Here is a 57,671-nt window from a genome sequence, read left to right as displayed (position 1 = left end):
TGTTTCTGAATTATTTGTTTCACCAACAACTGTGTGGGGGCGGACAGGAAAGTCGAAGGCTGTGGCATTGGCAAACCACATGGTGTAGAGTCGATTTATATCTTTTCCATCAAATACGTTACGGTGAAATCCACCCGTATCAGCTGAATAAAAATCAATTCCACTTAGCGAAACATTCATTTGATTATTAATATGTGCTCTGAGTCCACCTAAATTCGAGCCAATATCGCCCGACCACATGCCTGCACCATAGCGTTGCATACCTGGAGATCCTGCCCGACTCATATAAAATGGTCGATTAGAAAATTCTATTTGGTTTTTATTTTGATTATAACCTTTATCTAAACCTTCAATCCATTTAAGCGCATATATATTTGCTATATCAGCATGTCTATTTTTGAGAGCTCCATTTATTTTAATACCAGCATAATATGCATTTGGATCGTACATTTCGGGTTCATTTAAATCTAACCAAAAATTGGTTATTCCCAATTTCACGAGAGGAACCTGTTTTTTCTGAAACCAATAAGCAGATGCATCCTCATTGCTCCAGTCAAGCATTCCCCCACTCCCCCACCACATATTATTAAAATAACTAGGCGCACAACCTTGGGCATTTTTTCTCACAAGGTAACAGCGGGAAACAAGATCAGAAAAGTCATTGATATTTGAATTAGGTATTTGTGCAGATTCTGAAATATAAGGTTCTTGAATAGGAAGAAATTCAATGCCTATTTTCTTATATTTTTCAATATTTTCCTTCGGGTTTGGAAAATTACTTTCATCAAAAATTAAACTTCCCATTCCTTTTGTGCCACCAAACCAATAAAGGTCGAGGGCAAAACCATCAACAGGAAAATGATTCGTTCTTAAACTTGTTAATTTATTATCTACTTCATTCCAATTTTTGTATCCATATTCACTAACCCAAAGGCCAAGAAGTTTTTTTGGGGGGACAGTGGGGTTGCCTATGAGTGAAACGTATTTTGCTCTAAGATTTTCAATATTATCGCCTGCAATTATGAAGTAGCGGATTTGTTTTTCCCAAAGATTCACATTCCAGTAATCTGATCTAGTAAAGTCCCAAGCCATTTTATAAGTGCTGTCAATAAAAAGAGCATAGTTCTGTTTTCCATTACCGAGAGCATATAAAATTGGAAATTGTACTTTTGAATTGGCTCCTCCTGAAAATCCAACAAATGCATTGCCAAATTCCCCTGGTTCCCATTTTCGCCCGACCCAGTCCCCATCAGCTGAATTTGGGTCATAAAAATATTGACCTAAACCATAGGCATTTTTATTTTGACTGGAAATAATTTTAAGGGAATTATTTTCAGTCGAGTTAAAATTAGGACAGAGTGTAGTCAAATCATATCCTAATTTCTTATTATAAAATGAGATGCAAAATGTTTCTTTGTTAACATTAATCGATAGATTTTTTGTTTCAATTTTATTATCAGATTTTTGGAACTCCGTTGCTCCAAAATAGGGAAGATTTTTAGAAATCATAGGTGATCTATATATTGGAAGTGGGGTATTTGGGAGCGTACCTTGGGCAGTTTCAATATGAATGATATCATCAGATAATGCTTCTAATAATATATATTTATCATTAGCTGAAATTTGAGTATTTGGAATTATGTAATTGTGATTTTGTTTTGCATAAATTCCAATATTTCCCAAAAAAGTGAATGAAGAAATGAAACAGACTTTAATTATAAATAAATTATTTACTCTTATCATTTTTACCTTTCTATCATAATAAAATTACTTCGAAAAACATCCTTTATTAATAGCGCATAAATGCAAATATGTAAATTTTAAAATTTAAAAATTGTGAGATTATTCAAATGCTTTTGGATAAAATTTTGCGTAAATTCCTTCTAAGTCTTTTTCATTTAATTTACAAATTTTAGAAAAATATGGAACAAAAAATATTATAATAGAGGATATTAAAATTATAAATCCAGAAAAAATAATTGTTATTTTTATATCATATATAGTATTGAGCTTACCAAATATAAAATGCCCAAATGGAATTCCAGCTGTACAAACTGTCATAATTGCGGATTCAATATCGCCTCTGTATTGGCTTGGGGTGGCAGCAATACGCAATTGAGTCGTATTAATATTAAATAATGCAATTCCCACTCCAAATAAAAATAAAGCACTACAAATAATAAATATTTGCTGATTTAAACTCAGAATAAATATTGAAATTATTAATAAAAATATACCTAAAAGAATAGAGTTGTGTGCGCCAATTGATTTTTTTAATTTCTTTAATATCACAAAACTAGTTAGGAGTATCCCTGCACCAATCGAAGCTTCTAGTAAACCAACGTAAAATGTAGAAAGCTTTAATGATGTGAGGACAAAAATGGGAAGCATTAAAGTAATCATAGGTTGAAGAACCAGATTAAATATAATAGCAAGGAATCCGAGATAGAATTCAGTTTTAATTTGAAATAAACGTTTGAGAGGTGCTTTTTTTGATTCGCTTTTCTCCATATTAATGTGATTTGGCAAGAAAAAAACATAAAATAAGGTAAGTGCTGAAAGTAAAATCATACTGCAGAGTGCAGCTCCTCCACCCCATCTATCAATTAATATACCTGAAAGAACCGGCCCCAGGATAATATTAATTGAACTCAAAGCGCTTTTGAGTTCAAGCATTGGATTTAAATTATCTTTGTGTATTAGCGCAACAAGCATATTGCTTTTTGCGGCGAACAAAGCATAAATAAAATTTATCACGCAGAATGAAATAATATTTAATAAAAGAAAATTTTTTAGAAATGCTGTGAGTATGATAAGAGTTAAAACGACCGTAATCACAAATTTTAAGAAGAATTTTATATTCATTTTAATATATGGGGTTATAGAATATCCAATGATTTGTAGGGAAAATGCTATTCCTAAACTTGTCGCAAGATGTGCTTTATTGTTTGTATAAGCAATTAAATACCAAGAAAAATAAAGAATATAAATTCGTAAAAAGAGTGTGAAAAAAAAATCTATACCCAATATTGGAGTGTTTTTGAACAAAATATTTTTTAGCATAATACATCCTTAAATTTTTTTACATTTATGTAGATTATATCCAAAATTATGTTAAATCAAGAAAAATATGATATATAATTTAATATTTTATTTAAAATTAAAAAGCGAATTTGACCTCCCTATTTTAAAATGGAGTTAAAAAAGGCAAAAATATTTTGAATGATTTGGATTTGCCGTGGAAATGTTACGATAAGAGCCGTGATGGCAGAAATATTTGTATTATTTTCGATAAAAAATATTCCATTGCCTGAAGATATAATGAAAAGGGCAACAGTCACTGTTACACCACTCACTGTCATGCGGGTTAGGTCATACGAAACAGCAGTACGAGTTGTCTTGCTGATATTGTCTCTAAATTTTCGTTCCCAGAAATCGATATTATAACGATTGTCGATAAAGATTTTTTCCCATACAGTGAGCAAGACTTGGGAGAGATTTTTTTTAGAATGCTTAAAGAAATTTATTTGGTAGATTTTTATGCAAATTTTCGAAATAAATTTCTTTATTCGAAAATTTTTCAGAATATTTTTAAAACTAGTTATATAATATCCATCGCTTCAATTAAAAGGAAAAAGTGATGATGAAAACAATATTATCTATTTTAAAATCACTCTTAATAGCTATCGATAATTTGGTAGAGTTTTTTTCTCTATCCTTAGTTATTTCTGGATACAGTTCATTCGGAGCAGATGAGATTGAAAAAAATAAAGACATTGATAGAGACTGCGGTGAGAGTGACATTGGAAGCGATAACTTAGACTGCGACGGTGGTGGAGATTGTGGAGGAGGCGACAGTTGAGTCGATAGAGCTGGGCGCTTCATAAAAAATTACTAAACTCCCTAAAATTCAACTCACATCCTCAATAACTTTTTCAATTTCACTGCATAAATCTTTTATCATTTTTTCACTGAAATCAAAACTCAGGCCCGTAGCAGTGAATAAATCTTGCAATGAGCATTGAGCCCCTAAGCTGAGGCCTGAAATATAATTATGCACTGCCTGTTGATAATTTTCTCGACTTTGTTTCCACAACTGGAGTGCACCAACTTGCGCAATTCCATAGTCTATATAATAAAAAGGTGATGTAAAAATATGTGGTCGACTCATCCAGCCCAACTCTTCAAATTCTTCACAACCACTCCAATCCACTTGGGGGCGATATTTTTTTGAGATATTCTGCCAAGCTTTGTTACGTTGTTTTGCATCTCCTGTTTCTTTGCCAGAATAAATAACATGCTGCCATTCATCCATCATAGCCATAAAAGGCCAGAAATGCAGCATATGAAATAACTGAAAAGCGAGAGCTTTCTTTGCGTCACTTTTATTGTTCCACCAAGCAGTAAAAAATGGGCTGGCTAATAGTTCTAGGCCAATACTGGCAACTTCACAGAACTCAAAACCTGGGTGACGCAAAAGAATATTATTTATATTTGAAACAGCATAACCATGTAAGGCATGACCAAATTCATGCACAAAAGTAATTGCATCTCGAAAGTGACCGCTAAAATTTGCAAATATAAATGGAACTTTGCTCTCTTGAAAGGTAACACAAAAGGCGCCTGCTGCTTTGTTTGCTCTTGGCGAGATATCTATTAAATTATTAGCTTTCATTTCATGAAAGAGTTTGCCAAAGCTTGGATGAATTTTGGATGTAATATTTTGCATACTCAAAACAAGTTTTTCTAAGTCACCATTGACTGGTTTTTTTTCGGGCATTAGTTTTGGATAAATAGAGATATCCCAAGGTTTTATTGAGTTTGTTTGTAATGATTCTTTTTGTCCAAAAGCTAATTTTTCAATGAGCGGTAAAGATGCTCTGTGAATAGAATCTCTCAATTCTTTACATTCTTTTTCACCATAATCAATTCGACCTAACTCAGAAAATGCAACTTCAATATAATTTTTTGCCTGTACGGATTGAGCTTGCTTGGTTCTATTTTCTAAAAGTGCAGAGAAATTATCTTGATAAAAATTTTCATTGTCTTTTACAAAATTCCAATAAGAAAAAAATGCAGATTTTCGAATTTTGGGATCATTGTCATTGAGTTTTCCAACAACAACAGAAATAGGAAGAATTCTATCATCAAATTTTGTTTTGGCGGCGTTTACAAATTTTTTATATTCACGAATATGCTGATTTTCTTCGATTTGTAACAAAGATATTTTTTGATTTGTAAATTTTCTACGAATTTTAAAATCGGTAAAAATTCTTCCATTGTCATATGTGTGCATTGCATTTCGCCATGGAGATGACATATAAATATCCATTAAATCACTACGCGCAATCAAGAGCGGTGAAAGAATATTTTCTTCAAAATCATTTAACTTTGCTTCTGCTTCTGTATTTTTAGTATCAAAATAGAGATCAAGTTCTAAAATCGTTTGAGCTTCGGAAATTGCACAAGAAGCTTCATGAAAAAGCCCATACCAGTCACCTGCACTTTTAAAACTATTTGGAATATCTGCATTCAGTTTAGCAATAACTTCTTTTACATCATTTTTATTGAGTGGATCAAAATTTTCACTTAAATAGACGCGTTTTGTTTTGTTTGGCAAAATATAAAATTGAGACATTTTTACCTTTCTTCAGGAAGACTCGTCAGAGAATTGGCATGCAGTATCTCTCACAAAATTAAGCGCTTATTAATCCTTTCCGATATTTGACAGAGATAGAGAGGGTTATAAATGCCAATTTGGAATCGGAAAATCAAAATTAATTTTAACTTAAATACGTTGATAATAAATATCATCGTACTTTTACTCTTAAATGCTTGTAATACCGCTCCTGTTGTTGTCAGAGGTCCTCCTCCCCAACCGGTTACTTTACCCTTTTTGAGATTGGAACAAGCTGGAGAATGCTACTATATTGATGATTTTCTGCCAACACCAGATTCCTTGGTTAATGGAAAAACCTCAAATTTATATTTAAGATATTACACTTATTGGAATGCTCGCTATAAATATTGGTCCGAAGTTGGAATTATGTTGGCATTTTATAGCAAAGATTTAAGATGTTGGGCTCTTTTTGAAGAATATGCTCTGCCGAAAATAGATGAAAAGTAAGTTTAATTTTATGGAGGCAACCCATTTTTGTCTGTATATATACTTTCTGGAAAAAGATATGGCTAAATTATTTATTGCAGAATCATCAAAAAAGTCAATAGAGAATTTAGAACACTTTTTGCGTGCGGACGGGCATGATCCTTTTTTTTGGGATCATGCTGAGCCATTAGAGAAAATAATGACTGAAAATAAATTTGATTTATCCATTATTGATCTTAATTATAAGGAAATGCCAAGTTCAGAAATAATTAATTTAATCCTTAAAAACCCTGATTTTTCAAATTCACAAATCATCGTGACTACATCTTCTCCCAATAAAGATGCTTTAACAAAATACAGTTCTCTTGGTGTTAATTTTATCTTTGTTAAACCTTACAGATATAAACTATTATCAGATAAAATAAAATACATAATGAATCCAATTAGAGGAGATCATGGTGCTTTTGAACCTGATATTTTGAAAATATTTTTGGAGTCAACGATTCATATTTTTGAATCCGTCTCTGGAATTTCCGTTGAAGCATCTAAGCCATTTTTGAAGTCGGGAAACAAAAGTTTAAGTGAAGTCAGCGCTGTTATTGGCCTTTCTAGTCCACAGGTCAAGGGATCGCTTTCGATCAATGTGACAAGAGATATTTTAACTCGCTGTCTTTTAAAGATTCTGGGTGCAGATATGGATGCAAGCCATGTTGATGATGCGGCATTAAGTGATATGTGTGGAGAGCTCTGTAACCAAGTCATGGGAAGAGCAAAGCAGCAGTTTTTAAAGAAGAAAAGTATGAGTTTTGAAATCAGTGTGCCAACTGTTTTATCTGATGCGAATCATATTTTAGATTATAAAAGCTCGTCTCCAGTTCTTGTGATTCCTTTTAAGATTGAAAAAATTGAAGCGATATTTGTTGAATTTTGCCTTGAACTCAATGATACTTACGAACCCGTTGCTCCTGATAAACTTCAAGTTGTTGTTGAAGAAGGTGAGCTTGTTCTTTTTTAGTTTGCTTCCCGTAGGAAAAATAAATGGATTCAATGTTTAAAAATCGTCTCGAAAAAAATTTTAATTTTCATAAAAAATGGGCAAAACGTGAAAATGTAACAGCATTTCGTATTTATGATAGAGATATTCCTGAATATTCATATTCAATCGATTATTATGATGGTTCTATTATTGTGTATGAATATGAAAGAGGAAAAGCCTCTTTGCGTTATACTGAAGAGTATATGCAAGCAGATAAAGAACAACTTGAAGAAGTTATTTTATCGATTAAAAATTTATTTGCAATTGATGACAGTAAACTCTTTTTAAAGCTTAGAAAAAGACAAAAGGGATTATTTCAGTATGAGAGACAGGATGAAAAGGATGTAACAAAAATTGTTTCTGAAGGTGATATGAAGTTCAAAGTCAATCTGTCTGATTATTTAGACAGTGGACTTTTTTTAGATCATAGAAAAACAAGACAAATTATTAAAAAAAGTGTTGAAGGAAAAAATATTTTAAATTTATTTGCTTATACAGGTTCTGTAAGCGTTGCAGCCGCTTATGGAAGAGCAGAGAGAATTACAACTGTAGATATGAGTAATACTTATTTAAAATGGGCAGAAGAAAATTTTAAAATTAATAAAATTCCTCTTGAAAAGCATGAATTTATTCGCGCAGATATTATGACTTGGCTTCCCACTGTTTCTTATCGGGCAAAAAAGTATGATTTCATTTTTTTAGATCCCCCCTCTTTTTCGAATTCTAAGAAAATGCATGAAAGTTTTGATGTGCAAAAAGACTATATTTTCTTATTAAATCAATGTGAAAAATTATTAACATCATGTGGAAGTATTTTATTTTCTTGTAATTTGCGTTCATTTAAATTTGCAAAAGATTTATTTGAAGATCGCTTTATAATTGAAGATTTAACTAAAAAAACTATCCCAAAAGATTTTCGCAACGAGAGAATCCATCATGCTTGGCTTCTTACTAAAAAAGTTTAATTTATTTCTGGAGGCAAGAAAATCTTGCTTCTTTTCCTCCTTTATAAATTTTGCGGATTCTGTTTATATCATTTTTAGATAGGCAACGCACCGTACTGGGACTATCGATAGAGTCACGGCCTGTGTTTATAAATGGGTACATTACACTGCTGCTTTCACTTAACATATGACCTAATCCCAATACATGTCCAAATTCATGTAAAGCTATGCTTTCCATATCTACCAATATCTGTTTTCCATTACCATGATCTGTTTTTGTGTTACCGAATAGATAGTTATCGTGATTAAAACGAATTGCAGCATTTATAATAATATTTCTTTCTGATCTAAAAATTGTACTAGCTAGAATATTTCGATCCTTTCCCGTTCTCTCATGCCATCCATCGTTTTTCTCATTTTTTTTATCAAAATAGATAATGCTATTTTTATAATTCAAAGGTGAATATAAACTTATAAAATTATTTTCTGATGGTATTTTATTAACCAATTTAAGAGTTAATATTTTCTTGCCAATTGCGTTGTTCCATGTGTCCATTGCATTTTGAATTTGTTTACTAATATTAACATTTTCTTTCTCTATTTCATTGTTTAAAAGAATGACTAATGGATATTTATACTGATTTCCCCAACCTTCTGCATAAACAATTGCTTGATTCTCTTTTTCATCTTCATTAAGAAAAAAGGAATTTACTTGCGAACCACAACTCACTAGAATATTAAAAGTGCATATGATAATTGTAATTTTGTTAAAGCAATTAATATATTTATTTTGATGCAATAAATAAAGGATGAACATTTTAGCCTCAATGCCGAGATGAGCATTTATCGGCTTTAAGGCTGCAAAAATAACATTGTGTCAAAATTTTGTAAGATTAGCTTTAAAAGCTATTCAAAACGACACCTGCTTTATTCCTATTTGAAAAATAAACGTTTATTTTTTTAATGATAAAATCATTTTTGTCAATATTAATATTGAATTCAGATGGCCTTAGACGACTAAATTTGACTAAATTTCCTGGGCCACAGGTAAAAGGTACTTGTTCTGTACTGAGTTCGAGATGATTTGGAATTTTGTATATTTTATTTTCTCCTTTGGGGGATGTTCCCATTATAACTAAACATATATTCCCAGAAATTGTTTTCACAGTTCCCGTATTTAATAGTGAAAAAGTTATTTTAGCAGAGTTGTCTGTTTGGATGAATTTGGGATTTTCAATTTTAATTCCGCTATCTTCAATTATAATTGCTTTTTTTTCATTTAAAGGTGCAGGGGGTGGAATAGCCTCACTTGGATTTTGGGGTTTAGCATTTCCTTGAGCAATATTACTTAATGGAGGAGTTGTTGGAACATTTGGATTGGTGCTTTCTACAGTCTGATTCGTTTTTAAATTTGTGTCTTCTATTTTAACTTCATTCTTTACTATGGGAGGGCTGGTCGTTATATCTTCTTTTTTTATTTCATTTTCGACCATGGCAGCAATATTTTCGTGTTCTTTTTTTCTCTCGTCTTTTAGATAAGTTTTTTCAAAATAATAATTCAAAATATCTTTTTTAAAATTTACAATGTATTTCTCTTGGTTGGTGCTATTTTTTATCATGGAATAGCTAATATAAATTAGGACAAAAGATGTGATATTTAATAATATAAAAAAAGTAATAATAATTTTTATAAATGTTAAATTAAATTTAAGATGATGTGTTTTGTTTGAGTCAGTAAAATAAATAATGTTAAATTTTCTGGATTGCTTTTTACTATTGTTTTGTATTGAATTCATTTTTTTGCCTAACTAAAGCATTTATATGTTCATTTTTTGCTGGTTCATTGAACCATTTTTCTGAAACGATTTTATAATTTGAATTCTCGAGCTGTAAATATAAAAATTTTCTACCATAATCTTCTTTACCTTGCGCTTGATATTTTTGATAAAAAGATACTAAAACTTGATTTTCAAATGCAAGAATTTTAGGTTCGCTAATTTCAATATTAATATTGCCATTACGAATAGAACTCAAATTCTTTTTCATATCGAGCCATTTCTTTTTATTCTTACCTTGTGAGCTAAAAGAGTCAGAATAGAATTGATCATATTTATTAATATCTGAATTTTTCCAAGATGATTTCCAACTTTCAACAAATTTCATGATCTTTTCTTTTTCTTCATCTAGATCTTGCTTAGAAATTGCTAAACTCATTTCTTTAGTGATTATGACTGGAGTTTCAAGAGGAAAAATATATTTTTCCAGCTCGAGCCAGTCTTGATTTTTCAGAGCTATGCACCCATCCGTATCGAAAGGATTGTCAGTTCTTGCGTCGTTTTCGACGCCATGGATCCAAATGCCGTAGCCTGTTTTGCTTAATCTTTGGTCAAAAATGTTGGGATAGTCTAAAACAAATGCACCAGGTCCGTATTTGGGTGGGAGTTTGTTTCCATCTATTCTCCCTGTGATAAAGTAAATTCCTTCAGGTGTGCGTTTATCACCCGTGTATTTTTTATCTCCTTGCTTTTTGCCTGTAATAGCTCGATATGTCTTAATCAGTTCATAATCACCGCTTGAATTGGATTTGTAAACTGTAAGTCTGTGTTGAAGTTTTTCCACAATAAGGGCATAGGCAGAAGGTTCATTGCCTAAGCTTATCAATGCTTTTGGAATTTGAATGGTATGGGAGCTTAAAGTTTCCTCGTTTAAAAGAATATTTGAACTTGGAACTTCTATCGATTGAACGTCTTGTTCAAAGCCTTCAAGAGAGAAAATAGGGCCGGAATAGGATAAACTCATGACTTGAATAGTGAGAAGTGCAATTGATTTGAAAAGAGGATGATAGCGCTCTGGCATGTTCTGCACTCCATATAAATGCTTAATTGATTATATAGTTTAAGAGTTATTTAGCTTTATTTCTAGATCGTCAAACTCTCGTCAGTTTAAGTTGTTTTTGTGTAATGAGAAGTTTAGTTGCAAATGCTTCAATTTTAGTGGTTTGAAAATTTTTGAGTGAAAGAGTTGTTAAATGATAAATACAAGTTCGAGAGAGCAAATATTAAAAGGACTTGTTTATAACATTAATGAATTGATAAAAAAAGTCAAAAAAGCTGGAACTTCAATTAATGATAATTTTATCGAAGATCTCATTTCACAGGCTCCTTGTCAGAATGAGGGGGCTCTGCAAAATAAATGTGAAGGCTTTCAGCTTCAGTTTAATTTGCAAAAAAAAGAGTCACCTTATCAATATGATTGCCTTTGCACTCGCTTAAATAAGAAGTATAGAGCAAATATTTCAATAAATTACTTGAAGAAGATCGAATCACATTGGCCCTTAAAAAAAGGGATGGTAGATACAAAATCTTTAGCATGGCAAAAAGTAAATAGCGCGTATGAAACAGTGCAAGTTGCGATCGCTTTTATGCTTAAGTGTACTTCAGTTGAAAGTTATAGAGAAAATTATGAAGAAAATAAAAAAAATTTGACACATAAAAGAACCTTTAGAAGCAATGAATACTTAAATAGTTACTTTAGTTTTTTAATTGCTTATGAAATGGTTTTTTTAAATTCTTCTATAAAGCTTTTTTTCTGGAGTGATATTAAATTAATGTATCATTCCTATTTTATAAAAGAAGATTTAAAAAAAGCTGATAGAGTTCAATTTGTAAATAATATTTTACCGAAAAAAAGCGTGATTGTTTTATGCTTAGAAGATACCTTGTTTCGCTTACGATCGGGAATAAATTTTGAATTACATGCATTTGAATTATTTATCAATGATATGGTTCATGCAGATAATTCTTTAATTGTTTTTTCTACACAAAATTTCTTGCAAGAAAACAATAAAATCAAAAGTTACTTTCAAGATTATTCTGTGAGTTTTAAAAAGAATCTCGATGAAACGAAAATCTCATTGCAGGAGGCAATGGAGCCTGACTATAAAATCGCTCAAGATGATAGATTTAATGAACCCAATAAAACCGGATCTTTTGATAAAATAGTTGAGATTCTTGCTAAAGGCCAGAAATATATCGAAGCCATTGAGAAGGACTTTGCGCAATGGAAAACAGAATTCGAGAATTGAGTAAGGACTATTATAAGAGAAAACATCATCTTTTGAAAAAAAGAATCATCTTTATATTTATTCTCACTTTTTCATTGTCGTTTCTTTTGCTTTTAAGTATATCAGAGAGCTGGGCTTTGAAAATTTTTATTTCTAAAAGTTTTTCAAGTGCTGATATGTTTATTGTTTTATTTTTTACCTCTCTTTATCTTTTTATTTATAATATTTTATTATCAAGAATAACTTTGCATATATGTTATCATTTCGAGAGTAAAAAAATTCCATCATTTATTATTCTATTTCTTTTTATAATTGTTTATACTATTATCTCATATAATGCACCTGAATTTAAAAAAATTCTTTCTTTGGGTCTAAGTAAAATCTGTATAATTTCTCTTTATTTTCGTTTTTGGGGTTCCCGACTTTCAGAGATTCGTTTGAAATTAAGAATCACAAAAGCACCCTCCATCTATCTTGTCTCTTGGCGTGCTTTTTTTGTTTGTAGATGGGTATTAGTTGCTTGTTGGTTGTTGAGTAGCTTGGGTTTTGCTCTCGCTCTTGTTGTATCTCATCCCATTATTAATTTTGAAGGATGGGAAGGTGTTCTTTTAATGTTAACTTATTATTTTTTATTCAGCTTTTTTGTGCGCAATCCTAATGCGCACACTCATTCATAAATAGGAACTTTTATGTTGATAGATTTTCACGTTCATTTAGCTGGGTCTGGATGTGCTCAATCAGGAATTATTCTAGGGAAATCTTTTGAAAAAAGGCCTACATTTCGTTATTTAAAATATGCGCAAAAAATATCTAATGAACAAATGCTAACGGATATTGATTTAATATGGATTAAGAGAATTTCGGATCTTATCAAAAATTCAGACTGTATTAGCAAAGCTGTGGTACTTTGCTTTGATTCTGTTTATTTGGAAAATGGTGAACAAAACCTTGAATTAAGTCAGCTTTATGTACCAAATAGCTGGGGTTTTTTTGCCGCACAAAAATTCAAAGAATCTTTTCTATTGGGCGCATCTATTCATCCTTATCGAAAGGATTTCTTCAATGAATTGGAAAAATGTATCGAAAATAATGTGTTTTTGCTAAAGTGGCTTCCCTCTGCCATGGGTATCGATCCCGAAAATAAAAAATGTCTAGCCTTTTACGATGCCTTACGTGAAGCAAAAATTCCCTTGCTTTCACATGTTGATCGGGAATTTACTTTTGCCGAACCTGTATCGGGTTGGTTAAAATTCAATCATCTCAAAAAATTGAAAACAGCACTTGATATGGGTGTGACCGTGATAGCAGCACATGCTGGAACGCCTTCGCAAATTGAACTCGCTGAGGAATTCGCAAGAAAATATGAAAACTTCTATTTAGACACATCTGGGCTTTTTAACCCATCGCGGGTGCGCTCAGCCATCCGCTTGTTTCGTTTGGCACAAAAAAGTGTGCTGAAAGAACGTCTTTTGTTTGGTACGGATTGGCCTGTGCCTGCTTTTCCTCTCCTGCTGATCGATAAAACGGGGATTGCTCTTTATAAAGAGATCTCTAAAATAGCCAATCCATTTCTACGAGATCTGCGCTTGAAAGAATTTTTTGGCTTTAATATTGATGGGTTCAAAAAAAATCAAGAAAGGCTGTTGACATTGCTTGATAGGTCGCATACTGAAGAAGTCCTAACTTGAATGTTCTGCACGGGTGCTTAGCTCAGTTGGTTAGAGCGTCGCCCTTACAAGGCGAGGGTCTGGGGTTCGAGTCCCTAAGCACCCACCATTTTCAAATGGTTTCCGTGTCAGTGAGTCTTAGTTCTTAGAGCTAAGTGGTTTATCAAGTTCGGGTGCTTAGCTCAGTTGGTTAGAGCGTCGCCCTTACAAGGCGAGGGTCTGGGGTTCGAGTCCCTAAGCACCCACCATTTTTATCTTCCGATTCTATCTGCAAATAATTCCATATTTTTAAATAAAAAATTCAACATATATATCAACCTAAAATATAATGTTTTTCTCAGAGCTGGCGATAGTAATTTTTAGACTGCTGCATTATGAAGAAACGGTCCCAGTCATGCGGGGAAATTTAAATTTGCAAAAAAATCAAAAAAATTTGCAAAACGGAAAAGGTGAAGGAAGCGGTATGTCTGTTGAACAGCTTATTAGAATTAATGGCGGAAGAAAACTTTCTGGTGGAAAGGTTTCTATCGCAGGAAGTAGCAATCAAGTCACTAAATGTATTATCGCTGCTCTTCTAACGAATGAACATATTCTTATTAAAAATGCACCAGCAGTGAACGAACGTAAAATTGCAGAAGAATTATTCGCATATTTAGGTGGGAGAGTTGAATATCTCGATGAACACACCATCCGACTATGTGCAAATGAAGTCATGAAAAATAAAATATCTAGGGAAATATGCCAAAAAAATCGAATTTCTATTTTAGCTGTTGGACCACTTCTTCATCGCTTTGGTAAAGCTTATATTTATGCTGCGTTAGGTGGAGATAAAATCGGCAAAAGACCTGTTGATTTTCACATCAATGGACTGATTGAAATGGGTGCTCAAGTTGAGTTAGACGACAATCTTTATCATATCTCTGTGGATGAAAAAGGTTTGCGCGGCGCTCACATCGTCTTGCCTTTTCCGAGTGTAATGACAACTGAAAATTTAATTATTGCTGCGACTCTCGCAAAAGGTAGAACAGTCATAGAGAATGCGGCCATTGAGCCTGAGGTAATCGAACTCGTAAAAATGCTGCAAAAGATGGGTGCAGACATTACGATGAATGCAAATAGAACTTATATTATTCAAGGGGTCGATAAACTAAAAGGCTGTGAATTGCGTATTATGCCAGATCGCAATCAAGCAGTGAGTTTTGCCTGTGCCGCTTTGGCTACGGGCGGAAACGTTTTATTGGAAAAAATTCCCCACGATCCGCTCTACAGTTTTTTAAACTATATTCAACGGATGGGTGCAGAATTTAGAGTGAATTCGGAAGGGATTTTTGTTTCCAGTCCGAAAGGCAGAAGGCTTAAACAGAGCCATATAGAAGTTGAAGTGCATCCTGGGTTTATGACGGATTGGCAACAACCATTTATGGTTTTATTTACGCAAGCAGATGGCATAAGTATTTTACACGAAACAATCTTTGAAGATCGCTTAGGGTACAGTCATTTTCTAAATAGTATGGGCGCAAATATCAATCTTTTTTCGACTTGTTTAGGAGAAGCTCCTTGTCGATTTAAACATAAAAATCACACGCATTCTGCTATTATTCATGGCCCGACTCCATTAAAAGGAGGCAATTTTAGAATGCCGACAGACATACGTGCTGGAATGTGTCTCGTCATTGCTGGACTTGTGGGAAGTGGAACGACTTTATTGTCAAATATCCAAGAGATACAAAGAAAATACGATAATATCGTTGAAAAACTAAATCAAATGGGAGCTGATGTCTCAATTATTCAAGGCTCTCTCACATCTGTTTAATTCCTATTTATTCTTATCTTTATCTGCAGCCCTCTTGATGATTCTGACGCCTTTTTTTTCAGGTTTTGACTTTAATTCATTTTCAGGAGAGCTTTTTAGCAACTCTTTTGCAACACTTGTCGAATTGACAGTGTTTTGCGCAGCAGCATTGGTCTCTTGCTTGATTTTTTGATAAACCTCTTCTCTATGTACAACAGTCGATCTGTCCGCTTCAATACCCAAGCGAACTTGTTTTCCTTTAATGGCCATAACGATAATTTTTATATTATCTCCTATGGCTATGACGTCTCCAACCTTCCGAGTCAATACCAGCACGATGCAGACCCTCCATGGCCAGCCAAGCTCTCTTATTGCGAGTCTTGTATGTTTTATTAAAGCTATTATAACGTATCCGATCTTTCACGGGATGTCGAAATGTGAGGTATGTGCTATTCTTTTGTCGCCAGCGCGGCAAAAAAGGGAGAAAGCATTGCTTTAAGCTGATGCTTACAATTTCTTTTATCTGTGTTAGTGATTTGAGATAAGATAATGTTTGTGAGGGATCTCTCCAAACTGATTTCTAATTTTGTCTGATTTAGGGAGCCGAACGTGATTCGTCTATTACGCAATACATTTCAGAATAATGAACCTTCTAAAACAGAAATAATCAATCCTAAAAGAAGTTCAGCAAATAGTCTTTTTGAAGAGACTTCTTATCGTGCCATTCGAGTTGCGCAAAGAAGAAAATGGACTTTAATAGGTTCTATTTTATTAGTATTTATAGTTGGTATTACTTTTTTAGTTTATAATAATATAGTAAAAAATAGAGAAAGTAAGCTCGCTGCAGAATTCGCCTCAATTGATTCTATTTATAATCAAGAAAATATGGCTTTTCAGAAACTTGCTAATGCTGCAAAGGAAAATTTACCAAAAGATCAAATGCCAGATAACACAAATAGTATGAATTTATTTGCACAGTTTGCAAAAGATCATCCAACCGAACCCAGTGGATGGCAAGCTGCTGTGCGCGCTGCTAGTTATTTTATTGCTAAAGGACAAAATAATAAAGCAAAAGAAGTGCTTGAACCAATTGAAAATAATTTAAATAAATACCCTTTAGTTGAAATACGAGTGCGCACTGCCTTGGCGACTATTTATGCAGCTGAACAGAATAATACAAAAGCGCTCGAAGAATTAAAATTAGTTGAAGACATTCCTGCAAACCCTATGCCCAATCAGGCACGTTTTTTACAAGGACAAATCTTATTTTTATCTGGAAATAAGCAAGAAGCTCAAAAAGTATTTAGTCAAATTATATCAACTAGCAGTGAAAAAACTCCTCCAGAAATGTCTACTCAAGCATCTCAGATACAACAGCAAGCAAGAATTTGGTTGAATTATTTAGATATTTAACCAAATTGTAGTAGGATATTTTAATGAAATTTTTTAATATTTGTTACCTAGGTGTATTTTGGGGCGTGAATGCAAATGCAATTCAACTTCCTGAAGTCAAGATTGTAAAATCTCGTCCAGAAATTTTCGAAGTGATCGGAGCTTATCCACCAGGACAATGGAACTCTCAATCGGTTTTACCAACAGTTGTTATGCCAAATAAAAGAACTTTTTCTCAATTTGGTGGGTTAACACCTAGTAATTCTTTTTCGTTAGAGAACCAATTGGAATTAAGAAAAAAAACAAATCAATCTTTTTCAGGAATTGTAAATAAAACTGTTCCACTTATTCCACGTCCAGTATGTGGTGCTTCACCAGAAACTAATACCTTAAATTGTTTTGATTTAAATAAAAATGGACATTATTTAGCAAGTTTTCCCATTCCTGGTTCGCTTTCAACGACCCCTGTTTTTTATGACAATGCCTGGCTATTTGGCACTGCTAAGGGTTTTCTTATTAAAGTCGAAGCAGATCCTAACAATGCATATTTACCAAAACTTGGTAAAGACAATATTTATTTTTGGGGAACTTATGCGAGAAAAATAATGTCCGAGTTTAGACCCAAGCCTGTTTATACAGAAGATGGGAAGGTAACGAGTGCTCGACTTAATAATACACTTTCTTTACCTCAAGGTATGAAATGGGTTTTCCCTTATTCCTCAGAATCGGTGGGAACACCTGTTGTAAAAAATGGTTTTGTTTATTCATTTTCCGCTTCAGAATATTTACAAGCGATTGATTGGCAAACTGGAAAGTTAGCATGGGCGACTCGTCTCGCTCCAGACTCAACTTTACGTATGAGCAGCAATTCTCTATTAGTCACATCTTCTGAAGTGATCGTAGGAACTGAACTTGGAACGGTTTTATTTTTAAATCCGAAATCAGGTTCTATCTATTGGTCATGGAGAATTCCTGCGGCAAATGATGAGCAAAGAGCTGTGACTCAGTTGCCTGCTGGCCCAGATCGCTTTTCTGCTGTCGTTGCTTTACCGCTCCTTTATAAAAGAAATGTCATTGTTTCGAATGCAGAGAGTATGACTCAAAATCTCTCTCTTGATTCTCGGGCTGCTATTTGGAGTTATCCTGTAGGATCTGTCGCGCAACCTAAACTTTATGCTGATAATGTCATAATTGGTTCGTCTTCAGGCAAGGTAATCAGCTTGGATGCATCTTCTGGCAAGGAAAAATGGACAACTCAACTTTTAAAAGATGCATCACCCATTGCAAGCCTTTTTTTGAGCCGTTCAGGAGCACTTTTAGCAGCTTCTTATAAAGGGCAAGTCTTTATGCTTGACCCTAAAACAGGAAAAATACTTGCTGAAAAATTACCGATTGGAGATGTAAATGGAGAGTTTTTTGCAGGATATGACGATGCCGAAGCCTGTTTGAGTTTTGCTCATGAAGGTTTTCGATGCTTTTATGCTAAGATATCCAAGGATCAACTTTCTGGTTCATAATTTTAGATAGTGAAAAAAATGCATAAATTAAAAAAGCCCAAATTTTCTACAAATATTATTTTTTCTACAAAAAAATTTAAGAAAATATTAAAATCACGTGATGGTAAGTATATTGAGCAAAAAGATCTTGTTAAAATATCTGTGGAAATGAATGAAATCAAACATAGAATAAAATTTATTCTTGCTCTTCTCAATGATTTTTCCACAGAAGTGTCAATTCGTTTTTGTGATAGTGAAGAAATGTTATCGATAAACTCACAATTTAGGGGAAAGCTTTACCCTACAGATGTCTTAAGCTTTCCAGCTTTAGACTCTGATCCTGTTTCAGGCTTTGTCTATTTAGGCGATATTCTTATTTGTCTGCCTGTTTGCTTTAATCAGGCAAAACGTGCACGTATGACTCTTTCTGAAGAGTTAGAAAGAATGATAATTCATGGTATTATTCATTTAAAGGGATTTGATCATGAAAGGAATGAACATGCTTGGAATGTCATGTCACATTTGGAAAAAATTATAAAAAAGGAAGTTATTTTAGCAATGGGAAAAGCAAATTGGTGTCATACTGATCTTATAAAATAAAAGGAGACCCCGAATTGGAATCATTGTTGATTGGTCTCTTGATTGTATTTATCAGTTTAAGTCTTTCTGCATTTTTTTCTATGACAGAAACAGCTGCGACAAGTATTTCTAACTTAAAAGCAAAGCACATGTATGAATCTGGGCAGAAATCATCCCAGATTTTAAAGCTGTGGTTAAACACTCCAAATCGAGTTTTAGCTGCCCTTTTAATTGGTAACAATCTAGCAAATATTTTTGCTTCCGTCTTTGTCGATGATATTATCCGTGAACATTTTGGCTCATCGTCTATTTTTGTAGTCACTGCAGTCATGACAATAATTATTGTTTTATTTGCAGAAATTATTCCAAAAACTTTTGCTAAAGCCAATGCAGTAAAGATAGTCGTTCCAGCTTTGAAAGTTTTTAAAATATTTTATCTTTTGTTACTTCCTGTTACTTTACTGATGACTTTTGTGAGCAATTATATCGGGTCATTATTTTCACGTAAAAATAAATTATCAAATGATCCACAAATTACAGAAGAAGAACTCGAATTTTTAATAAATGTTGGTGAAAAAGAAGGTGTCATAGCTGAACAGAAGCATGATATGTTATCTGGTATTTTTGAGCTAGGTGACACTGTGGTGCGTGAGATTATGGTTCATCGAATAGATTTAACAGCAGTTTCCCAATCTATGAAAATTGTCGATGTGATCGATAAATTTAAAGAAACGGGGCTTTCTCGTATTCCAGTGTATGAAGACAAAATTGACAATATTATTGGAACAATTCATGCTAAAGATGCGCTTTTTTTCTTAAAAAAGCATCAGCATGAAGCATCGCGACTCGATGCAAATGTATCCGAAATTCGCCGTGAAGTGATGTTTATACCTGAAACAAAAGCAGTCGATCATCTTTTTCAAGAAATGAAAAGACATAAACAACATATGGCTATTGTGCTAGATGAATATGGTGGCACGAGCGGCATTGTAACAATGGAAGATATTTTTGAAGAAATATTTGGAGAAGTAAGAGATGAATTTGACAATGAAGAAGATGCAATTAGGCCCACACAAGTAGCCAATCAATTTCTAGTAGAATGTAAAATTCATATCGATGACTTCTGTGATTTTTTTGATATAAAAGTTGCAGACCTAATTAAGGGTAACGATAACCAAGAATTTGATACTTTAGCTGGGCTTATTTTACATCATTTTGGACAAATTCCAAAATCTGGTGATAAATTAACAATTAATAATGTGATAATGGAAGTTGTTGAGGTCAGCAAAAGAAGAGTACGCCGAGTCGTTGTGCGAATGAGCAATGCTTAAAAAATTCTTTGCTAAAGAATTTAAGAATCACTCATCCTCATCTTCATCTAAATCATCGTCGTCTTCGTCATCGAGATCATCGTCATCGTAATAGTCGTCATCTTCATCATCTAAATCATCATCATCTTCGTCTTCATCATCATAATAATCATCATCTTCGTCTTCATCATCATCATCGTCATAATAATCATCATCATCGCCGTAGTCATCATCATCATCGTCGTCGTAGTCATCTTCATCATCTTCGTCTTCATCGTCTTCGTCATAGAAATCGTCATCATCATCTTCGTCTTCGTCGTCAGATTTTGCCATTTCGATTGATTGATTTACTTGATGAAGTAATTTTTCATCAATAGTGTCAGCATTTAGAACCATCAGAACCTCCAGAAATAAACCTTAATTTAGCGGAACTTATATATACTTCTTTTTAAAAATCGGTAATGAGATTGTCTCTGTCATATACCAGTAAAAAATGTAACCAAATCTTTTTTCTGAGTGCAAGAACAGAATTGACTTTTGTGCTCTTTTTTTAAAAAATTGCACAGATTTATTCGAGTGAAGTGATTTGAATCTCCGTCGCAAGTTTTTTAAGTTGTTGAATATGTTCTTTTTCAAGAATAGCTCTCTCTCTTTGTAGAAAATCTTGGCTTTTTTCATGGGTTTTAATTTCTGAGAGAGATATAGCCTTTTTTGTTAGCTGTTTGCTTTCTGTTTTTGTATTTATACTTATATTTTCATTATATTTTTGAAAATGTAGTGCTACGTTTTGTTGATTTTTGGGTGCCTTGAGTGAATGGGTTTGTCTTTCGGATGGACTTTTTAAATTGTTTTGCAGGGATTGTTGGTCTTTCAGTGGAATTTTTCTTATTTGAGGTGCCTTAGGCGTAAATGTTCCTTTAAATTCAGCATCTTGGAAACCAATTTCTCGTATGCTTTCCCAAAAATGAATTAAATCAGATTCATTAAAAGAAAGGTAGGTTGAGTTTTCTGGTGAATCTGAAAATTGGACTGTTTTAGCAGTAAAAATATCAATTTTTGCAAATCCCAAGCGTGTGGCTAAGGTTTTGCTTCTTTTTTCAGCGTGCATTACGAGATTTTTAAATGCTTCTAAATCAATAGAATTTGCTTTTACATTGCTAGGGTTTTGGTTTTGTAGAGAAGGACCTGTTACTTTCATTTCTTCTTTAGGTACCGGCTTTTCGGGACTCATTATAATTGGTTTTTGTGCAGCACTGTGTAATGGGAGAGGAACGTTCTGTCCTCCTCCATTGCGTATGAGTGACATGATTTCTGCTGCTGAAAGCCATTCTGCGCGGGCAATACAATCTGTGACTATAATTTCTGCCCACGCAAGTCCTGCATTGCTGCGAGCAATTTCTTTTACAGAGCTTGAAAGCAGTCTGAATATTTCACTTAAGCTTGCTATGGACAGCTTATCTGCTGTCATTTTTAATGTATCATATTCTTTAGGTAAGAGCTGTGTGAGACGAATGGTTCTTTCTTTATCATTTAGGCTCTTTATTAGCATGCTATTGCGGAAGAGCTGGGCTGTATTTTCTATAAGCGTTGCGATATCTAGGCTTGCGGTATCTGCTTGCTGCAAGAGCTCAATTGCTTGGCCCGTTTCTTGAGCACAAATAGCTGTGAATATTCTTTCAGCAATTTCTTCTCCCTGTAAGCAAAGTCCTTTTTTGGTTTGTTCAGTTGAAATAAATGTATGGTCGCAAATTGCAATGATCTGTTCGAGAAGACTGAGAGAATCTCGCAGAGAACCTTTTGCTTCGCGTGCAATCATTTTCAGGGCATCATCTTCAAATTGAATATTTTCTTTATGCAAAATGCCTTTTAAATGCTCGGCGATCACTTCTGGATCAATTTTTTTAAAGGAAAAAATCATGCAGCGAGAGCGCACTGTGATTGGAACTTTGTGTAGTTCTGTTGTGGCTAAAATAAATACAACTTGGGGGGGGGGCTCTTCAAGAGTTTTCAGTAAGGCATTGAATGCCCCTGTGCTAAGCATATGAACTTCATCAATTATAAAAACTTTATAACGTGCTGAATTTGGATAAAAACGGGTTGCTTCACGTAATTCTCGGATATTGTCAATGCCCGTGTTCGAGGCTCCATCAATTTCCAGTACGTCATCGTGGGCGCAAGCTGTGATTTGTGTGCAATGGATACAAGTTTGGCAAGGAGAATGTGTTGGACCTTTTTCGCAGCAGAGTGATTTTGCCAAGATACGTGCACTTGAGGTTTTTCCTGTTCCTCTTGTGCCTGTAAAAAGAAAAGCGTGGGGAACTTTTTTATTGGAAAGCATTCCTTCGATGGCTTTGGAGACATCTTCTTGGCCCACGAGTTCTGAAAAACTTTGGGGGCGTGTGCGTCGTGCCAAAACAATATAATTTTTTTCCTCATGCTGAGGGGTAATATGGTTTTGGGAGTTGTTGTCTAAGCGCATAGTTGGGTTACCGAATAAAAATTTAAAAATAAGAGTTAATATTGATTTATCACATAATTAGAGATTATCAATCCTTGCAAAAAACAAGAATGATAACTTTCAATTAGAAATAGTATGTGTTCAGGAAAAACAAAAATCAAGAAAGTTCAAGGTAAGTACATAATTTTAACATGCACAAATAAAATAAAAAACAACCATGAGGGGTGGCTGCAAGCTGGTCTTACCTGTCATCCTAAACACCGTTGCTGCCTTCCGACTCTGGCGGGTTCATTAGAAAAACACTAAGGGCCTACAACCACCTCTCATGGTTGCTTTGTATGCTCTGTAAGCATACTAACCATCCCATGGGATTGGTTATCGAGGGGCTAATCCCTCAACCTACATTTGTGGTACATCTTATTTCAGATTAAGTCAATGGGGAAAAGCCATACTTGTCGAGTGCGTGTGTATAACATTTGAGAAACTATGAAAGCTATGAAATCTCTATTAGATTATAATAAAAAAAAATAATTTAAGATTATAAATTTAATTGGTGCTAAAGCTTAAATTTTTTTCCTTTTAAAGATGAGCAAAAAAGTATTTTTTTCCTTTAAACATAGCAACCAGCATTACGAACTTTTAAAAAAATGATATACGTTTGACATAGTAACAATATTAGGATATTCAAAATACTGAGCCTTTTAATAAAGCTTTATTGCAGTTTAATAGGATAAAACAAACAATGGTAAACTTAGTAAATAAAAATTTGACAACTCGATGGTGTTGCTGGCGTTAATTCGTTTGTATGCGTTACTTTGTCAATTTTTAATTTCTGGTTTATAAAATGTTACCTATTGTTTTAGAATCCTCATTTCAAATATCCCCTATTTTTTTTATACTATGGCCTTTCGGCCTATAATATTATTATAGTTACTTATCAGTAACTGACCTTCATTAAAATATATATTAATTACCTTTATCTATAAAAAATTAAATGTTGACATGGAGAATATATGAAAAAAACTCCCTACTTTATTGCTGTCTTTATTATTCTTATAATAGCACTCATTCTTTATAATAATAAGAAAAACAATGCGCTGCCAGTTATAGCTATAGCTAATTATGGCTCACATGCTTCACTTGATGCTGCCATACTTGGTTTCAAAGAGCAGATGAGAGTCGAAGGATTTATAGAAAATCAAAATGTACATTACGAAACTGCTGATGCTGGATTCGATCCAAGCTTGATCCCTCAAATGCTTATCAGCCTTAAAGCTAAAAACCCAAAAGCCATGCTGGTATTAACCACCCCAATTGCGCAGGCAGCCAAAGGTAAGATTCATGATATTCCTTTAATTTATACAGTCATTACAGATCCCGTTGAAGCTGGATTGATTAAAGAGAAATATAAAGCTGAGGCAAATATTACAGGGAGTTCTGATATGCAAGATTTGAGAGCTTTTCTGAAATTTGCTAAATCAATTTTACCAGAAGCAAGGAGAGTTGGACTATTGTATGCAACTTCAGAAGCGAACGATATTGCACTCGTTCAAATGATGAAAGCAAGTGCATCAGAGTTTGATATTTCTGTTATCGCAATACCAGTGGAACAAGCTCGTGATGTCCAGATTAGAATGCAGGAATTTAAAAGCAAAGTAGATTTTATCTATGTAGGTACGAGTGGACCAATCCAACCAACATTACCAGTCATTAGCGCCGAAGCCCGTAAATTTCATATTCCTGTATTTAACGTAGAAGCACAGGCTGTGAAAGATGGATTGGCTCTTGCAAGTTATGGAGTTGATTATATTGCAGTTGGTAGAAATGCAGCGAAACTCACAGCAGAGATTATGCGAGGACAAAATATCAGGGATTTAAATCCATTTTATCCAACTGCTGAAGAACATCATGGTGTGATTAATAAAAAGCTTGCAATAGAGCTAGGTCTTAGCTTTCCTTCCAATATAGAAATTATTGAGTGACATATGATTCAAATTGCTAAAGTGACCAAGTCATTTCAAGGCCTTTTTAGGCCTGTGATTAATGAAGTGAGTCTATCAGTAGAAAAAGGGGATTTCTGCATTCTAATTGGAGCCAATGGATGTGGTAAATCTACGTTGCTTAAGTTAATTAGCAATGAATATAAAGCGGATTCTGGCACGATAAAACTAAAAGGTGATGTGGCCCAAGTTGTACAAGACGTAAACCTGGGTACAGTTCCTGAAATGACTCTGCTTGAGAATATTGCCCTAAATGAAATAAATTCACCAAAATTATTATTTTATAGAAGGTTTCGAAATAAAGTTATTCAAAAGCTAAAAAAATTAGATATTGGCTTAGAGGAATATATAGATCAGCCACTGAAAATGTTATCTGGTGGGCAAAGACAAATGATTGCAACCCTAATGGCGATTCATTCAGGAAGACAAATTTTATTATTAGATGAACATACTTCGGCGCTTGATCCTAAAATGCAGACTCTGCTTATGGAATATACACACAAGCAAACCAAGAATCTTGAACTCACTGCTATAATGATTACGCATAAAATGGATGATGCTATTAAATATGGAAATCGCTTAATTATGCTTCACCAAGGAAAAGTAGCGCTGGACTTTCAAGGGAAACAAAAGAAGGCATTGGCAGTGCATGATTTACTTGCAATGTTTCATCAGTATGAAGATCAACTCTTAATATCCGGAGGAGAAAATGGCAACTGAGCTTTTTCATACTGGGATATTGCAGGGTTTAATACTAGCAATGATTGCCTTTGGCATTATGATTCCATTCCGTTTCCTCAACTTCCCTGATTTGACAGCGGAAGGGGCTTATCCACTTGGAGGTGCAGTTTGTGCAAGCCTAATTGTTGCTGGTATTCCACAAATATTTTCTATTATTGGTGGTGTGTTGGCGGGAGGATTGCTGGCATTGGGGACATCGCAAGTAGCTTTGCGACTTAAAGTCAATAGTCTTCTAGCAGGGATAATACTCAGTACTATGGCTTATAGTGTTAACCTCAGGATTATGGGTAAACCAAATATAGCTTTGTTCGATATGAATGGCATAAAAATTGATCTTATATTGCTAATTATCGTTTGTGTATTTTGCATTATGCCTTTTGCCTTGTTTTTGCAAACTGATTTTGGTTTACGGTTTCGAACTATTGGCAATAATCCTAAGTTTGCTATGAACAATGGGATCAGCATAAACAAGTATACCAGCTTGGGATTATTCATTGCAGGTTCTCTGTTTGGTCTTGCTGGCAGTTTAATAGTGCAAATGCAGAATTTCATGGATGTAGGTATTGGTGTTGGTATAGTAATTCATGGACTAGCAAGCCTTATGATTGGAGAAGCAATCATAGGAAATAGAACAATAACAAAACAACTCGCAGCCCCTTTTATTGGCGCACTTATCTATCAACAAATTCAGGGAATAGCTTTGTCTTTTGGTCTAGCGCCATCAGACTTAAGATTTTTCACCGGAAGTATTGTGTTGATTGTGCTCGCGATACAAAAAGGAGGTAAAGATGTGAATTGATAAATTTATCTCTCCTGAAGGCAAAGTTTATATGGGCTGCTACTCTGTAGAACCTAGAATTCATATAACTTCTGAGGCAGTTAGTATGAATTGCCAAAATTTTAGGCACAAAAATTACTATACAACTGTCAGTGATTCTATAGTTCTAAATACATTTTTATGTGCAGTTATTTAGTGCAGTTTAAAAATCTTAAAAGATGCTAACAGAGTTCTGTATAATTTATATTTCTTTAATTTTCTCTGAAAGGTACGAAGTCATGTCCATTAATCAACTTGAAATTGAAAATATAAACACTAATGCTATTTTATCGATGACCACAACATCTCGTAATAAAACTTGGGCAGCTATTGAAGCAATTAAACAACAAATTCATCCAGGAATGACGGAATTTGAAGCCATAAAAATGGCAAATCAATATTTTGCAGATTGTGGAGTTCGAAAGTTTTGGCATAAGACCCATATCCGCTTTGGTGAATCAACTATTTTGAGTTTCGATGATTCCTACAGAGAAAATGTTACTTTAAAAGAGAATGATATTTTTTATATCGATGTGGGCCCTGTATGGGATGGTATTGAAGCTGACTGTGGCAATACTTTTGTTATGGGAGAAGCACAGCAATTTTTGCAGATTAAGAATGATATAAAAGAACTCTTTGCTGAGGTTCAACAATATTGGCGAAACACTCAAGCAACAGGGCAGAAATTATGTGAATACACGCGTTGGCAAGTCGAAAAAATGGGCTATTTGCTATTACCCGAATATGTTAAAGGTCATCGGCTATCTGAATTTTCGCACTCAAAATATTCAAATGCAGGCTTATTTGACCTCGACTTTATTCCGTCTGCAGAAAGATGGATTTTAGAATTACAAATATGTCACCCAAGTATGAAGTTTGGTGCTTTCTATGAAGATCTTTTGTTATGAAAAATTTATATTTTTACGATCTTTTTTAAATTTGCCATAAGAATAAAAGATGTAAAGAATAAAATGAGAGTGATATTATTATTTCTTATAGAGTCAATAATACAGACAATAAAACAGACTAAACAAAGTGTGAATAAAAAATAGTACAACGGTTTTTTTTATTGATTCATATTTTTCCCCTTTAAAAATATTATCATTTCATTTAGAATACCTATTTATATTGCAAAGTCGATTCTTATATCATTATCTTTGATAAAATTGTTCCAACAACGGTAGCGATTACAATATAGATCAGGCACGGTAAAATAAGCTTTGAAAGTATCTCAGCTTCTTTGCCTGAGGATTCTACTGTAGATTGAACTGCTAAAATATTTTGCAAAGCAATCATATTGCCTGCACCTGCGCCCACCAACTGGAACGCAAGAATCCACCCTTCGGAATAAAAGATTTGCTGAGCAATTTGTGATTGAATGGGTGCGAACACTAAATTCGAAACGGTTGCGCTTCCTGATAAAAAAGCTCCAAATGCACCAATAAAAATTGAAAAATACGGGAAATAATTTGACTTCAAAAAAATAACGATTTCTTCAAACATACCTGGTAAGGGAGTCACTCCTTTACCGGTAATGATCATAATCTGAACCAAAGAGCAAATAGTAAAAATTGCAATTGCAGTTTTAAATAATGGCTTAATAGATGCATTCAAGCAAAGTTTAATTTGTTGACTATTTATACGTTTAAAAAATAGCGTTATTAATATAGTCATTAAAAACACTATGCCTGGATTAAACAATTGAAGTGAATAGGACAAACCAGCAGGTAAATTCACTGAGAATATTTTTGAGTTTTGAAAAAAGAACTTACCAATTAGCAATAACAATAATAAAATAATATATGGATAAATTCCATTAAAAATGGAAGTCGTGTTAAGTTTGTTATTAAGTATTATTTCATCTGAAAATCTAAAAATATTTTTAGGAATAAAAATTTTAAATTTAGTAATGACTGTCATTAAGAACAGTCCGACTGTTGATCCTAAAATAGATGATAATTCTGGTGCATATAATGATGTAATGAAATAAGGTACAAGAAAACTAATGCCTGCAATTAATGCAAAAGGTAAGCATTCTAAAAAGTTTTTCATGCGATCTTTATTATGCGTCATAATAACAAAAAATAATATCATACATGGAACTATCATGGCTGTTATTAAATTTATAAAAGCTGCATAATAGGAAACATCTGTGGTTTTTAATCCTTCAAAACCAATTCGTACTGGCGTTCCAATTGCACCAAATGCAACTGAAGCGTTGTTTGCAGTTAATGCAACTATTATTGCTAGAACAGGCGTAAATCCAATTGCCACTAAAAATGGAGCTACGATTGCGGCGGGAGTTCCAAAACCAGCTGTACCTTCAATAAAGGCACCAAAGAGCCATGCTATAAGAATTGCCTGAACTCTCCTATCTGGAGACAATGCTTTAAGATGCTGTTCAATAACTTGTATCGTTCCAGCTTGTGTAAGGTATTTTAAAAAGAAAATGGCGCCAAATATGATTAAAATAATATCCAAGGCGATAAATGCGCCTTTGAACAGGGAGCTCAAAGTATAAATTTTAGGTAAAGACCAAAAAATTGAACTTATTAATATTGTATAGACTAAAGAAATAACGCCAGAGAGTGCTAATGATAATCTAAATACAAATAAAACAAATATTAAAAGAATTATGGGAGAAATTGACAATAGTAGCATCATATAATTCACTCTTAAAATGAGGTGTTGCAGCTCTTTTATTATTTATGAATAATAAAAGAGCTATTAAATATTTAAAAAATTCAAAATAAAATATACAAAATATATAACATTAATAAAAATTGTATACTATACTATATAATTGGCACATACTAATTCATTTTTAAAGGTTTTGAAAGGTTTGTTTGAAAAAATAATCTTTTTCTATGATTCGGTAGGAGATAAGGGCAAAAGACTCATTTAAACTGTTTGTGGCCGTGTCTGAAAAAATCTTGACTTACCTAATATGCAATGCAATATTTAATATGAAATGAGATATTTTTTGCATCATTTTATGGAGATATAAGTATGATAAATAAGAATTTAGATATGGCACTTAATTATTATTCATTTGTTGTTCAAAAAAAAATAAATGAAATTGAAAAATTATTACATCCTGATGTAGAGTTTATAAGCCCAATCAAAGCGTTACATGGTAAAGAAAATGTAACTCCGTGGATAGCCGATTATTGCAATTTTGCACAGGAAATAGAGGTAAGAGCAAAGTTTAGTCATGATGATCAAGTGATGCTTGCATTTGATTTAACAAGCGTAGCTGGTAAATCTAGAGCCGCTGTGCTTATGACTTTTTTAAATCAATCGATTAAAAAAATTGAACTCTTTTTTGATGCATCGCCCTTTTTAAATAAATAGCAATGCGAGAAGTAATTAGAGAATTCAGTAAATAACTGTCCGACAAAGTACCGGATTGATTCTATGAATACCACTGAGAAGTAAGTATTGAGATTTTTAGGTTGTAGTTTTACTTAATTCTAGATGCACAAAAGTGCGCAGGCGATTTCTGCTAAGGTACTGTATAAACAGCCATATAGGATGGCGGAGAGAGAGGGATTCGAACCCTCGTTACGGTATTAGCGCAAACACGATTTCCAATCGTGCTCCTTCAGCCACTCGGACATCTCTCCACTGAGACTCAAATCCCTACCTGAGCGTTTCAGAAATTGCAAGCATCTTCCTAAGAAAAAATAAACTTCTTGACCTAACAGGAAAATTGCACTATGAGCTAGCTTCCGACTCTTGTTGAGCCGTATTTATGGCGTGGTAGCGCTTACCTAAAAACCATATGTTAGCAAAAAGTTAGCATAAAAAGCGTATAAGGAATTCTATTGTGAGCAGTAAGACAAATTACGCAGTCGTTAATATCTTTGGTCGTCAGTACAAAGTTGCTGAAGGCGATAAAATCAAAGCAAGCTATATTGAAGCAGATGTAGGCACAACATTGCCTTTCTCTGAAGTTTTAATGATCAATAAAGCTGGAGAGTTAAAAGTTGGAGCTCCAACTATCAGCGGTGCAAAAGTAACAGCTCAGATTGTTGCTCACGGTCGCGAAGACAAAGTTCTTGTTTTTAAATATCTTCGTAAGAACAAATCCAAGAAAATGCACGGCCACCGCCAACCATTTACAACTTTGTCCATCACTCACATTGAAGGTTAATTCTTTCTTTGTTGTTTAAGATAAAGAAATTATTGAATTTTTGAGTGTTTTTTTAAATTAAATCTCCCATGTATCATTATGGGATACCAAATAAGGATCTCGTACAATGGCAAGTAAAAAAGCCGGTGGTTCGACCAAAAACGGACGCGATAGCAATCCAAAATACCGTGGTGTAAAAACTTACGGTGGTGAAACTGTAAGAGCTGGCAATATCATCATTCGCCAAGTTGGAACTAAAATTCACCCAGGCACAAACGTAGGTATGGGTAAAGACTTTACTTTATTTGCAAAAATTGACGGTGAAGTTAAATTTGAGCACGTAACTCGTGAACGTCAATGCGTTAGCGTTTATCCAGTGGACGCAAAAGCTTAAGAGTTACAGTTCTGAATTTGTAGCTTCAATCTTTTTACTAAAAGCCAAGGTGCGTTTATAGTCTTTATGCGCATCTTGGCTTTTTGTTTGTCTCCTCCTTTAATATAAGTAAGTTATTTTTATTATTAGCTTTTTTATATAAATGGGGGTAGCAGGTTTGTAAAATATCCTGTTTTTATTCTCAGCTTTTACTTATTATTCAATTTTTAATGGTGGCTTTTTTTATGAAATTTATTGATACAGCAGAGATTAAAGTAAAAGCCGGAGATGGTGGACTCGGTATGTCACACTTTCGCCGAGAAAAATATGTTCCAGCGGGGGGCCCTGATGGGGGAAACGGCGGGAATGGAGGAGATGTTTATCTCTATGCAACCGAAGGTTTGTCTACTCTTCTTGACTTTCGCTACCAACGTTTTCATGAAGCGGAAGCGGGTGGAAAAGGTGGAACAAACAATCGTCAAGGCCGGTGTGGTGATGATCTCATTTTAAAAGTACCTTGTGGTACTGTAGCCTATGACTCTGAGAGTGGAGAAATAATAGGTGAAGTTCTCTATGAGGGACATAAACTTCTTGTTGCTAAAGGTGGTAAGGGAGGAATCGGGAACACTGTTTTTACTACAGCTCGTAACCAAGCACCGACTAAAACCATTGCTCCTATTGTGGGTGAAAGCAAATCATTGCGCCTTGAGCTAAAAATGATTGCAGATGTTGGGATCATCGGCAGCCCTAATGCAGGAAAAAGCACATTGATCACTGTGATTTCTGCAGCACGTCCAAAAGTTGCTGACTATCCGTTTACAACTCTCGTTCCTACGCTGGGAGTTGTAAGTCACAAAGAGTCTAATCCCTTTGTTGTGGCTGATGTTCCTGGGCTTATTCCCGGAGCAAGTCAAGGAAAAGGCTTGGGGCACGATTTTTTACGTCATATTGAAAGAACTCGTGTACTTGTCCACCTAATTGATGGTAGTCAAGAAACTGCTGAAGCCATGATTTCAGACTTTGACGGTATTTTAGAAGAATTGCGTCTTTACGATAAAGCCTTATTAGATCGTCCTAGAATTACTGTGGTTTCAAAAGTTGACTCATTAGCAAATGAGGAAATCGAAGAATCCCTTAATAACACCGAGGCCTTAAATGGCTTTCGGAATTATTTAAAATTAAAGAAAACGCCCTATCTTGAAATCAGCTCTGCCTATCGCATTGGTATAACTGAAATGCTTGATAAACTTATAGAAGTTCTTGGGCAAAAATAACATTGGAGAGTTTTGATGTCAGATTATAGTACAAGTATGTCGATTGGTGACAGAGTTTTTAGTCACGAAGAAATAGCAATGTTAGCCATTGCTGCGGCTGAAGAGAAAAAAGCAGTTCGCCCTGTTGTTATGGATTTAAGAAGCCAAGGTGCATTCACAGAGCTTTTTGCAATAGTCAGCGCTTCCAATACGCGTCAAGTCTATGCAGCAGCTGAAGCTGTCCGCCACTTTTTTAAGAAAAACTTTGGTATGGCGCCTGTCACAGTGGATGGCATGGAAAACAGTACTTGGGTTTTAATCGACTACGGCTTTTTATTTGTGCATATTTTTCAAGAGCCAACCCGTGAGCTGTATCAATTAGAGCAACTGTGGAGTAAGGCGCACATGCTTCCTGTCAGTGAAGAGAAGTGCCAAGAGCTTTATCAAGAGGTTTTAGGTTTGACAAAAGCAATGTCTGCCAGTGAAGAAGATGTAGCGCAAGAGGCAGCTCTTTAATCTCTATGCGGTATATTTTTATAACTCCATGGAAAATACCCAAAAACTCTCTCCTGTTTGATTTCATACAGGAGTTTTTCTCTCGGATCTCTAAGTTCACGCCTGTGCAACATATTTTTCCAGCTTCACAGTTAAATCCCAATGAAGTCTTAGCTTTTTACACAAAAGAAATTAAAAAACTTTCTGTAGAAAATCCTATATGCATCGCATTAGATGAAAATGGTGAAACTATGAGTAGCAGTGAGCTGGCAAAAGGTCTTGAGCAGTACGAAGTGAAAGGAGAAAAAATTATTCTTTTTTGTTTAGGTGGAGCTTATGGCTTACCTGAAGAACTAAAATCGATTGGAAAGATCGACCTTATATCACTTTCTCGCATGACTTTTCCCCATGAAATGGCGCTCGCTGTTTTGGTGGAGCAAGTTTATCGCGCTCGCTGTATTCTCTCCAATCACCCATATCATCATGGCGATAAATCGCCACTTGCGTCGAGTCTACAAAAGTATAAGAAAAAATAATTGTTCTTAAAAAATCACTGCTAAAAAAATTGGGGATAAATTTTGCTGTTCAATTTTTCTAGGTGTTATCTTTGTCGTGAAAAAATTCTGAAGCAAGATAAAATTATTTGTCCTGCATGCTTTGAATGCGCACAAAAGCGTGAGTTTTTATTTTGTTTGCGCTGTGGATTGAGTCAGTGTGTGAGTTGTGAAAACCTTCCTGAATTTACCCGAGTCATGAGTCTTTATCCGTATTGTCCCGAGTTCTCAAAAATCTTGGTTTTAGCAAAAGACAATAATGATTATAATGCGCAGAGAATTTTCTATGAGTTATTTTATACATCGACGAAAAATTTTTTAGAATATTACATAATTCAGAATGAGATTGAATGTATTGTTTTATCACCTCTCCGAAAAGATAGAATTGTAAATTCAGCTTGGCATACGAATATTTTTTTTCATGAAATTATAAGTAGTTTTAAAATTGATTCTGTTAAAATGTATCAAAAGATCTCTATTTTTTATCCGCATATTTTGAATCATACTAACAAAACATCTGTGCAAAATAAAATTGAGAGAGTAAATGCAAAGAGAAAAATAAATAAATTAGAAATGAATTGGTTTTGTCTGAAGCGAAATAAAAAATTTAACTGTGGTGACTATAAAAAAATACTTTTTATAGATGATGTTTTAACCACAGGGAATACGCTAAAAAATTTCATAAATTCTCTGCCAGAAAAAATAAATGAGAATTCTTGGGAACTTTTTGCTTTATTCAGATCTCCACAAGGCGACTAAAAAGAAAAGCTTATTTAAGAGGCTGATTTTTGCCTAAAAATTTAGAAAAAATAGTATAAATGTAATAAAAACATTTAAAATGAAGTTGAATGTGTCAAAAATGTAACTAAAATAGGCAAAAAAAAGAGACTATAAGAAATAATTTTGCCTATTTTTTGTGCGCAAAATATTTAAAAAAAATAATTATAATAATATTATTTGAAGTGACTCTAATTGAAGTGTAATTTCATTTTTTTTTATTTTTTGTGTCAAATTAATTGTAAAACTTTTTTACTTCTTTCTCGTAGATTATTCTTTTGCTAGCTTGAAATAGAATGTTGATTATAGTCTCTTATGAAATAGATAGTGAAATTATTTATTTTAGGTGCAAAATACTTGGGAATAACAATGAGATTATTGAATATTATTTTTTTATTTATCGTTTTACATTTCTTAGTAAGTGCATGCACTACAACTAAAAAGGAATGGGGAAGCAAAGAAGAAAAGAATAATTTTGAACATACATTTGTTGAAAGTGGATTTGCTTCTTTTTATGGGAAAGGTTTTGCAGGTAAGCCGACAGCGAGTGGAAAAATATATGATCCAGGTTTACTAACTGCTGCTAGTAAAACTTTACCTCTTCACTCTCGGGTAATGGTAAAAGATGTAAAAACAGGCCGTTTCGTTGTCGTTACTATTAACGATAGAGGCCCTTATGTCTCAGGAAGAGTGATTGATTTAAGTGTTGCAGCAGCAAAAAAGCTTGGAATTATGCGGAAAGGTGTCACCAAAGTTGAGGTTTTCTTGGTTAAAAATTAATTTAAAACGTAAAATTTTCACCTAAGTAAACTTGCCTTACTTTTTCGTTCGATGCGACATCTTCTGGTAATCCTTCAGCAAGAATTTTTCCAGCCGCTAAAACATAAGCACGATCACATAAAGACAAGGTTTCTCGAACATTGTGATCTGTTATCAGAACTCCTAAATTTTCTTCATGCACAAGTTTTTTAATGAGATCTTGAATTTCTGCAACAGTAACAGGGTCAATTCCTGCAAATGGTTCGTCAAGTAATAAAAAGCGAGGAGAAATAACTAAAGTTCTTGCTATTTCTAGACGCCTTCTTTCGCCACCTGATAGACTTAAGCCCATGCTTTTTCTTATGTGCCCGATGCCAAATTGCTCAATCAGTTTTTCTAAAAGAGCGGATCGTTTTTTTCTGGGTACTCCCCAAACTTCCATGATAGCTTTTAAATTATCTTCAACAGTAAGTTTACGAAAAACACTGGAGTTTTGTGGTAAATAACCAATGCCAAGGCGTGCTCTTTTATGAATTGGCAATTCAGTGATATTTTCTTGATCGATTTGCACATCACCTGAACTTGGTTTTAACAAACCAACTGTCATATAAAAACTGGTGGTTTTACCTGCACCATTCGGTCCTAACAAACCGACAACTTCGCCACTATTCACATGGAAACTCACATCATCGACAACTGTGCGTGAGCCAAACTTTCGGATTAAATGAGACGATTTGAGTTGGTTGCGCATTAAAAACACCTTTATAAATTATTCTTTTTTCCGTTTTCTTTACTGTTTAAGCTATTAGTTGATTTTGGATCAATAGTACCATGAGGATCTTTTAAACTGATATCCCCTGTTTTTAAATTTAATGAAATTATTTCAGCATTGACAAATTCTTTATTTCGCCAAACTTTAGCCTTTCCTTTTAAAATCATAGTTTTTTCGGGAACGAGAAAAACTATTTCATTGGCATTTGCTCTGATTTCTGGAGAATTTATTGTAGATTTTTTAAAAATATTTACATTGCCAGTAGCAATTGCTTTTTGAATAGAAGTTGATCCCGATCCCGAAGTTGTACCTGGTGAACTTATTATTTGTGCTTTGTCAGAAGTTAATTTCAAATCATCTTGCATGATAACAACATTACCAATTAAATTCAAAATTCCTGTTTTTCTTGAACCTTCTGCCTTATTTCCTTCAAAATATACAGGAGAATTTTGATTGTGATTTGCAAAATCATTGCTTAAATCACTCTCACTTTTTTTCGGCTTTACTTTGTTTTTTGGAGCGCTAACAGGTGTATTATTTTCGATTGCTTTACTATTATCAATTTTATTGGTTTCGTAATCATAATTATCTGGTAAGATATTTTTGAAATCAGCTTTGGCATTGAATGCAGTTAAAACACATACAACAAATAAAGTTTTTAAAAAATTAAAATATGACATTTTGTTCTTTCTTAATTCAATTTATTATTGCCATTTGGGATTATCACTTTTCCATCAACTTGTGAATTTATTTTGAATTCCTCATTTTTAATCGAATAAGAAAATCCTTTTCCTTTCAATGATCCTTGTGGACCATTTGATTCTATAGCACTATTGGAATGAATTTCTTCGTTGATCATGTCAATATATATATTGCGTGTCTTTCCAATATTTTTTTTAAAATCAAATATGACTTCTTCTGGCAGTTGAGCATTTTTTATACGACTATTTGCACCCATTGAAAATGCAGTTTGCCCTTCTTTTTCCTCTATTATTTCCATCTGCCCAGTAGCTTTCGAAGTTTTTATGACAGCAGTTTCATTTTCTTTCAAGTCATAGGTTCTATATACTAAGTTGCCTGAAGCCTCAAAATGATTGTCAGTAAAATATATAATTTTATCACCTGAAAAAGAATATTTTAAATATCCATTTTCGAAGGATTTTGTGTGGAATTGATGCACACTGCTCGTAGGCAACACTATGTTTTCAGAGTTGAGCTGGGCTTGAAAAATTTCACTCGACTTATCTAGATAGTTTTTTTGATACCATAATAAAATTAAAATCGTGAGTATAAATGAAATTGCATATAAGCGGCCTAACATTTTACAGTCCCTAGAAAAGCATTTAAAAAAGTTTCCCCACCAGGGCTTGCAAAGCTTTCTGGGTGGAATTGCACTCCGAAACGACGATGAAGTTTGTGTTCAGCCATTAAGCTAAAACCGTTCTCTTCCGCCAGCGATACCACATTTTTTGTAAAAACGGGATCAGAAGACTTACAGCCTAGAGAATTATACAAAACAACAGTTCCGTTAGGGGAATTTTTTTTAAAATGTAAGGATTTAAGAGGGTCAATTATTTCGACTTGGCGACCATGAATTGGGATCCTGCTCATCTGCTCTATCTTTCCACCTTCAGCCAATAAAAAAATTTGGTGCCCTAAGCAGACACCTAAAAATGGGATATTTGCCGGAATTTTTTTGTACAACTCAATGGATCCTATATATTCACATGGATGTCCTGGACCAGGAGAAAATATTATAGCTTCAAATTCTCTTAAATCAGTTAGGTTATGAATGTCTTTATAAGATAATATTTTTAAATCAATGCCTTTAGCGACAAACCAATTGGTCAAATTGTATGAAAAAGAATCATAGTGATCTATAAAAAGAAATGTCATAGAGAGCTTTCGATAGAATGTAAAAAAGAATTTAACTTAATAAGAAATTCTTCATATTCATTGTCTGCATTGGAAAGAGTTGTGATCCCTGCGCCAACACCGCAATAAACACCTCTTTTGCCCTTATATACACTGCGAATTAGAATAGTTGAATCAAAATCTCCATTCTTTTCAAGTACGCCACACACTCCTGTGTAATATCCTCTTGTAGTATTTTCTAATTTTGAAATTATTTCACAAACACGTTTTTTTGGCGTGCCACTGATAGAGCCAGCAGGGAGCATTGCTTCTAAACAACTCCCAAGGGTTTCGCTTTCTTTTAGGATACCTAAGATAGAACTTTGCATTTGAACCAAGCGACCTGCTTTTCTGGCATAAAAAGGTCGATAGACTTCTACGCTGCCCGCTTTGCAGACGAGATTCAGATCATTGCGCATGAGATCAACAACTAAAGTGTGCTCATAAATTTCTTTTTTATCAGCCCAAATCGTGCGTGCATCTTCATATGTTGGACTGTCTGCTTGACTCTTTAATGTGCCTTTGATGGGTTCTGTTGCAATCACTCTTTGCTTTGAATAAATAAATCTTTCAGGAGAAAAGCAAGCTAATCCTACATTATCATCGACATAATAAATCCCATAACGGGATTTTATTTTAAACCATGCCTGTAAAAAATTCAGAATACTTTTAAAAGGCGAGCTGTCAGTCAGCTCATTGGTTGAAGTGAGATTGGCGAGATAGCAGTCACCTCTATTCATATAATTTTTTGCATTTTCAATAATATCAACTATATCTTTTTTTAAAAGCTCTTCTTTTAAAGTGATATTATGATTTGCTTGTAGTTGCTTAGTTTCAGGTTTAAAGGGATATTTTTGGGTAAATATATATTCTATTTTTCTCCATAATTCTTTTATAATATCAACTTCTTCATTAAAATTCAGAATGTTTATACTCATTTCACTGTGAGTGAATTGAATATTTACTTCAGATTTAGCATGCAACACGTATGAATCTTCTTCCTCTATTGAATTTTCATAGGGGGTGACAAAAAATAATGGGCTTTCTGGGTTTTCTTTGAGTTTCCCATAAAAATCGTTAAGATTCCCTCTATATGAGTGTTTTTGTGTGTTACAAAAAAAGCGGAGAATGACAGTTTCATTTTCATCAGAATATATATCTTTATATTTATCAGCCAAAGAATTTGTTGCTATAAAATTTTGATCGATTTTAAATTCGTAGCCCTTGCAAGAAAGTATTTGAAAATGACAAGCAATATTTTGCTTAAAATATTCTTCTAAAATATTAGTTAATGTAGAAATATATTGAGAAAAATAATCTAAATTTTCAATGGAAGACTTATTTTCATAAGAGATTTTCAGGTTGTTCGTCATTTTTACGACCCTTTAAATATGATGAAAAATCACTTTTTTTATTGCTCAGAGCTTGATCAAGGTATTGCTTACTGAGCTAAAAAGCGTATAGAATAAAAATGAAGTTTTGAGGAGTTTTTTATGAAGACAAAAGCGGAAATTTGTAAGAATTGGCTACCCCGTTATACCGGAACAAAAATTGATGACTTTGCAGATTATATTTTGCTTACGAATTTTCAGACTTATGTTAATCGTTTTGCTGAAATAACTGGAACAACTGTCGCAGGTCTTGATCGCGCGATGCCAAACGCAACCTGTAAAAAATCAAATGTTTCCATAATCAATTTCGGTATGGGATCAGCTAATGCTGCAACTATAATGGATCTTTTGGGTGCTCGCTCTCCCAAAGCGGTTTTATTCTTAGGAAAATGTGGTGGTTTAAAACATTCAACCGAAATAGGGCATTTTATCTTACCAATTGCGGCTATCCGTGGTGATGGTACATCGAATGATTATTTCCCACCCGAAGTGCCTGCTATGCCATCGTTTAAGCTGCACAAATTTGTTTCACAGAAAATTGTGGAAGCTGGCTATGATTATCGGACAGGTGTTGTGTACACAACCAATCGAAGAGTTTGGGAGCACGATCAAGCGTTTCTTAAGCGTCTTCACAACATGAAGTGTATCGCTATCGATATGGAAACTGCAACAGTCTTGATGGTTGGTCTGTATAACGAAATTGCCCGTGGAGCACTCTTAGTTGTGTCTGACGTGCCTATCACTCCCGAAGGAGTGAAGACCGAAGCTGGAGACAAAAATGTTTCAGCTAAATGGACCGATGCACATATCCAACTTGGAATTGACAGTCTTAAAGACTTAGAGTCTAAGGGTGAACCTATTAAACATTTTAAATATTAATTATTTACAATATTTAATTTTATTCTTTGCTTTTTCAAAGCCACGCCTTTTTAGGTGTGGCCTTTTTTTTAACAAAACAAGGCTGCATTCTTGCTCTTTCAGGGGCGAGTAAATTAACAAACAAAAAAGATGAATGTTAGAGCTTTTAAGGTGAATAGCTCACGTGCGGCATTTTTTTTGATTTTTGTCTGGGAATAAAAGGAATTGAAAGCAGAGAGCAAAGACCAATTAAACACCAAGTTATATTCCAAGAGAAGTGAGTTATAATTACTGAAATGATAAGTGGTGTGATAAATCCTGAAATAAAAATTGCTGTTCCAATCATTCCGAGCGCTGTGCCTGCTCGCTGTACACCAGCAATAACTGCAATTTCTGTATAAGCGACACCATGCCAGGCATTGGATAAAAAACCACTTAAAATTATACAAAAGATAATAGCTATAGGATAATTATTTGCAAACAAACCAATTGCAATAGTAAAAACTCCTGAGAATAATCCAATCATTTTTATAGTTGTGCGTCTGTTTCTTAATTTATCTGTGAATTTTCCTGCCAATATTCTAAGAATTGCACCTCCTATTTGGATAAAAACTAAAATAATAGAAACTTTTATGATCTCTATATGTTTATATTCATGCAAAAATATCATTGCAAAAGTTAAAATAGCTATTTGTGGCATTGCCAGTAAAGAACTTGCTAAGATCAATCTCCATATTTCTTTTACTAGAAAAGGAGATTTTTGTTTGTATTCTGTATTGCCTTTTTCTTTTATATCTAACTTGTTTTCGAAAAGCCAAAGCCATACAATCGCAGTGCCAAGAAAACATGAAATGGCAATTATACCGAACACAAAAGCAAATCCATAATATTTCGCCACCCATGGCAATAGGAGTGCTCCTATTGCACCTCCCAATGGTATTGCTGTCTGGCGAATGCTCATGGCGAATCCTCTTTCTTTGTCAGAAAACCAGGTCATAACTGCCCTGCCTGAAGAAGAATTGATACTACCACCGAGCGCTCCTGCTAAAGTAAAGCAATTCCCAATTGAATATAATTTGGCTTAAATCCCATTGCTGGAACTAAATAAAAAGCCATGAAAGTAAAAACCATTCCCATGGTAGAAAGCCCAAAGATTAGAACTCTGCGATCACCAAATTTATCTGTCAGTAAACCCCATAGAAGTTCAGATAAAGCGACACCTAAACCCATGCAGCCAAGAACAAGACCTAAGTGATATATGCTAAAGTTATATTCTTTTTGCATGATCACACCCGTTATGGGTATTCCAGCATAGGCAAATGAGAATATAGCTTGAGAAAAGACTCCTATTCCTAAGATAATCCATTTATGACGACTTTTTTCAAATTCATATTCTGATAACATGATTTTTACTCCTTATATTATTCTGTATAATTCAAATATAATTATCTTTAGTTTATTGGAAGAAAATAGGTTTTTAAAATATGAAAAAAATAAAAATATGTTTTCAATTATTGATGTGAGGTTTTTTGAAATTAATTTTAATTTAATATAAAATTGTACCTTTGCCAGCAATACCTTATTCTAAGAAAAAAATATTGCACCGTATGTGCTTTTAATTTGAAATTGACATTATTGATATAAAAAGAACAAGAAATATAGATTGCCATAACTTTTTTATTCGCCACAAGTTTTTAAAAATTTAATTATATTTTTTATAAGTAAAAAAAATATAAATTTAAGATACCCAATTATAAAGAAGATATCTAAATAAATTGCATCTAAAGGGCTGATATGTAATCTGATCTAAATTTGTTTTCCTTCATCTTTTGCTTGCAAATTTTATGTTCCGAAATTTTTTAATTGCAAAAATATTTAGCAGTTATGAAAAAAATGAGTGTAAATAAAAATTATATTTATAAAAATAATAAATAATCTAATTGACTTTTTAATTATTTTGCGTAAATAATATAACAAATAATTAATATTTCTTTTTTATAAAAATAGATATAATTAATTATTAAGAATAAGGGTGAATATATTATAGGAGTATTATTTTGAAATTTTTAAATATTTTTAAATTTTCTGCAAAAATTTTAGCTTTTACTCAGTTTTCAGCATATGCTTACACTTTAAATACGTATCAAAATGGTCAAAATGAAATTATAGAAAATAAAGCTCATGTAGAAATTAAGAAAAAGAGATCAAAAAGAGCTCTAATGTCAATAAATTTTTGGGATGGAGGGAAAATCTACTATTTCTTTGATAATCAAGGTAATCCTCATAGTGAAGACGAAAAAAATAGAATTCGATTAATTATTCGAGAGTTAGAAGGTGAAGCAAATATAACTTTTGAAGAAATAAATGATCAAATCGAAAATTTAGCTAAATATAAATCATATATTCGAATAACTAATATTATTGGGGATACAGCAGCCGGTCTGAGTGCAGGCTGTTATGTTACTCATGTAGGAATGCCAGAAGGTGAAGGAAAACTTAATTTAAGTTCAAGCTATATTTTAGATGGTGATCCGTTTTCATGTTTTAAAACGGATGAAGGTGTAGAATCCAATGCACCAATTCGCCATGAATTGTTACATGTGCTGGGTTTTGAACATGAGCACATGCGACCTGAACAGAGAGAGAATATTAATTATAATTTAAGCAGTCTAAGAAAAATATATCAAAATCCAGAGATCATTCAGACAAACTTAGACCCACTGCCTGCGCCTTTGTCAGAGAATTATATAATATTTGGTGGCTATGATTTTAATTCTGTGATGCATTATTATTCCTATGCTGGTGCAAGCAATGAAGCAAAGTTAAATAAAAAGCCATTTATAACTAAAATTAATGGAGAACTTATTACATTTAATGAATTTTTGAGTCCAAACGATAAATTTGCGCTCAGGAAAATCTACGGTTCTATTCCAAGTAAAGTCTTAAAGGATAGTGAAGGAAATAAGCTACAATTCTGTAAATTATATAAAATTGATTATAATAAGAAGCCTAACACTGTGGGGGCTTGGAAATATATTATAAGTGCAGCTAGTGCAAATGTAAGAGATATAAATCCTCATGAATATCAAGATTCATTTTTTGGTATATTCGAACCTGCATTTGACCAGAAATTATGTACGGTAACACTAGCAAGTCTTAAAGCACAAAATATCAAGATTCATTTAGAAATTGAGCAGAATGATAACGTAAAATTAAAAATTCAAGATTATTTTGCTAGCAATTAAAATATCGTAATATTATTGTTAGCAAAGCATTATTTAAATACCGAATGTATTATTCTGGTTGTAAATGAAAATGACATTCCTGTTTTAGTCTATCATCACTGTGATGGGAAAAACATCCTGCCCTTTTTCCTAATTCGGTGTTAAGTGTTGTCCAGTTAGTGCTTTCTCCAGCGAGTGAATATTTAAAATTTGCAGGTGATTCTAATTTAATAAATTGATTGTTACTCAAATTATAAATACAGATCATTTTATTATAAACATTTAAATGACTGTGGCTCGATGCAATAACATAAAATTCATAAATAGGTTGATCTATGACTCCGTTGTGCGACAAATAGGCTTGGTTGTCTTGTATTTGCAGCCATAATCCTTCACTCGTTTGTGCATAATGTGAGCCATTCGATTGAACTTTAACTTCTGTACTCTGAGGACAATTTGCGAAGCCGGCAAAAGACAACGTGAGTCCTAATAAACCTAGACAAGATTTAATGATATTCAAATGAGTCATAACTAAAAACCTCCCTGTTTTTAAAAATAATATTAAATTTTATCAACATTTAACAAATGTATTTAGTTTTTTTATTTTTTCAAGTTTTTTTTAAAATATTTTAAAACATAAAGAGAGTTTTTAAACGCCGCGTAAATTACCAAACAATAAAACATGCAAGCGAGGTGCATAGCGAAATCCATGTTTTAAACATTCATCGTGTAGCCAAATATTTTCAATCTGTGACTGGATCGTAGTTCCTTCAGGCATCAATAAAACTTTTTTTGCCGAGATCTTCTGTTGGTTAATAATATTCATAATTTCTTGCATATCGGCACTTAAATAATCTTTTCTAACGACAAATTTAAAATGCACAGAATCATAATTTTTTGAAAGTTCCGCCCAATGGGTGAGTGCTTCTGGCACTAAATCTTCTCCTGCATTGGAAAATTTTGGAGAAATATTCCATTGCATTAAGTTATAATCGGTGATTAGAAAATTGGGTATTTGTTTATGTGGAATTCTCGTACCATTACTTTCCACTTCTGCAGAATATTCTTCCCCTAAAGTGCGCATAAGCAAGCCAAGATTGTGTAACGTGGGTTCTCCACCAGAGAGTATAAGGTGCTTTTGGGGGAATTCTTTTATTCTTTTTACAAGTTCGGGTAAGGAAAGACGGACAAATTTTTGTTTTCCGTTTGGATTATTTTTATCGATAGGATCACTTTTAAAAGTATGGGTGTAAGGAGTGTCACACCAAGTGCAACGTAAATTGCAGATATGAAAACGGACAAGGAGAGAGGGAACCCCTGTATTGACTCCTTCTCCCTGCAAGCAGGGATATATTTCATTTACTAAAAAGCTCATATTATCCCTCAGGTGCAGATCGATCCCTTTGCCAAACCCTCATAGGCACGGACTTCGATATCTGTATCGTCAGCAAATTGATTTCTTATATATTCAGCTAAATTTTCCACGGTGCTTTCACAGTCGAGTGCAAGTGTATTGATTTTGGGCATAATAACTGCAACTTCACCTTGTGTGCCTTTATATTGTGCTGCAATAAGCTCAGATTTGAAATCTGAAATTTCTGGACAATGCTCAACAAGTTCAGTGATAAGACGAGAATCCCATTTATCCGCTAGATAATTTCTCGAAATAATATATGAGTTATTCAATTTCTTAGCAGCTTTTGCGCTTCTGGCTAGGTCAAATTTTCCTTTATGGAAAATCTCTACAATATTGCTGTGACCGTGGAATCGTTGGCAATTGCCATAATGATGGCACAAACTGTGTGTGTAGTTAAAATAGTTTTCTTTTTTCTTTTTCTCATCCTCACGTAAAGTAACTTTAACATTTCTTACATTACTGGGAGAATTTCTTAAAATCGCATTTGCAATTTCTTTTTCAAGCTCCGATACGTCATCAGATTCAAGAGCTTTCAGTGTTTCTCTTGCAATTTTTTTTACCGAGTTATTATACGTATTAATGGCAAAAAGCGATTCTTTTGTGTCAGATCTATTGTTACCGATAACAATGATTTGTGAGTTTGACTGAAAGCGAATATGGCTTGCCGTTACAAGTAGTTTATGGTCAAACTCATGGTCTATAGTGCTTTTAGCGGATTTTTTTGCCAAGCTAAAATCGAATAATACCCCTGTCGCGTCTTTTTCGCCTTCCCAAACAATGTCGACGTACCAGCTTTTCCCCTTAGGACCTTTTTCTGGAATAAAGAGAGCGCAGTCTAATAGAGTGACATTTTGGATAAATATCTTAGATAAATTTCGATTTTTTATTTGCATAAATAAAGAAAGCCTTTAAAAACACAGAATCAGAAAATGATTCCATCGGGGTGTCTTATCTAAAGACTTCATATGAATCAACCTAAAAGCTTAAGTGCCATTTCAGGAATTTGATTTGCTTGGCTTAGAACGGCAACTCCTGCTTTTTGTAAGATTCCCTGCTGTACAACTTGTGAGCTTTCATCTGCATAATCAGCATCTTTGATCCGTGATTTCGCTGCTTCTTGATTTTCTATCATTGTCGCCGTATTTGCGACCGCGTAACCCATGCGATTTTGAATTGCGCCTAAAATAGCTCTATATTCGTTAACTTTATCAATGGCTTCATCGATTTTATTGATTGTCTGTTGAGCATATATTTTTTTATCGAGGCGTGTGCCTTCTTCATCAGAAACATTGCCGAGACCAAGTGATCCTTCACCGCCTGTCATCGCGTTGATTTTTTCTAGATTTATTCTAATAATATGAACAGGATTACGGACTTCATCCAAACCATCAACAGCTTGATACCAGGAAGGGCCCACCTGAATTTCAAGCGGAGGACGGTTGCTATTTTTTAGTAAATCTTCTGGGATTTCAGCTTTACCCGTTAACAAACGAGTGCCATTAAACTCGGTCGCTAGAGCTATGCGATCGATTTCGTCTTTTAAAGCAACAAATTCCTTTTGAATATGTCCACGTTCATTATCGCCTATTGTGTCGCTGGCTGCTTGGATTGAAAGTTCTTTGAGACGAATAAGCATGTTTGATATTTCGTGCAGACCTCCTTCAGCTGTTTGAATGAGGCTAATACCATCTGATGTGTTCCGTTTTGCTTGAGCCATGCCACGGATATTGGATTTGAGTTTTTCAGAAATAGCAAGTCCTGCGGCATCATCGGCGGCATGATTTATTCTATAACCGCTCGATATTCTTTCTGTATGTTTGGCAAGCGCGAGAGTAGACACAGATAAATTCCTTTGTGCATTGATAGAACTTATATTGGTCTGAATTCTCATACCCATAGTTAATAAGTCTCCATGGGTGAGTCATAGTTTTTTTGCGGTACGAAAGTCTCTAAACTTCTCCCAATTGTAAGACATGTTGAAATAATTTTGTAGGCTTGTTTGCGCATGCTTTCAATTTCATCACGTGCCTCCCAAGTGAGTCCTTCATGCACAGCTCGATTGCGACTGTCTTGTAAAGAGTGAACAAGTTTAATAAATTCAAAAAGATCATTATCTGTAGCAAAACCCAGATTCATCATTTGATTTAAGTGAAATTGACACTCATTGCGTGCTGCTACTAAAAGAAGCAAAGCAAATGCTTTTGGACCGTCGAGGGTAAAGCGCTTGCCAGGGCGATAAAGACAGATAGCTCTTAACATTTTTCTTAATTTAAATTTACTAAAATAAGGAATGCTACGGATAACAGGTAAATTAGCTATATAATCTTCAAAAGCATTCATTTTTTCAATTACGCCTTTACCATATCCTATTATTTCAAGCTTTTTAGAGAGCTCTCCTTTTCGAACAAGAGAATCTGTGTAAGCTTCAAAAGTATCACGCATGGTGAGTTCTACCGCTTTGCAATGCATATTTACAATTGGACTTAAATCGACGGCTTCATTGCCCCAATCTATGGACTGAATGAGAATCATTTCAGCTGTTCTTAAGGCACTTTTTGAATCAATAGATAAGTAACTTGCATAAGGTACCAAGGATTTAATTATGAGATCTATGTCCTGAGAAGATATTTTTGTATCACTCTCACTTTTTGGTTTTTGCGGTTGAGTGACTTTTTGTGAAACTCGAGCAATCGCTTCTTGAATTTCTTTGTCAATTGATTCAGGCAATCTTAATAGTTGCAGCGTTTTTAATTCTTGTAAAATTTCTTCAGGATTTTCAAGAGAAATTTCTCTAATAATTTTTATTTTAATAGCAAGAGAAATATTTTGTTTTGAGATAGATCGAATAAGTGCCTGTTGAGATCGTGTGTGTTTAGAACGTAACAACTCTACAATTGTGTGTTCAACAAAATCGATATCTATATGCTGAAGCGCTTGATAAAGAATCGCCTTAATTGCATCATCGGTATCGAGTTTAACAAGTGCACGCACAATCCATCTTTTTTCAACATGCGGTGCTATACGCAAACCTTCTCTTAAAAAGAGTTCATAATAGTCTTTTTCTTCACATGATAATTGTGTATTTAAACAAACTTGTAAAATGGCTTCCCAGAGTAAAATAGGGCGATCGATAATCGTATTTCCACTCCAATCTGCCACTTCAATATCAGCTTCTTCATCCTGAGGTTTATTTTCCTCTGTTTTATCTAGAATATTTTGTATTAGCGAAGAAATCTCTTTTAAAGTGACTAATGTGGGTTGGTTGACTTGCAATTTAAATCTATCTGCACCGACTAATATTGATTGAAAACGGGAGGTGACTTCTAGGATGTACTCTTCTTTTTGCATATTTCCATTCAAAAGTGTTTGCTTAATGATTTCAAGTTCTCTATGAATCGCCACACTAAGTGTATAAATATCAAGTCGAGGTGCGGTGAGTGCAATCGCTGTGAAAGCCCAGCTTGTGCCAGAAAAAGGCATTATTTTATAAACTTCTCTTAAAAAACTCGCTGAGGTATTTCCTCCAATAATTGCGGCATAAACTTTTTCAACAAAAGATTCGAACTCATTGGATGACTTTTGCGATAAAAACTTTACATATTTTTTTAAATTTTCAATCACTTTATATTCTTGGCGAATAAGAAGTTTAGATGTATTTTCTGGGCAACTTTTATTTCCAATTGCGACAATTTGATAAAGTAAAATATTACAATCAAAACTTTTTTCAAATTTTTCTTGCCAAGGTTGACTCAAGAGCATTTCAGCATTTAGATAAATAAATCCAATATCTTTAGAAATATTTTGCCAGAGTCGGTAATGCTTTGGGTTTTGCACAGATTGAATAAACTTTTGATTGTTTATTGGAATATATTCTAGCCAAATTTGTGCGAGATATTCATTTTTACCATTTTCTATACTTTCAATGCCAAGATGTGTACTATTTGCAAGAATATCAGTGCATTTTTTATTTTTTAGTTTCAAAACCGTTCGAATAAGTTCTTCAGGTTTTTTATTGTAAAGATCTTTTATTAATGATTCGAGTGCAATTTCAAGATTTTTTTGGTTAAACATTCCGTAACCAATAAAACTTGGATTTTTTTCATGAATTGAATTTTCAAAGAAACATTCACAGGCTTTTATTCCAAAATTTTTATCTTCATATATGGATATTTGTGAATTTAATAATTCATAGATACGCACTGTTTCAGGGTTTTTAATATTTGCTATGATACTTTGAATTGATTTCCATTCAACTTTATTGCATGCAAAGCCTAAATATATAAGTGCCGAAGGTAAAGATGATTTAACTAGATCTTCAGAATTATTAGCCTGTAAAATTTTAAGAGCTATATTCTTAGATTTATCATCGATAATACCAAGTCGAATAAGGGCGTTAAAGCCTTTTGCTAAAACATTATCAGGTAAATCAGCAGAAAAAAGAGTTAATATTTTATCAGCAAGTTTTTCATTGCCTGTTTCTTCAGCAAAAGAAAACAATGAATAAATTATTTTATTTGTAAGTTCTAAACGATCAAAGGCATGTAATATACGATAAATAAGTGAATTGCATTTTGAGTGAGCTAATGTTGATATACAACTACTAATAACATTTTCATCGTTTTCTTTTAGTAAAAGATGAGAGACAATAGCCCATTCACTGCTAGGCATATTTGGAATGTTGAGAGACTGTGCAAGTTTTGCTTTCTCAACTACTGTAGGAATAAGTGCCATAATTTGCCAAGTGAGTAAACTCCCTTGCCAAGAAAAAGAATTTTTTGCGAGTTTTTCTATAGCTAAAGAGCGCTCATGCTCATTTTCAGAGCGGACAAATTGTTTGAGATCCTGAAATATTGGCATGAACACTCTCCTGCTCGTAACAATTTTATCTTTTATAGCTAGGTGTTACGGGTGAATTATTGCCTTGTAAGTCAATCAAGCTTTTACGATATAATCCGAAGGATTGATGTAATTGGTATCCATTTGAGCAAGCTGTAATTTCCCGCTCATATCCCAGTTCACAGATTGCCATTTTGTAAATTGATCTACAACCCAAATTCCAGATTGTCTGCTACCATTTCCACTTTTTCCATTTCCACCAAAAGGAAGATGAGCTTCTGCACCCGTAGTGCTGTTATTGATACTTGTCATACCAGCTGAAATCTCTGTTCTAAATCTATATGCAGATTCAATATCTGTAGTATAAATTGCTGAACTCAAACCATATCCCGTTTTATTCGATAAATAAATTGCTTCGTCAATATCTTTAAAACTTAAAATATTAAATAAAGGTCCAAATGTTTCTGTTGAATAAATTTCATCATTTTCTGTTACGTTATCAACGATGCTTGGAAATGCATAAAATCCGCACTGAGCGTTGCCATCGAAACTATTATCTTTGTTTTGCTCAGTAATAGTTCCATTTTTAGCAGTAAGAAGTCTATGATGAGGCTTGATGAGATTGCTTAAATTTTCGTTGTGTTTTTTTAGAAAACGTTCTCCTATCATTGGACCATAAAAATTATTTTCATTGGTAGGATCGCCAATTCTTAAATTTGTAACTTTATCTAATATTTTTTTAATAAGAGTTTCTTTGATTGATTTGTGGACTATTAAATTACCTAAAGATGTACAGCGTTGTCCCGCAGTGCCAAACCCAGACCAAATGACTCCGTTTGTGACAAGATCGAGATTAGCATCAGGCATAACTACCAGAGGGTTTTTCCCTCCGAGTTCTAAGCAAGGTGTTTGTAAATTTCTGCCACAAATTTCACCAATTTTTTTTCCGACTTCAGTGCTTCCGGTAAATCCAACTTTATCAATTAGGCCTTCGTCCACTAAGGATACCAAATGAGCACCAGTTTCAGGTCCTTTACCAAAGACGACATGGAAAACATCTTTGGGTACGCCTGCAGCGTATAATAATTCAGCAAAAATGTATGAAAGATATGGAGTGTCTTCAGAAGGTTTCCATACACATGTGTTTCCACAGACAAGGGCTGGAATAAAATACCAACTTGGTACAGCAAAGGGAAAATTACCTGCAGTTATACAAGCAAATACTCCTATAGGTCGTCTATAAGTATAGAGCTCTTTATTTTGCATTTCGCTTGGAACGGTCTGTCCATAAAGCCTACGCCCTTCAGAAACAAAAAAATTACACGTATCAATTGCTTCTTGCACATCTCCACGAGCTTCTTTTATAGGTTTGCCCATTTCACGTGTGAGGATTTTGGCTAAAGCATCTTTATTTTTTTGAATTAATTTCCCAAAGTTAGCAATAATTTCAGCTCTTACTGGAGCTGGAGTTCTTTTCCATTGCTCAAGCCCTTTGCGGGCACTGACACATGCTTCTTTACACTCCTCAAGCGTTGCATTGGCAAATGTGCCAAGGATGTCTTCTCTATTTGCGGGATTTATTGAAACAAAATGGGATGAACCTTGATTTTTTTTTCCAGAAATTATGGAAGAAATTGTATTCATAAGAACTCCTTTTGAGCCATTTGTAATATTAAGTCAACAAATGGGAAGGTTTAGTTTTTGAGAAATCCAATATTTCTGTAGCATAATCTCGTATGGCAGGTCTATGAGCAACAACGAAAGTAATTGAATCGGAGACATGTCTTTTTAAATTTTCGATGAGTTTTAATTCATTTGCTATATCGATTGCGCTCGTTCCTTCATCGATAACAATGAAACTTGGATTTTTGAAGAAGATACGGGCAAACATTAATCTTTGTTTTTCTCCGCCAGAGAGGCCTTCAATTTTGTCATCCAAATTTTTATCGAGGAGAGAGAGTTCAAGAGCTTTCTTTGCTTTTTGTATATCTTCTGCACTTGGATTTTCTATCTGTAATGGATATGTTACATTTTCGAATATTGTACCTGAGAATAAAAATGGTTCTTGTGGAATAAAACATATATCTTTTGCATATTTTTCAAATGTTTTATCTGAAGCAACTTCTCCATTTATTAGAAATGAACCTTGTAATGAAGGTTGAACACCTAAGATTGTTCTTATAAAAGTACTTTTCCCAATCCCTGAAGGGCCAATAATCGCAAGTAATGTTCCTGCATTGAGTTGCATATTGAAATTATCAAGCAAAATATTTTTAGCATCATTGCCAATTGAAATATTCTGAAACTGAATAGACTTAACTTTATTTGAAGAAAGATCTTCCTTTTGATTAAGTTGAATCTCAGATCTTTTTTCTAAATCATTTAATAAAAAGTTATTTACTCGATGAAGAGCATCTGTTCCTTTACGAGTTGAGTTGAGCTGATTCGTCATTCGATTAACTTTATCAGATAAAAATGCCACTGTTACCATAAAGCTTGTTAAAATATTACTCTCAAGAGCTCCGTCAGAAATTCTTCTTAATGCAGCAATAATAATAAATGCGCCTGCTATGATTCCAAACCATTCAACAAGCGGACTTCCCAATGATTTTGCCCGAGTCGCTCTTCTCCATACATGATAAATTTTATTATTAATTTTATTAAAATTTTTAATTTCAAAATCAATCGCTTTGTGGACTTGAATTGTTTGCCACCCTCTCATTCTTTCAAGAACACCACTTAATAACTCGCTTTCAAATTGGAGACCTTGGCGCGATAATTTTTTTAAAGTTTTGCTTGTGACTCTTAAGACAATTGCTGCAGGTATTAATACAGTAAGGAATAGAATAAAAAGTTGAGGATCTAAGATGATAAGCCAAGCAATAAAAATAAGAGAAGAGATCCCATCCTTTAATAAACTACTTATAAGTCTTGTAAATGTTTGTTGGATTTCACGCATATCTTCACCCACGATAGAGGCGAGTAAACCAACGTCAATAGAGTTTGCTGCATTATAACTTAATGACAAGTATTTTTTTATAATATCTGAACGGAGTTTATGTGCTAACTTTTCACCTAAATCTCTTAACAAGTAGTCACTATAGAAATTAAAAAATCCATACAATCCAGCTATAGAAATTAAAATAACTGCAAACCAATTCTTTTGAAATGCAAGAGGAATCTTGCTCTCAAAAGGAGTTCCTTCTACCAAAGGAGAAATCCAAAGAGAAAGTTGGTCACCTAAAAGTTTTTGCCAAGTAACATCTGCTGGAATTGAATTGATTGTCTGCACTATATAAGGAATAATTATAAGTAAACAGAGAGAGAGAGGGATCATAATTATAATGCTTATAATAACCAATGAGAATTGGGAAGGCCACAATTTTATTTGTTGCATCCAAAGTCTAAAAGAGGAATTATTTTTTTTTGAGTTAAATGTCATCGATTCTGTTTACCTTAATTTTCTGCGTAGAAATAGTTTTACTTTTATTAATCAAAAGTTCTAAACCTTATGAGTTTCTTTTCATTCTGTTTGAGTGTCACAGTAAATGTGATAGGTTGGGAATTTTCAGGTTTAATCACGATACTTGTTTCTTTATTAGGTTTAATAGTAGCGCGAAATATCTGAATTGTGTCGGGCAAAGAAGTCCAACCCCTGGTATCAGCAACTTCAGTTGCTAAATTAAATCCCATTGCTGCCAATCCTGCAAGCGGATTTTCTTCGTTCAATTTTTTCGCTGCTATTTCCTTAGCAATAACTCTTGCAGCTAGTTTTACGATATCTCTCAAGCGTCGATCGGTGAGAGCCTGTTCGCCCATTTTGCCAATGTCTTCCATCACGATCGTGCGCCCAATGTTTTTATCATTTATATATATGTCAGCATAATGAGAATTATATGAAAGAGACTTATACTCAGGAAAAGAAACTCGTGCAACAGAACCGCCTGTTGGAATAAAGAAATCTTTAGGCACTTTAATCGGGGACTTTCCTGATTCATAAACAATATATAATTCACCATTTGCTAAAACGTTACTATGTTTATCCCAAGTTAAGTTCGGATTTTTCTTTTTAATTTCGGTTATAATATCATTTCTTCTACGGAATTCTGCAAGCCTGCCCAGATCTTTTAGAATCTGTGTTTCTGCATTTTTAAAATTTCCTGAGGCAGATTGATTGTTGTCACCTAAGATATTTTTTAAAGCTGTACGGTATTCAACGATAGCATTGTCCCAATCACCTTTGCTTTCGTATACCATGGCAGAAAAATAGTGAGAGAAAGCATCGTATTTAAATGAATTTTTTCCTTCATTTTCTGAGTTTAAATATTTTTTAATATCATATGATCTGCGTATCATCACTAGGGAATTATTTTGGTCATTATTTGCAAAAAATGCAAGCGAAGAAAAAATGGGTAGCAAAACTCTTTCGTGCGCTTCACCTGAGTAATCTGACATCGAATCATTTACAATAAAACTAGCAGCAGTTTTTGATATACTTGTTGTATAAAGATCATCTAATTTTCTGTCAGCTTGTGTCCATTGTGTGATCGCAGGAGTATAGTCACCCTGTAAATAAAGTAACATCCCTTTTTCCATACGATAAAGAGCATAATTTCTACCTTGTGTGGCTATATCGCTTTTATCAATGAGCTCTGTTGCTTCTTTATATTTTCCCGCATACATTTCTTTACGAATTGTAGCGTTTGAGTCTGTATAAGACTGACAACTATTAATTAAAGTCGCGAATAATGGAAAAAATAAAAATGCTTTTAATTTCATAAAATAATCCATTTACAATTTTGAGGAGATACTCTCACGAGCTTTCTGCATAACTTCTTGAGCAGTCATCTCTGTTGTTTGGATTTTAGGATGTATTGTAATTGTCACTTTGGCAAGTTTTGGCAATAAAGATCCTTTAGGGAGTAAGTTTGCGCAACCATTTAGAGTTATGGGTACTACAGGGACGTGCAAAGCTTTTGCTAAACGAAATGCGCCAGTCTTAAATTCTTTTAAATTACCATCCTCGCTGCGTGTTCCTTCTGGGAAAAAAACCATAGGTGTGCCCCTGCGTAAATGGCGGGATGAAGCTTTCATACTTTTTTCACCGCTTTTTTTACTTGCCCTATTTACAGGGACATATCCTGCAGCTCGCATACCCCAACCAAAGAATGGAATATTAAATAGAGATTCTTTTGCGAGCCAACGGAAACGAGTCGATAAAATAAACAATGCTAATATATCAGCCTGGCTTTGATGATTTGATACATAAACGACAGCTTCACCATTTTTTGCTAAATTTTCTATACCTTCAATTGAAAATTGCCACCATGGGTTGGCAAGTTGAATAGATTTTCCCCAAAGATTTGCAAGATAATGCAATAAATGACGTTCTTTATCAATGAAATAAACAAATGGAAATAAGATTAATATGAGGCTTGAATAAAAAATTGTAAATACAACGACATTAAACCAAGTAAACAATCCGCGAAAAATATCTTTTATCTCACTTTCTTTTACTTCATTAGCGATTTTTTCTGATACTGACATGATTAATTTTCCTAATTTTTTAAGATAAAACACTTGCGTAATACCTTATGCTTTCTGTTTCTTTAACTTTCGATTTTCCAAGAAATTTATAAAACTAAAATAAAACTGTGCTGCCATTTCTTTTTTTCCATTTACAATTGTTTCTTTTTTACTTCCATTATCCATATTTATAAAAACACCTGAGTGTTCCGCTTTTTTATTCCAAGCTGTATTTGAACTGCTCCAAAGAAGTGCGTCCAAATTTTTTTTACGTATCATCTCATAACCAACCTTGAGACCTTCGTCTTGATCGCCTGAGGTGAGCTTCGCTCCAGCCTTATAAGGTATTTTTGCAAGATTTTCCAAGTCTATTATCTTCTCAGCTTTGACAAGATCAATTCTAAGGGTTTCGTTTTTGCTTGAAATCTTAGAATGTGAAAGTGATTTCGGGATAAAATCAGAACCTGCAACAAGATGAATGATACCATTGTATTTATTTTCATTAATTTCTTTTAGATATTCGAACATATCTGAATAGTTTGGCAAATTAATAGTTTGTATATTGTCGTATTTTGGCACATCTTTACTTGTATTTGCTGTGAGTAAAGTGAGATCAATACCCATAGCATAAAAAACTTTAGCCACTTCTATACCCAAACTGCCTGTTGAAAGATTTGTAATACAGCGTACAGGATCAAGTAAAGCGCGAGTTCCACCAAGTGTGATAAGAACTCTTTTAGGATTCTCAGGAAATAATTTTCTTTTATTAATAATATGTGAAATATTTATCGCTAAAATATCAGGTGCAGGAAGTTTATCCTTCCCCTCTTCTTGGCGTGGGGCTGTAAAAAAGACACCTTCAATATTTTTTAATTTTTCTTTATTTTCATCAACAAAAGGAGAGTTGGATAAGCTTTCATGCATCGTTGGACAAAAAATAATTGTTTTCTTTTGTCCTAACGCACTCTGTAAAAGAGTGGTTGCTCCATCTGAACAAATACCATTACTTGCTTTTGCTATTAAATCTGCAGTTGCCGGAGAAACAACGATTGCATCCGATGTGCAAATGTGCTCTGCAAGTCCTGATGGGTTGATAATGACTTCATTCTGGCTCGCCCAGCGTAAGCTTTCTATCCCAATAAATTTCAAGCAATTTTCAGTAATACAGAATTGAATTTCTGCTCCATTTCTTCTTAATTCACGTGCTAAACGGGGAAGCTCAATTGCTGCAATTCCTCCCCCTCCAATAATTGTTATTTTTGTTTTAGCGAGAAACTGTGAATTGATCGTGACAGACGTGTCTTCCATAATATCTTTACTCATTTTTTTTATCGATTTTTTATTTTCAAAATTTTTTGCTGTTGCAATTTTTTTTGCTAATTTGCCTTGGTTCATTTGATATGGACTCATTGCTTTTGTAGTGCTAATTATTAGAGCAAAGAGTTTGTAAGACTCTTCTCTCCTCATTATCAAAAGGAAATATAAATGTTTTCAAAAAAAATACCATACGCTCTTGGAGCTGATTCTGACAATGCGTCTCCTTCCCTTGATCTTTGGTACCAAGAACGCCACAACGATGAAATCTCTTTTGGCCTTCATGTTAAAAAAACATTGCACACCGTGCAAAGTCCTTTTCAAAGGGTAGATGTTTTTGAATCTACTGGTTTTGGAAGAGTTCTTACCTTAGATGGACTCATGATGTGCTCTGATCGTGATGAATTTGTTTATCATGAAATGATTTCCCATGTGCCCCTCTTGGTTCACCCAAATCCTCGCCGTGTTCTTGTTATTGGTGGAGGTGATGGGGGGACGTTGCGTGAGGTTCTAAGACACGATTGTGTGGAAGAAGCTGTATTGTGTGAAATAGATGGAGAGGTTGTAGAAGCCGCTCGACAATTTTTTCCTGCTCTAGCAGTCGGTCTCAATCACCCAAGAGCTAAAATTCACATTGGTGATGGTGTTGAATTTGTTAAAAACAGCCCTAAAGGTGAGTTCGATGTCGTCATTGTGGACTCAACCGATCCGATTGGTCCTGGCGTTGGGCTATTTTCTGGAGAATTCTATAATGAAGTCAAAAGAATATTAACCCCAGGCGGTATCGTGATGGCTCAGTGCGAGTCTCCTTGGGAAAATAAATTTGACCTTGCCAAAGTTTATGGAAACTTAAAGCACGCATTCACATCAGTCTACTCGATGGTTGGAACCATTCCTTCTTATCCCTACGGATATTGGTCATGGGGTTTTGCAAGCGATGCTCAGCATCCCTTCGAAAAAATTGATCTGGATCGCGCGAAAGCAATCGAAAAAGCCTCTAAATACTATAACATAGATATCCATCGCAGTGCTTTTGCTCTCCCCAACTTCTTACGTCAGAAGCTGGTAAATGTGGTGAAGAACGCTTAAGTTGTTCTTTGTTTTAAGCATATTTTTTGCTTTTTGCTTTTTTGAGTGCTTAGAAAAGTCTTCATGAAAAATGAAGGCTTTTTTTTGTATCTGAATTTAAAGATGACTCACGCTTATTTTAAAGGATTTAATTCTGTTTCATTTTTTATTTAATAAAAAAAGCTGGAAGTTGCTTGACAGTCCCTGCTTCGACATGTAGAACCCCTTTCACCACTGATGACGACGCGGGGTGGAGAAGTTGGTATCTCGTCGGGCTCATAACCCGAAGGCCGCAGGTTCAAGTCCTGTCCCCGCCACCAATCATTAGTAGAGAAGTTATTTGACAAGAGAAGAGAGCAGAAACAGAGTGCGGGTCCTTAGAGGCTTTGACTCAATCGACGCAAGTCGAGAGAGAGGGAAGCTTCGGGGCTCGAGATAAAAGACGAGCCGTCAAAAGAAAAAAAATCTTCATAACGCAAGTTATGGAGTAAGTAATTAGAGCTAAGAGTTTGATCCTGGCTCAGAACGAACGCTGGCGGCGTGCCTAACACATGCAAGTCGAACGGAGGTAGCAATACCTTAGTGGCGCACGGGTGAGTAATGC

56 protein-coding genes, 4 tRNA genes and 1 rRNA gene (1 of these 61 running past the window's edge) are annotated in these 57,671 nt (G+C 34.0%); 32 read left to right on the top strand and 29 right to left on the bottom strand.

Annotation, left to right across the window (positions count from 1 at the left end; genetic code table 11):
- The 3 genes from H7355_RS15055 to H7355_RS15045 form a co-directional block, all read right to left on the bottom strand.
- Nucleotides 1-1,743, bottom strand: the 5' portion of a protein-coding gene (locus H7355_RS15055) for a TIM-barrel domain-containing protein (protein ID WP_186649733.1). The gene continues 1,155 nt to the left of window position 1, outside the view; the window shows 1,743 of its 2,898 coding nt (coding positions 1-1,743); its start codon is at nt 1,741-1,743; its stop codon lies beyond the left edge, outside the window.
- A gap of 99 nt (nt 1,744-1,842) precedes the next feature.
- Nucleotides 1,843-3,063 (bottom strand): MFS transporter, encoded by a 1,221-nt coding sequence (locus H7355_RS15050; RefSeq protein WP_186649724.1) that lies wholly within the window; start codon nt 3,061-3,063, stop codon nt 1,843-1,845.
- A gap of 119 nt (nt 3,064-3,182) precedes the next feature.
- Nucleotides 3,183-3,485, bottom strand: a complete 303-nt coding sequence (locus H7355_RS15045) for a hypothetical protein (RefSeq protein WP_186649722.1) — start codon at nt 3,483-3,485, stop codon at nt 3,183-3,185.
- Nucleotides 3,486-3,640: 155 nt separating this feature from the next.
- Here H7355_RS15045 and H7355_RS15040 point away from each other — a divergent pair, with 155 nt between their 5' ends.
- Nucleotides 3,641-3,862, top strand: a complete 222-nt coding sequence (locus H7355_RS15040) for a hypothetical protein (protein ID WP_186649720.1) — start codon at nt 3,641-3,643, stop codon at nt 3,860-3,862.
- Nucleotides 3,863-3,910: 48 nt separating this feature from the next.
- Here H7355_RS15040 and H7355_RS15035 read toward each other — a convergent pair whose 3' ends face one another.
- Nucleotides 3,911-5,638: a M3 family metallopeptidase gene (locus H7355_RS15035; protein ID WP_186649717.1), complete on the bottom strand. Its 1,728-nt coding sequence runs from the start codon at nt 5,636-5,638 to the stop codon at nt 3,911-3,913.
- A gap of 111 nt (nt 5,639-5,749) precedes the next feature.
- Here H7355_RS15035 and H7355_RS15030 point away from each other — a divergent pair, with 111 nt between their 5' ends.
- Genes H7355_RS15030 through H7355_RS15020 form a run of 3 tightly spaced genes read left to right on the top strand, consistent with a single transcriptional unit; the run spans nt 5,750 to nt 8,107 of the window.
- Nucleotides 5,750-6,127: a hypothetical protein gene (locus H7355_RS15030; RefSeq protein ID WP_186649714.1), complete on the top strand. Its 378-nt coding sequence runs from the start codon at nt 5,750-5,752 to the stop codon at nt 6,125-6,127.
- Nucleotides 6,128-6,185: 58 nt separating this feature from the next.
- Entirely contained in the window at nt 6,186-7,121 is a 936-nt protein-coding gene (locus tag H7355_RS15025) for a chemotaxis protein CheX (RefSeq protein ID WP_186649710.1), read from the top strand.
- Nucleotides 7,122-7,144: 23 nt separating this feature from the next.
- Nucleotides 7,145-8,107 carry a class I SAM-dependent methyltransferase gene (locus H7355_RS15020; protein ID WP_186649706.1) on the top strand — a complete coding sequence of 321 codons (963 nt, stop codon included), beginning with the start codon at nt 7,145-7,147 and terminating at the stop codon, nt 8,105-8,107.
- A 1-nt stretch (nt 8,108) separates the two neighbouring features.
- On the opposite strand, the gene H7355_RS15015 is transcribed toward H7355_RS15020, so the two are convergent.
- The 3 genes from H7355_RS15015 to H7355_RS15005 form a co-directional block, all read right to left on the bottom strand.
- A complete protein-coding gene (locus H7355_RS15015; RefSeq protein ID WP_186649686.1) occupies nt 8,109-8,903 on the bottom strand; it encodes a matrixin family metalloprotease in 795 nt (264 codons plus the stop codon).
- An 82-nt stretch (nt 8,904-8,985) separates the two neighbouring features.
- On the bottom strand, nt 8,986-9,882 hold the full coding sequence (locus H7355_RS15010) for a hypothetical protein (protein WP_186649669.1): 897 nt from the start codon (nt 9,880-9,882) through the stop codon (nt 8,986-8,988).
- Nucleotides 9,860-10,942 carry a L,D-transpeptidase family protein gene (locus tag H7355_RS15005; RefSeq protein ID WP_186649665.1) on the bottom strand — a complete coding sequence of 361 codons (1,083 nt, stop codon included), beginning with the start codon at nt 10,940-10,942 and terminating at the stop codon, nt 9,860-9,862. The genes H7355_RS15010 and H7355_RS15005 overlap by 23 nt, the downstream gene beginning before the upstream one ends.
- 172 nt (nt 10,943-11,114) lie before the next feature.
- On the opposite strand from H7355_RS15005, the gene H7355_RS15000 reads away from it, so the two are divergent.
- From H7355_RS15000 to murA, 6 genes are all read left to right on the top strand, one after another.
- The gene (locus tag H7355_RS15000; protein ID WP_186649647.1) at nt 11,115-12,170 is read left to right on the top strand and encodes a hypothetical protein; all 1,056 of its coding nucleotides are present in this window, start codon (nt 11,115-11,117) and stop codon (nt 12,168-12,170) included.
- Nucleotides 12,171-12,586: 416 nt separating this feature from the next.
- Entirely contained in the window at nt 12,587-12,826 is a 240-nt protein-coding gene (locus H7355_RS14995; RefSeq protein ID WP_186649644.1) for a hypothetical protein, read from the top strand.
- Between the two features lie 12 nt (nt 12,827-12,838).
- Nucleotides 12,839-13,837, top strand: coding sequence for an amidohydrolase family protein (locus H7355_RS14990; protein ID WP_186649640.1), 999 nt, complete (start codon nt 12,839-12,841; stop codon nt 13,835-13,837).
- A gap of 11 nt (nt 13,838-13,848) precedes the next feature.
- Nucleotides 13,849-13,925, top strand: a tRNA-Val gene (locus tag H7355_RS14985).
- A 62-nt stretch (nt 13,926-13,987) separates the two neighbouring features.
- Nucleotides 13,988-14,064 (top strand) — tRNA-Val (locus H7355_RS14980).
- A 164-nt stretch (nt 14,065-14,228) separates the two neighbouring features.
- Nucleotides 14,229-15,629 (top strand): UDP-N-acetylglucosamine 1-carboxyvinyltransferase, encoded by a 1,401-nt coding sequence (gene murA, locus H7355_RS14975; RefSeq protein WP_186649637.1) that lies wholly within the window; start codon nt 14,229-14,231, stop codon nt 15,627-15,629.
- A gap of 3 nt (nt 15,630-15,632) precedes the next feature.
- Here murA and csrA read toward each other — a convergent pair whose 3' ends face one another.
- A complete protein-coding gene (gene csrA / locus H7355_RS16250; RefSeq protein ID WP_186649632.1) occupies nt 15,633-15,944 on the bottom strand; it encodes a carbon storage regulator CsrA in 312 nt (103 codons plus the stop codon).
- Nucleotides 15,945-16,217: 273 nt separating this feature from the next.
- On the opposite strand from csrA, the gene H7355_RS14965 reads away from it, so the two are divergent.
- From H7355_RS14965 to H7355_RS14950, 4 genes are read left to right on the top strand one after another with little or no spacing between them, the layout of a single operon-like run.
- Nucleotides 16,218-17,021, top strand: a complete 804-nt coding sequence (locus H7355_RS14965; RefSeq protein WP_186649627.1) for a tetratricopeptide repeat protein — start codon at nt 16,218-16,220, stop codon at nt 17,019-17,021.
- Between the two features lie 23 nt (nt 17,022-17,044).
- Nucleotides 17,045-18,517, top strand: a complete 1,473-nt coding sequence (locus H7355_RS14960; protein ID WP_186649623.1) for an outer membrane protein assembly factor BamB family protein — start codon at nt 17,045-17,047, stop codon at nt 18,515-18,517.
- Nucleotides 18,518-18,535: 18 nt separating this feature from the next.
- Nucleotides 18,536-19,096: an rRNA maturation RNase YbeY gene (ybeY, locus tag H7355_RS14955; RefSeq protein WP_186649619.1), complete on the top strand. Its 561-nt coding sequence runs from the start codon at nt 18,536-18,538 to the stop codon at nt 19,094-19,096.
- Nucleotides 19,097-19,110: 14 nt separating this feature from the next.
- Nucleotides 19,111-20,406 (top strand): hemolysin family protein, encoded by a 1,296-nt coding sequence (locus H7355_RS14950; protein ID WP_186649603.1) that lies wholly within the window; start codon nt 19,111-19,113, stop codon nt 20,404-20,406.
- 27 nt (nt 20,407-20,433) lie between these two features.
- On the opposite strand, the gene H7355_RS14945 is transcribed toward H7355_RS14950, so the two are convergent.
- Both H7355_RS14945 and dnaX read right to left on the bottom strand, forming a co-directional pair.
- On the bottom strand, nt 20,434-20,781 hold the full coding sequence (locus H7355_RS14945) for a hypothetical protein (RefSeq protein WP_186649601.1): 348 nt from the start codon (nt 20,779-20,781) through the stop codon (nt 20,434-20,436).
- Nucleotides 20,782-20,953: 172 nt separating this feature from the next.
- On the bottom strand, nt 20,954-22,864 hold the full coding sequence (gene dnaX, locus H7355_RS14940; protein ID WP_186649597.1) for a DNA polymerase III subunit gamma/tau: 1,911 nt from the start codon (nt 22,862-22,864) through the stop codon (nt 20,954-20,956).
- 114 nt (nt 22,865-22,978) lie between these two features.
- Between dnaX and H7355_RS15945 the strand changes: the two genes are divergently transcribed.
- The 5 genes from H7355_RS15945 (at nt 22,979) to H7355_RS14920 (ending at nt 27,309) form a co-directional block, all read left to right on the top strand.
- Nucleotides 22,979-23,149 carry a hypothetical protein gene (locus H7355_RS15945; RefSeq protein WP_222435733.1) on the top strand — a complete coding sequence of 57 codons (171 nt, stop codon included), beginning with the start codon at nt 22,979-22,981 and terminating at the stop codon, nt 23,147-23,149.
- A gap of 707 nt (nt 23,150-23,856) precedes the next feature.
- A complete protein-coding gene (locus H7355_RS14935; RefSeq protein WP_186649581.1) occupies nt 23,857-24,825 on the top strand; it encodes an ABC transporter substrate-binding protein in 969 nt (322 codons plus the stop codon).
- A gap of 3 nt (nt 24,826-24,828) precedes the next feature.
- Nucleotides 24,829-25,563: an ATP-binding cassette domain-containing protein gene (locus H7355_RS14930; RefSeq protein ID WP_186649578.1), complete on the top strand. Its 735-nt coding sequence runs from the start codon at nt 24,829-24,831 to the stop codon at nt 25,561-25,563.
- On the top strand, nt 25,553-26,383 hold the full coding sequence (locus tag H7355_RS14925; protein WP_186649561.1) for an ABC transporter permease: 831 nt from the start codon (nt 25,553-25,555) through the stop codon (nt 26,381-26,383). Before H7355_RS14930 ends, H7355_RS14925 begins: the two co-directional genes overlap by 11 nt.
- Before the next feature lie 257 nt (nt 26,384-26,640).
- Nucleotides 26,641-27,309 carry a M24 family metallopeptidase gene (locus H7355_RS14920; RefSeq protein ID WP_186649558.1) on the top strand — a complete coding sequence of 223 codons (669 nt, stop codon included), beginning with the start codon at nt 26,641-26,643 and terminating at the stop codon, nt 27,307-27,309.
- Between the two features lie 235 nt (nt 27,310-27,544).
- Here the strand turns inward: H7355_RS14920 and H7355_RS14915 are convergent, their stop codons facing one another.
- Complete coding sequence (locus tag H7355_RS14915) at nt 27,545-29,065, bottom strand: L-lactate permease (RefSeq protein WP_186649553.1); 1,521 nt, start codon at nt 29,063-29,065, stop codon at nt 27,545-27,547.
- 345 nt (nt 29,066-29,410) lie between these two features.
- Between H7355_RS14915 and H7355_RS14910 the strand changes: the two genes are divergently transcribed.
- Complete coding sequence (locus H7355_RS14910; protein WP_186649548.1) at nt 29,411-29,755, top strand: nuclear transport factor 2 family protein; 345 nt, start codon at nt 29,411-29,413, stop codon at nt 29,753-29,755.
- Nucleotides 29,756-29,936: 181 nt separating this feature from the next.
- Here the strand turns inward: H7355_RS14910 and H7355_RS14905 are convergent.
- Nucleotides 29,937-30,027: transfer RNA gene (locus H7355_RS14905), tRNA-Ser, on the bottom strand.
- Between the two features lie 203 nt (nt 30,028-30,230).
- On the opposite strand from H7355_RS14905, the gene rplU reads away from it, so the two are divergent.
- The 7 genes from rplU (at nt 30,231) to H7355_RS14870 (ending at nt 34,768) form a co-directional block, all read left to right on the top strand.
- The gene (rplU, locus tag H7355_RS14900; protein ID WP_152214017.1) at nt 30,231-30,557 is read left to right on the top strand and encodes a 50S ribosomal protein L21; all 327 of its coding nucleotides are present in this window, start codon (nt 30,231-30,233) and stop codon (nt 30,555-30,557) included.
- Nucleotides 30,558-30,663: 106 nt separating this feature from the next.
- On the top strand, nt 30,664-30,930 hold the full coding sequence (gene rpmA, locus H7355_RS14895; protein WP_130606001.1) for a 50S ribosomal protein L27: 267 nt from the start codon (nt 30,664-30,666) through the stop codon (nt 30,928-30,930).
- 224 nt (nt 30,931-31,154) lie between these two features.
- Nucleotides 31,155-32,183, top strand: a complete 1,029-nt coding sequence (gene obgE, locus H7355_RS14890; protein WP_186649545.1) for a GTPase ObgE — start codon at nt 31,155-31,157, stop codon at nt 32,181-32,183.
- Nucleotides 32,184-32,198: 15 nt separating this feature from the next.
- Nucleotides 32,199-32,678 carry a ribosome silencing factor gene (gene rsfS, locus H7355_RS14885; protein WP_186649528.1) on the top strand — a complete coding sequence of 160 codons (480 nt, stop codon included), beginning with the start codon at nt 32,199-32,201 and terminating at the stop codon, nt 32,676-32,678.
- Nucleotides 32,679-32,683: 5 nt separating this feature from the next.
- The gene (locus H7355_RS14880) at nt 32,684-33,193 is read left to right on the top strand and encodes a 23S rRNA (pseudouridine(1915)-N(3))-methyltransferase RlmH (RefSeq protein WP_186649510.1); all 510 of its coding nucleotides are present in this window, start codon (nt 32,684-32,686) and stop codon (nt 33,191-33,193) included.
- A gap of 42 nt (nt 33,194-33,235) precedes the next feature.
- Nucleotides 33,236-33,970 carry a phosphoribosyltransferase gene (locus H7355_RS14875; protein ID WP_186649506.1) on the top strand — a complete coding sequence of 245 codons (735 nt, stop codon included), beginning with the start codon at nt 33,236-33,238 and terminating at the stop codon, nt 33,968-33,970.
- 387 nt (nt 33,971-34,357) lie between these two features.
- Nucleotides 34,358-34,768 (top strand): septal ring lytic transglycosylase RlpA family protein, encoded by a 411-nt coding sequence (locus H7355_RS14870; protein WP_186649504.1) that lies wholly within the window; start codon nt 34,358-34,360, stop codon nt 34,766-34,768.
- Between the two features lies 1 nt (nt 34,769).
- Here the strand turns inward: H7355_RS14870 and lptB are convergent, their stop codons facing one another.
- Genes lptB through H7355_RS14845 form a run of 5 tightly spaced genes read right to left on the bottom strand, consistent with a single transcriptional unit; the run spans nt 34,770 to nt 38,806 of the window.
- Nucleotides 34,770-35,498 (bottom strand): LPS export ABC transporter ATP-binding protein, encoded by a 729-nt coding sequence (gene lptB, locus H7355_RS14865; protein ID WP_186649499.1) that lies wholly within the window; start codon nt 35,496-35,498, stop codon nt 34,770-34,772.
- Between the two features lie 11 nt (nt 35,499-35,509).
- Nucleotides 35,510-36,199 carry an LptA/OstA family protein gene (locus H7355_RS14860; RefSeq protein ID WP_186649485.1) on the bottom strand — a complete coding sequence of 230 codons (690 nt, stop codon included), beginning with the start codon at nt 36,197-36,199 and terminating at the stop codon, nt 35,510-35,512.
- Between the two features lie 11 nt (nt 36,200-36,210).
- Complete coding sequence (gene lptC / locus H7355_RS14855) at nt 36,211-36,840, bottom strand: LPS export ABC transporter periplasmic protein LptC (protein ID WP_186649482.1); 630 nt, start codon at nt 36,838-36,840, stop codon at nt 36,211-36,213.
- On the bottom strand, nt 36,834-37,415 hold the full coding sequence (locus tag H7355_RS14850; RefSeq protein ID WP_186649479.1) for an aminodeoxychorismate/anthranilate synthase component II: 582 nt from the start codon (nt 37,413-37,415) through the stop codon (nt 36,834-36,836). The genes lptC and H7355_RS14850 overlap by 7 nt, the downstream gene beginning before the upstream one ends.
- Nucleotides 37,412-38,806, bottom strand: coding sequence for a chorismate-binding protein (locus H7355_RS14845; RefSeq protein WP_186649476.1), 1,395 nt, complete (start codon nt 38,804-38,806; stop codon nt 37,412-37,414). The genes H7355_RS14850 and H7355_RS14845 overlap by 4 nt, the downstream gene beginning before the upstream one ends.
- A gap of 120 nt (nt 38,807-38,926) precedes the next feature.
- Between H7355_RS14845 and H7355_RS14840 the strand changes: the two genes are divergently transcribed.
- Nucleotides 38,927-39,703, top strand: coding sequence for an AMP nucleosidase (locus H7355_RS14840; protein WP_186649456.1), 777 nt, complete (start codon nt 38,927-38,929; stop codon nt 39,701-39,703).
- A gap of 145 nt (nt 39,704-39,848) precedes the next feature.
- On the opposite strand, the gene H7355_RS14835 is transcribed toward H7355_RS14840, so the two are convergent.
- Together H7355_RS14835 and H7355_RS14830 are read right to left on the bottom strand one after the other, a co-directional pair.
- Nucleotides 39,849-40,679 carry an MFS transporter gene (locus tag H7355_RS14835; RefSeq protein WP_286190881.1) on the bottom strand — a complete coding sequence of 277 codons (831 nt, stop codon included), beginning with the start codon at nt 40,677-40,679 and terminating at the stop codon, nt 39,849-39,851.
- A gap of 47 nt (nt 40,680-40,726) precedes the next feature.
- Nucleotides 40,727-41,086 carry an MFS transporter gene (locus H7355_RS14830; RefSeq protein ID WP_186649453.1) on the bottom strand — a complete coding sequence of 120 codons (360 nt, stop codon included), beginning with the start codon at nt 41,084-41,086 and terminating at the stop codon, nt 40,727-40,729.
- A gap of 653 nt (nt 41,087-41,739) precedes the next feature.
- On the opposite strand from H7355_RS14830, the gene H7355_RS14825 reads away from it, so the two are divergent.
- A complete protein-coding gene (locus H7355_RS14825; protein ID WP_186649450.1) occupies nt 41,740-42,927 on the top strand; it encodes a M12 family metallopeptidase in 1,188 nt (395 codons plus the stop codon).
- Between the two features lie 49 nt (nt 42,928-42,976).
- Here the strand turns inward: H7355_RS14825 and H7355_RS14820 are convergent, their stop codons facing one another.
- The 10 genes from H7355_RS14820 to H7355_RS14775 all read right to left on the bottom strand — a co-directional run bounded on the left by H7355_RS14820 (nt 42,977) and on the right by H7355_RS14775 (nt 56,080).
- Nucleotides 42,977-43,435 carry a hypothetical protein gene (locus H7355_RS14820; RefSeq protein ID WP_186649447.1) on the bottom strand — a complete coding sequence of 153 codons (459 nt, stop codon included), beginning with the start codon at nt 43,433-43,435 and terminating at the stop codon, nt 42,977-42,979.
- Between the two features lie 120 nt (nt 43,436-43,555).
- Complete coding sequence (locus tag H7355_RS14815) at nt 43,556-44,281, bottom strand: 7-carboxy-7-deazaguanine synthase QueE (RefSeq protein ID WP_186649444.1); 726 nt, start codon at nt 44,279-44,281, stop codon at nt 43,556-43,558.
- 8 nt (nt 44,282-44,289) lie between these two features.
- The gene (locus H7355_RS14810) at nt 44,290-45,216 is read right to left on the bottom strand and encodes a 6-carboxytetrahydropterin synthase (protein WP_186649410.1); all 927 of its coding nucleotides are present in this window, start codon (nt 45,214-45,216) and stop codon (nt 44,290-44,292) included.
- Between the two features lie 77 nt (nt 45,217-45,293).
- Complete coding sequence (locus H7355_RS14805) at nt 45,294-46,220, bottom strand: flagellin N-terminal helical domain-containing protein (RefSeq protein WP_186649407.1); 927 nt, start codon at nt 46,218-46,220, stop codon at nt 45,294-45,296.
- A 2-nt stretch (nt 46,221-46,222) separates the two neighbouring features.
- Nucleotides 46,223-49,180 (bottom strand): hypothetical protein, encoded by a 2,958-nt coding sequence (locus tag H7355_RS14800; protein ID WP_186649404.1) that lies wholly within the window; start codon nt 49,178-49,180, stop codon nt 46,223-46,225.
- 75 nt (nt 49,181-49,255) lie between these two features.
- Nucleotides 49,256-50,803: an aldehyde dehydrogenase family protein gene (locus H7355_RS14795; RefSeq protein ID WP_186649401.1), complete on the bottom strand. Its 1,548-nt coding sequence runs from the start codon at nt 50,801-50,803 to the stop codon at nt 49,256-49,258.
- A gap of 28 nt (nt 50,804-50,831) precedes the next feature.
- Complete coding sequence (locus tag H7355_RS14790; protein WP_186649397.1) at nt 50,832-52,601, bottom strand: ABC transporter transmembrane domain-containing protein; 1,770 nt, start codon at nt 52,599-52,601, stop codon at nt 50,832-50,834.
- Nucleotides 52,602-52,648: 47 nt separating this feature from the next.
- On the bottom strand, nt 52,649-53,938 hold the full coding sequence (locus tag H7355_RS14785; protein ID WP_186649394.1) for a COG3014 family protein: 1,290 nt from the start codon (nt 53,936-53,938) through the stop codon (nt 52,649-52,651).
- A gap of 12 nt (nt 53,939-53,950) precedes the next feature.
- Nucleotides 53,951-54,706: a lysophospholipid acyltransferase family protein gene (locus H7355_RS14780; protein ID WP_186649379.1), complete on the bottom strand. Its 756-nt coding sequence runs from the start codon at nt 54,704-54,706 to the stop codon at nt 53,951-53,953.
- Nucleotides 54,707-54,751: 45 nt separating this feature from the next.
- Nucleotides 54,752-56,080, bottom strand: a complete 1,329-nt coding sequence (locus tag H7355_RS14775) for a phosphopantothenoylcysteine decarboxylase domain-containing protein (protein WP_186649376.1) — start codon at nt 56,078-56,080, stop codon at nt 54,752-54,754.
- A gap of 90 nt (nt 56,081-56,170) precedes the next feature.
- On the opposite strand from H7355_RS14775, the gene speE reads away from it, so the two are divergent.
- The 3 genes from speE to H7355_RS14760 form a co-directional block, all read left to right on the top strand.
- The gene (gene speE, locus H7355_RS14770; RefSeq protein ID WP_186649373.1) at nt 56,171-57,088 is read left to right on the top strand and encodes a polyamine aminopropyltransferase; all 918 of its coding nucleotides are present in this window, start codon (nt 56,171-56,173) and stop codon (nt 57,086-57,088) included.
- Nucleotides 57,089-57,311: 223 nt separating this feature from the next.
- Nucleotides 57,312-57,387 (top strand) — tRNA-Met (locus H7355_RS14765).
- Nucleotides 57,388-57,564: 177 nt separating this feature from the next.
- Nucleotides 57,565-57,671 (top strand): 16S ribosomal RNA (locus H7355_RS14760); the annotation flags it as partial.

The sequence above is a fragment of the Fluviispira vulneris genome (assembly GCF_014281055.1).
Taxonomy (GTDB): Bacteria; Bdellovibrionota_B; Oligoflexia; order Silvanigrellales; family Silvanigrellaceae; genus Silvanigrella; species Silvanigrella vulneris.
Note: the sequence above shows the minus strand (reverse complement) of the source record. Positions and strands in the feature narration are given on the sequence as shown.

Coding starts and splice junctions, on each gene's coding strand:
- H7355_RS15050 (WP_186649724.1), bottom strand. CDS start 3,063: ATGCTAAAAAATATTTTGTTCAAAAACACTCCAATATTGGGTATAGAT.
- H7355_RS15040 (WP_186649720.1), top strand. CDS start 3,641: ATGATGAAAACAATATTATCTATTTTAAAATCACTCTTAATAGCTATC.
- H7355_RS15035 (WP_186649717.1), bottom strand. CDS start 5,638: ATGTCTCAATTTTATATTTTGCCAAACAAAACAAAACGCGTCTATTTA.
- H7355_RS15030 (WP_186649714.1), top strand. CDS start 5,750: ATGCCAATTTGGAATCGGAAAATCAAAATTAATTTTAACTTAAATACG.
- H7355_RS15025 (WP_186649710.1), top strand. CDS start 6,186: ATGGCTAAATTATTTATTGCAGAATCATCAAAAAAGTCAATAGAGAAT.
- H7355_RS15020 (WP_186649706.1), top strand. CDS start 7,145: ATGGATTCAATGTTTAAAAATCGTCTCGAAAAAAATTTTAATTTTCAT.
- H7355_RS15015 (WP_186649686.1), bottom strand. CDS start 8,903: ATGTTCATCCTTTATTTATTGCATCAAAATAAATATATTAATTGCTTT.
- H7355_RS15010 (WP_186649669.1), bottom strand. CDS start 9,882: ATGAATTCAATACAAAACAATAGTAAAAAGCAATCCAGAAAATTTAAC.
- H7355_RS15005 (WP_186649665.1), bottom strand. CDS start 10,942: ATGCCAGAGCGCTATCATCCTCTTTTCAAATCAATTGCACTTCTCACT.
- H7355_RS15000 (WP_186649647.1), top strand. CDS start 11,115: ATGATAAATACAAGTTCGAGAGAGCAAATATTAAAAGGACTTGTTTAT.
- H7355_RS14990 (WP_186649640.1), top strand. CDS start 12,839: ATGTTGATAGATTTTCACGTTCATTTAGCTGGGTCTGGATGTGCTCAA.
- H7355_RS14960 (WP_186649623.1), top strand. CDS start 17,045: ATGAAATTTTTTAATATTTGTTACCTAGGTGTATTTTGGGGCGTGAAT.
- ybeY (WP_186649619.1), top strand. CDS start 18,536: ATGCATAAATTAAAAAAGCCCAAATTTTCTACAAATATTATTTTTTCT.
- H7355_RS14945 (WP_186649601.1), bottom strand. CDS start 20,781: ATGGTTCTAAATGCTGACACTATTGATGAAAAATTACTTCATCAAGTA.
- dnaX (WP_186649597.1), bottom strand. CDS start 22,864: ATGCGCTTAGACAACAACTCCCAAAACCATATTACCCCTCAGCATGAG.
- H7355_RS15945 (WP_222435733.1), top strand. CDS start 22,979: ATGTGTTCAGGAAAAACAAAAATCAAGAAAGTTCAAGGTAAGTACATA.
- H7355_RS14935 (WP_186649581.1), top strand. CDS start 23,857: ATGAAAAAAACTCCCTACTTTATTGCTGTCTTTATTATTCTTATAATA.
- H7355_RS14930 (WP_186649578.1), top strand. CDS start 24,829: ATGATTCAAATTGCTAAAGTGACCAAGTCATTTCAAGGCCTTTTTAGG.
- H7355_RS14925 (WP_186649561.1), top strand. CDS start 25,553: ATGGCAACTGAGCTTTTTCATACTGGGATATTGCAGGGTTTAATACTA.
- H7355_RS14920 (WP_186649558.1), top strand. CDS start 26,641: ATGTCCATTAATCAACTTGAAATTGAAAATATAAACACTAATGCTATT.
- H7355_RS14915 (WP_186649553.1), bottom strand. CDS start 29,065: ATGATGCTACTATTGTCAATTTCTCCCATAATTCTTTTAATATTTGTT.
- H7355_RS14910 (WP_186649548.1), top strand. CDS start 29,411: ATGATAAATAAGAATTTAGATATGGCACTTAATTATTATTCATTTGTT.
- rpmA (WP_130606001.1), top strand. CDS start 30,664: ATGGCAAGTAAAAAAGCCGGTGGTTCGACCAAAAACGGACGCGATAGC.
- obgE (WP_186649545.1), top strand. CDS start 31,155: ATGAAATTTATTGATACAGCAGAGATTAAAGTAAAAGCCGGAGATGGT.
- rsfS (WP_186649528.1), top strand. CDS start 32,199: ATGTCAGATTATAGTACAAGTATGTCGATTGGTGACAGAGTTTTTAGT.
- H7355_RS14880 (WP_186649510.1), top strand. CDS start 32,684: ATGCGGTATATTTTTATAACTCCATGGAAAATACCCAAAAACTCTCTC.
- H7355_RS14870 (WP_186649504.1), top strand. CDS start 34,358: ATGAGATTATTGAATATTATTTTTTTATTTATCGTTTTACATTTCTTA.
- lptB (WP_186649499.1), bottom strand. CDS start 35,498: ATGCGCAACCAACTCAAATCGTCTCATTTAATCCGAAAGTTTGGCTCA.
- H7355_RS14860 (WP_186649485.1), bottom strand. CDS start 36,199: ATGTCATATTTTAATTTTTTAAAAACTTTATTTGTTGTATGTGTTTTA.
- lptC (WP_186649482.1), bottom strand. CDS start 36,840: ATGTTAGGCCGCTTATATGCAATTTCATTTATACTCACGATTTTAATT.
- H7355_RS14850 (WP_186649479.1), bottom strand. CDS start 37,415: ATGACATTTCTTTTTATAGATCACTATGATTCTTTTTCATACAATTTG.
- H7355_RS14845 (WP_186649476.1), bottom strand. CDS start 38,806: ATGACGAACAACCTGAAAATCTCTTATGAAAATAAGTCTTCCATTGAA.
- H7355_RS14840 (WP_186649456.1), top strand. CDS start 38,927: ATGAAGACAAAAGCGGAAATTTGTAAGAATTGGCTACCCCGTTATACC.
- H7355_RS14835 (WP_286190881.1), bottom strand. CDS start 40,679: ATGACCTGGTTTTCTGACAAAGAAAGAGGATTCGCCATGAGCATTCGC.
- H7355_RS14830 (WP_186649453.1), bottom strand. CDS start 41,086: ATGTTATCAGAATATGAATTTGAAAAAAGTCGTCATAAATGGATTATC.
- H7355_RS14820 (WP_186649447.1), bottom strand. CDS start 43,435: ATGACTCATTTGAATATCATTAAATCTTGTCTAGGTTTATTAGGACTC.
- H7355_RS14815 (WP_186649444.1), bottom strand. CDS start 44,281: ATGAGCTTTTTAGTAAATGAAATATATCCCTGCTTGCAGGGAGAAGGA.
- H7355_RS14810 (WP_186649410.1), bottom strand. CDS start 45,216: ATGCAAATAAAAAATCGAAATTTATCTAAGATATTTATCCAAAATGTC.
- H7355_RS14805 (WP_186649407.1), bottom strand. CDS start 46,220: ATGGGTATGAGAATTCAGACCAATATAAGTTCTATCAATGCACAAAGG.
- H7355_RS14800 (WP_186649404.1), bottom strand. CDS start 49,180: ATGCCAATATTTCAGGATCTCAAACAATTTGTCCGCTCTGAAAATGAG.
- H7355_RS14795 (WP_186649401.1), bottom strand. CDS start 50,803: ATGAATACAATTTCTTCCATAATTTCTGGAAAAAAAAATCAAGGTTCA.
- H7355_RS14790 (WP_186649397.1), bottom strand. CDS start 52,601: ATGACATTTAACTCAAAAAAAAATAATTCCTCTTTTAGACTTTGGATG.
- H7355_RS14785 (WP_186649394.1), bottom strand. CDS start 53,938: ATGAAATTAAAAGCATTTTTATTTTTTCCATTATTCGCGACTTTAATT.
- H7355_RS14780 (WP_186649379.1), bottom strand. CDS start 54,706: ATGTCAGTATCAGAAAAAATCGCTAATGAAGTAAAAGAAAGTGAGATA.
- H7355_RS14775 (WP_186649376.1), bottom strand. CDS start 56,080: ATGAACCAAGGCAAATTAGCAAAAAAAATTGCAACAGCAAAAAATTTT.
- speE (WP_186649373.1), top strand. CDS start 56,171: ATGTTTTCAAAAAAAATACCATACGCTCTTGGAGCTGATTCTGACAAT.